53 protein-coding genes and 3 pseudogenes (2 of these 56 running past the window's edge) are annotated in these 55,401 nt (G+C 74.5%); 27 read left to right on the top strand and 29 right to left on the bottom strand.

Going from position 1 to position 55,401, the window contains the following annotated elements:
- Positions 1–218 carry the 3' end of a DUF2252 domain-containing protein gene (locus tag U5M74_RS00550; RefSeq protein ID WP_410905143.1) on the top strand. Its footprint begins 1,240 nt before the window's first position, so the window shows 218 of its 1,458 coding nt (coding positions 1,241–1,458); the start codon falls outside the window, past its left edge; it ends in the stop codon at positions 216–218.
- 263 nt (positions 219–481) lie between these two features.
- Here the strand turns inward: U5M74_RS00550 and U5M74_RS00545 are convergent, their stop codons facing one another.
- The 3 genes from U5M74_RS00545 to U5M74_RS00535 are packed head-to-tail and all read right to left on the bottom strand — an operon-like array spanning position 482 to position 2,798.
- Positions 482–1,003 (bottom strand): flavodoxin family protein, encoded by a 522-nt coding sequence (locus tag U5M74_RS00545; RefSeq protein WP_410905141.1) that lies wholly within the window; start codon positions 1,001–1,003, stop codon positions 482–484.
- 5 nt (positions 1,004–1,008) lie between these two features.
- On the bottom strand, positions 1,009–1,887 hold the full coding sequence (locus U5M74_RS00540) for a universal stress protein (protein ID WP_410905139.1): 879 nt from the start codon (positions 1,885–1,887) through the stop codon (positions 1,009–1,011).
- The gene (locus U5M74_RS00535) at positions 1,884–2,798 is read right to left on the bottom strand and encodes a universal stress protein (protein ID WP_410905761.1); all 915 of its coding nucleotides are present in this window, start codon (positions 2,796–2,798) and stop codon (positions 1,884–1,886) included. Before U5M74_RS00535 ends, U5M74_RS00540 begins: the two co-directional genes overlap by 4 nt.
- Before the next feature lie 319 nt (positions 2,799–3,117).
- On the opposite strand from U5M74_RS00535, the gene U5M74_RS00530 reads away from it, so the two are divergent.
- From U5M74_RS00530 to U5M74_RS00520, 3 genes are all read left to right on the top strand, one after another.
- Complete coding sequence (locus U5M74_RS00530) at positions 3,118–3,558, top strand: hypothetical protein (RefSeq protein ID WP_410905137.1); 441 nt, start codon at positions 3,118–3,120, stop codon at positions 3,556–3,558.
- Positions 3,559–3,594: 36 nt separating this feature from the next.
- Complete coding sequence (locus U5M74_RS00525; protein ID WP_410905135.1) at positions 3,595–5,157, top strand: DUF4389 domain-containing protein; 1,563 nt, start codon at positions 3,595–3,597, stop codon at positions 5,155–5,157.
- Positions 5,158–5,825: 668 nt separating this feature from the next.
- Positions 5,826–7,571 (top strand): GAF domain-containing protein, encoded by a 1,746-nt coding sequence (locus U5M74_RS00520; RefSeq protein WP_410905133.1) that lies wholly within the window; start codon positions 5,826–5,828, stop codon positions 7,569–7,571.
- Positions 7,572–7,583: 12 nt separating this feature from the next.
- Here U5M74_RS00520 and U5M74_RS00515 read toward each other — a convergent pair whose 3' ends face one another.
- The 3 genes from U5M74_RS00515 to U5M74_RS00505 all read right to left on the bottom strand — a co-directional run bounded on the left by U5M74_RS00515 (position 7,584) and on the right by U5M74_RS00505 (position 9,594).
- Positions 7,584–8,321 (bottom strand): response regulator, encoded by a 738-nt coding sequence (locus U5M74_RS00515; RefSeq protein WP_410905131.1) that lies wholly within the window; start codon positions 8,319–8,321, stop codon positions 7,584–7,586.
- 20 nt (positions 8,322–8,341) lie between these two features.
- Positions 8,342–8,959: an HPP family protein gene (locus U5M74_RS00510; protein ID WP_410905129.1), complete on the bottom strand. Its 618-nt coding sequence runs from the start codon at positions 8,957–8,959 to the stop codon at positions 8,342–8,344.
- Between the two features lie 92 nt (positions 8,960–9,051).
- Positions 9,052–9,594, bottom strand: coding sequence for a hypothetical protein (locus U5M74_RS00505; protein ID WP_410905127.1), 543 nt, complete (start codon positions 9,592–9,594; stop codon positions 9,052–9,054).
- A 237-nt stretch (positions 9,595–9,831) separates the two neighbouring features.
- On the opposite strand from U5M74_RS00505, the gene U5M74_RS00500 reads away from it, so the two are divergent.
- The 5 genes and pseudogenes from U5M74_RS00500 (at position 9,832) to U5M74_RS00480 (ending at position 12,762) form a co-directional block, all read left to right on the top strand.
- Positions 9,832–10,317, top strand: coding sequence for a hypothetical protein (locus U5M74_RS00500; protein ID WP_410905125.1), 486 nt, complete (start codon positions 9,832–9,834; stop codon positions 10,315–10,317).
- A 128-nt stretch (positions 10,318–10,445) separates the two neighbouring features.
- Positions 10,446–10,877, top strand: a pseudogene (locus tag U5M74_RS00495) (TerC family protein); the annotation flags it as partial.
- Between the two features lie 17 nt (positions 10,878–10,894).
- Positions 10,895–11,227, top strand: coding sequence for a winged helix-turn-helix domain-containing protein (locus U5M74_RS00490; RefSeq protein WP_410905123.1), 333 nt, complete (start codon positions 10,895–10,897; stop codon positions 11,225–11,227).
- A 282-nt stretch (positions 11,228–11,509) separates the two neighbouring features.
- On the top strand, positions 11,510–12,193 hold the full coding sequence (locus U5M74_RS00485; protein WP_410905121.1) for a DUF4386 domain-containing protein: 684 nt from the start codon (positions 11,510–11,512) through the stop codon (positions 12,191–12,193).
- A 101-nt stretch (positions 12,194–12,294) separates the two neighbouring features.
- The gene (locus tag U5M74_RS00480) at positions 12,295–12,762 is read left to right on the top strand and encodes an allene oxide cyclase barrel-like domain-containing protein (protein ID WP_410905119.1); all 468 of its coding nucleotides are present in this window, start codon (positions 12,295–12,297) and stop codon (positions 12,760–12,762) included.
- A 94-nt stretch (positions 12,763–12,856) separates the two neighbouring features.
- On the opposite strand, the gene U5M74_RS00475 is transcribed toward U5M74_RS00480, so the two are convergent.
- Positions 12,857–14,050 carry a flavin-containing monooxygenase gene (locus U5M74_RS00475; protein WP_410905117.1) on the bottom strand — a complete coding sequence of 398 codons (1,194 nt, stop codon included), beginning with the start codon at positions 14,048–14,050 and terminating at the stop codon, positions 12,857–12,859.
- An 80-nt stretch (positions 14,051–14,130) separates the two neighbouring features.
- On the opposite strand from U5M74_RS00475, the gene U5M74_RS00470 reads away from it, so the two are divergent.
- Both U5M74_RS00470 and U5M74_RS00465 read left to right on the top strand, forming a co-directional pair.
- Positions 14,131–14,769: a TetR/AcrR family transcriptional regulator gene (locus U5M74_RS00470; RefSeq protein ID WP_410905115.1), complete on the top strand. Its 639-nt coding sequence runs from the start codon at positions 14,131–14,133 to the stop codon at positions 14,767–14,769.
- Positions 14,770–14,778: 9 nt separating this feature from the next.
- Complete coding sequence (locus U5M74_RS00465; protein ID WP_410905114.1) at positions 14,779–15,021, top strand: hypothetical protein; 243 nt, start codon at positions 14,779–14,781, stop codon at positions 15,019–15,021.
- 182 nt (positions 15,022–15,203) lie between these two features.
- On the opposite strand, the gene U5M74_RS00460 is transcribed toward U5M74_RS00465, so the two are convergent.
- The 4 genes from U5M74_RS00460 to modA form a co-directional block, all read right to left on the bottom strand.
- A complete protein-coding gene (locus tag U5M74_RS00460; protein WP_410905112.1) occupies positions 15,204–15,749 on the bottom strand; it encodes a hypothetical protein in 546 nt (181 codons plus the stop codon).
- Between the two features lie 744 nt (positions 15,750–16,493).
- A complete protein-coding gene (locus tag U5M74_RS00455) occupies positions 16,494–17,651 on the bottom strand; it encodes an ABC transporter ATP-binding protein (RefSeq protein ID WP_410905110.1) in 1,158 nt (385 codons plus the stop codon).
- Positions 17,648–18,478, bottom strand: a complete 831-nt coding sequence (locus U5M74_RS00450; protein ID WP_410905108.1) for an ABC transporter permease — start codon at positions 18,476–18,478, stop codon at positions 17,648–17,650. The genes U5M74_RS00455 and U5M74_RS00450 overlap by 4 nt, the downstream gene beginning before the upstream one ends.
- The gene (gene modA / locus U5M74_RS00445; RefSeq protein WP_410905106.1) at positions 18,475–19,338 is read right to left on the bottom strand and encodes a molybdate ABC transporter substrate-binding protein; all 864 of its coding nucleotides are present in this window, start codon (positions 19,336–19,338) and stop codon (positions 18,475–18,477) included. The genes U5M74_RS00450 and modA overlap by 4 nt, the downstream gene beginning before the upstream one ends.
- Positions 19,339–19,463: 125 nt before the next feature.
- Here modA and U5M74_RS00440 point away from each other — a divergent pair, with 125 nt between their 5' ends.
- Genes U5M74_RS00440 through moaA form a run of 3 tightly spaced genes read left to right on the top strand, consistent with a single transcriptional unit; the run spans position 19,464 to position 21,426 of the window.
- Complete coding sequence (locus tag U5M74_RS00440) at positions 19,464–19,955, top strand: molybdenum cofactor biosynthesis protein B (RefSeq protein ID WP_410905105.1); 492 nt, start codon at positions 19,464–19,466, stop codon at positions 19,953–19,955.
- Entirely contained in the window at positions 19,952–20,395 is a 444-nt protein-coding gene (locus tag U5M74_RS00435; RefSeq protein ID WP_410905103.1) for a molybdenum cofactor biosynthesis protein MoaE, read from the top strand. Before U5M74_RS00440 ends, U5M74_RS00435 begins: the two co-directional genes overlap by 4 nt.
- Positions 20,392–21,426 carry a GTP 3',8-cyclase MoaA gene (gene moaA, locus U5M74_RS00430; protein WP_410905101.1) on the top strand — a complete coding sequence of 345 codons (1,035 nt, stop codon included), beginning with the start codon at positions 20,392–20,394 and terminating at the stop codon, positions 21,424–21,426. Before U5M74_RS00435 ends, moaA begins: the two co-directional genes overlap by 4 nt.
- Positions 21,427–21,440: 14 nt before the next feature.
- Here the strand turns inward: moaA and U5M74_RS00425 are convergent, their stop codons facing one another.
- From U5M74_RS00425 to U5M74_RS00385, 9 genes are all read right to left on the bottom strand, one after another.
- Positions 21,441–22,133, bottom strand: coding sequence for a hypothetical protein (locus U5M74_RS00425; RefSeq protein ID WP_410905099.1), 693 nt, complete (start codon positions 22,131–22,133; stop codon positions 21,441–21,443).
- A gap of 5 nt (positions 22,134–22,138) precedes the next feature.
- Positions 22,139–22,621 (bottom strand): hypothetical protein, encoded by a 483-nt coding sequence (locus U5M74_RS00420; RefSeq protein WP_410905097.1) that lies wholly within the window; start codon positions 22,619–22,621, stop codon positions 22,139–22,141.
- Positions 22,618–25,089, bottom strand: coding sequence for a molybdopterin oxidoreductase family protein (locus U5M74_RS00415; protein ID WP_410905095.1), 2,472 nt, complete (start codon positions 25,087–25,089; stop codon positions 22,618–22,620). The genes U5M74_RS00420 and U5M74_RS00415 overlap by 4 nt, the downstream gene beginning before the upstream one ends.
- 90 nt (positions 25,090–25,179) lie before the next feature.
- Positions 25,180–25,419 carry a MoaD/ThiS family protein gene (locus U5M74_RS00410; RefSeq protein WP_410905093.1) on the bottom strand — a complete coding sequence of 80 codons (240 nt, stop codon included), beginning with the start codon at positions 25,417–25,419 and terminating at the stop codon, positions 25,180–25,182.
- Entirely contained in the window at positions 25,416–25,745 is a 330-nt protein-coding gene (locus U5M74_RS00405) for a DUF6457 domain-containing protein (RefSeq protein WP_410905091.1), read from the bottom strand. Before U5M74_RS00405 ends, U5M74_RS00410 begins: the two co-directional genes overlap by 4 nt.
- Complete coding sequence (locus tag U5M74_RS00400; protein WP_410905089.1) at positions 25,742–26,407, bottom strand: molybdenum cofactor guanylyltransferase; 666 nt, start codon at positions 26,405–26,407, stop codon at positions 25,742–25,744. Before U5M74_RS00400 ends, U5M74_RS00405 begins: the two co-directional genes overlap by 4 nt.
- Complete coding sequence (moaC, locus tag U5M74_RS00395) at positions 26,407–26,931, bottom strand: cyclic pyranopterin monophosphate synthase MoaC (RefSeq protein ID WP_410905087.1); 525 nt, start codon at positions 26,929–26,931, stop codon at positions 26,407–26,409. The genes U5M74_RS00400 and moaC overlap by 1 nt, the downstream gene beginning before the upstream one ends.
- Positions 26,928–28,142 (bottom strand): gephyrin-like molybdotransferase Glp, encoded by a 1,215-nt coding sequence (gene glp, locus U5M74_RS00390; RefSeq protein WP_410905085.1) that lies wholly within the window; start codon positions 28,140–28,142, stop codon positions 26,928–26,930. Before glp ends, moaC begins: the two co-directional genes overlap by 4 nt.
- An 89-nt stretch (positions 28,143–28,231) precedes the next feature.
- Positions 28,232–29,458, bottom strand: coding sequence for a ThiF family adenylyltransferase (locus tag U5M74_RS00385; RefSeq protein WP_410905083.1), 1,227 nt, complete (start codon positions 29,456–29,458; stop codon positions 28,232–28,234).
- Positions 29,459–29,706: 248 nt separating this feature from the next.
- Here U5M74_RS00385 and U5M74_RS00380 point away from each other — a divergent pair, with 248 nt between their 5' ends.
- The 4 genes from U5M74_RS00380 (at position 29,707) to U5M74_RS00365 (ending at position 33,034) form a co-directional block, all read left to right on the top strand.
- Positions 29,707–30,399, top strand: a complete 693-nt coding sequence (locus U5M74_RS00380) for a haloacid dehalogenase type II (protein WP_410905081.1) — start codon at positions 29,707–29,709, stop codon at positions 30,397–30,399.
- 141 nt (positions 30,400–30,540) lie between these two features.
- The gene (locus tag U5M74_RS00375) at positions 30,541–31,698 is read left to right on the top strand and encodes a glutathione-independent formaldehyde dehydrogenase (RefSeq protein ID WP_410905079.1); all 1,158 of its coding nucleotides are present in this window, start codon (positions 30,541–30,543) and stop codon (positions 31,696–31,698) included.
- Positions 31,695–32,831 carry an L-dopachrome tautomerase-related protein gene (locus U5M74_RS00370; protein ID WP_410905077.1) on the top strand — a complete coding sequence of 379 codons (1,137 nt, stop codon included), beginning with the start codon at positions 31,695–31,697 and terminating at the stop codon, positions 32,829–32,831. Before U5M74_RS00375 ends, U5M74_RS00370 begins: the two co-directional genes overlap by 4 nt.
- 44 nt (positions 32,832–32,875) lie before the next feature.
- Positions 32,876–33,034 carry a zinc ribbon-containing protein gene (locus U5M74_RS00365; RefSeq protein WP_410905075.1) on the top strand — a complete coding sequence of 53 codons (159 nt, stop codon included), beginning with the start codon at positions 32,876–32,878 and terminating at the stop codon, positions 33,032–33,034.
- A 151-nt stretch (positions 33,035–33,185) separates the two neighbouring features.
- On the opposite strand, the gene U5M74_RS00360 is transcribed toward U5M74_RS00365, so the two are convergent.
- A complete protein-coding gene (locus tag U5M74_RS00360; RefSeq protein WP_410905074.1) occupies positions 33,186–33,353 on the bottom strand; it encodes a hypothetical protein in 168 nt (55 codons plus the stop codon).
- A 354-nt stretch (positions 33,354–33,707) separates the two neighbouring features.
- Between U5M74_RS00360 and U5M74_RS00355 the strand changes: the two genes are divergently transcribed.
- On the top strand, positions 33,708–34,553 hold the full coding sequence (locus U5M74_RS00355; protein WP_410905072.1) for an alpha/beta fold hydrolase: 846 nt from the start codon (positions 33,708–33,710) through the stop codon (positions 34,551–34,553).
- A 446-nt stretch (positions 34,554–34,999) separates the two neighbouring features.
- On the opposite strand, the gene U5M74_RS00350 is transcribed toward U5M74_RS00355, so the two are convergent.
- On the bottom strand, positions 35,000–37,711 hold the full coding sequence (locus U5M74_RS00350; protein ID WP_410905759.1) for an AAA family ATPase: 2,712 nt from the start codon (positions 37,709–37,711) through the stop codon (positions 35,000–35,002).
- A 137-nt stretch (positions 37,712–37,848) separates the two neighbouring features.
- Between U5M74_RS00350 and U5M74_RS00345 the strand changes: the two genes are divergently transcribed.
- The 6 genes from U5M74_RS00345 to U5M74_RS00320 all read left to right on the top strand — a co-directional run bounded on the left by U5M74_RS00345 (position 37,849) and on the right by U5M74_RS00320 (position 45,229).
- The gene (locus U5M74_RS00345) at positions 37,849–38,085 is read left to right on the top strand and encodes a heavy-metal-associated domain-containing protein (RefSeq protein WP_410905070.1); all 237 of its coding nucleotides are present in this window, start codon (positions 37,849–37,851) and stop codon (positions 38,083–38,085) included.
- Between the two features lie 20 nt (positions 38,086–38,105).
- Positions 38,106–38,921 (top strand): ABC transporter ATP-binding protein, encoded by an 816-nt coding sequence (locus U5M74_RS00340; RefSeq protein WP_410905068.1) that lies wholly within the window; start codon positions 38,106–38,108, stop codon positions 38,919–38,921.
- Between the two features lie 5 nt (positions 38,922–38,926).
- Positions 38,927–41,476 carry an FtsX-like permease family protein gene (locus U5M74_RS00335; RefSeq protein WP_410905066.1) on the top strand — a complete coding sequence of 850 codons (2,550 nt, stop codon included), beginning with the start codon at positions 38,927–38,929 and terminating at the stop codon, positions 41,474–41,476.
- A 126-nt stretch (positions 41,477–41,602) separates the two neighbouring features.
- Complete coding sequence (locus U5M74_RS00330) at positions 41,603–42,148, top strand: GNAT family N-acetyltransferase (protein ID WP_410905065.1); 546 nt, start codon at positions 41,603–41,605, stop codon at positions 42,146–42,148.
- Positions 42,145–43,575: an MFS transporter gene (locus U5M74_RS00325; RefSeq protein WP_410905063.1), complete on the top strand. Its 1,431-nt coding sequence runs from the start codon at positions 42,145–42,147 to the stop codon at positions 43,573–43,575. Before U5M74_RS00330 ends, U5M74_RS00325 begins: the two co-directional genes overlap by 4 nt.
- A gap of 136 nt (positions 43,576–43,711) precedes the next feature.
- Entirely contained in the window at positions 43,712–45,229 is a 1,518-nt protein-coding gene (locus U5M74_RS00320) for an MFS transporter (protein ID WP_410905061.1), read from the top strand.
- A gap of 54 nt (positions 45,230–45,283) precedes the next feature.
- Here U5M74_RS00320 and U5M74_RS00315 read toward each other — a convergent pair.
- Both U5M74_RS00315 and U5M74_RS00310 read right to left on the bottom strand, forming a co-directional pair.
- Positions 45,284–45,493: pseudogene (locus U5M74_RS00315) on the bottom strand (helix-turn-helix transcriptional regulator); the annotation flags it as partial.
- 1,244 nt (positions 45,494–46,737) lie between these two features.
- Positions 46,738–47,238 (bottom strand): hypothetical protein, encoded by a 501-nt coding sequence (locus U5M74_RS00310; protein WP_410905059.1) that lies wholly within the window; start codon positions 47,236–47,238, stop codon positions 46,738–46,740.
- A gap of 517 nt (positions 47,239–47,755) precedes the next feature.
- Here U5M74_RS00310 and U5M74_RS00305 point away from each other — a divergent pair.
- Positions 47,756–48,859 (top strand): helix-turn-helix transcriptional regulator, encoded by a 1,104-nt coding sequence (locus U5M74_RS00305; protein ID WP_410905057.1) that lies wholly within the window; start codon positions 47,756–47,758, stop codon positions 48,857–48,859.
- Positions 48,860–48,889: 30 nt separating this feature from the next.
- On the opposite strand, the gene U5M74_RS00300 is transcribed toward U5M74_RS00305, so the two are convergent.
- Positions 48,890–50,065 (bottom strand): flavin-containing monooxygenase, encoded by a 1,176-nt coding sequence (locus tag U5M74_RS00300; protein WP_410905055.1) that lies wholly within the window; start codon positions 50,063–50,065, stop codon positions 48,890–48,892.
- Between the two features lie 151 nt (positions 50,066–50,216).
- Between U5M74_RS00300 and U5M74_RS00295 the strand changes: the two genes are divergently transcribed.
- Positions 50,217–51,515, top strand: coding sequence for a DUF2254 domain-containing protein (locus U5M74_RS00295; RefSeq protein WP_410905053.1), 1,299 nt, complete (start codon positions 50,217–50,219; stop codon positions 51,513–51,515).
- Between the two features lie 32 nt (positions 51,516–51,547).
- Here U5M74_RS00295 and U5M74_RS00290 read toward each other — a convergent pair whose 3' ends face one another.
- The 4 genes and pseudogenes from U5M74_RS00290 to U5M74_RS00275 all read right to left on the bottom strand — a co-directional run.
- Complete coding sequence (locus U5M74_RS00290) at positions 51,548–54,157, bottom strand: glycoside hydrolase family 78 protein (protein WP_410905052.1); 2,610 nt, start codon at positions 54,155–54,157, stop codon at positions 51,548–51,550.
- A 104-nt stretch (positions 54,158–54,261) separates the two neighbouring features.
- Positions 54,262–55,035 carry a substrate-binding domain-containing protein gene (locus U5M74_RS00285; protein WP_410905757.1) on the bottom strand — a complete coding sequence of 258 codons (774 nt, stop codon included), beginning with the start codon at positions 55,033–55,035 and terminating at the stop codon, positions 54,262–54,264.
- A 51-nt stretch (positions 55,036–55,086) separates the two neighbouring features.
- Positions 55,087–55,239, bottom strand: a pseudogene (locus tag U5M74_RS00280) (LacI family DNA-binding transcriptional regulator); the annotation flags it as partial.
- A gap of 97 nt (positions 55,240–55,336) precedes the next feature.
- Positions 55,337–55,401, bottom strand: the final stretch of a protein-coding gene (locus tag U5M74_RS00275) for a carbohydrate ABC transporter permease (protein ID WP_410905050.1). Its footprint extends 838 nt past the window's final position; 65 of the gene's 903 nt are visible here — the last part of the coding sequence; its start codon lies beyond the right edge, outside the window; it ends in the stop codon at positions 55,337–55,339.

Genomic DNA, 55,401 nt, shown 5'->3' with positions numbered 1-55,401 from the left:
TGCGGATCTACGCCGAGCTGTGCGGCTGGACCCTCGCGCGCGCCCACGCCCGCTCCGGCGACCGGATCGCCATCGGGGCCTACCTGGGCGGATCCGACACGTTCGAGAACGCGATCACCGAGTTCGCCGAGGCGTACGCCGACCAGAACGAACGCGACCACGCCGCGCTCGTCGACGCGATCGGCTCCGGGAGGGTGCGGGCCGAGCGCGACGTCTGAGGGCGCCGAGGAACGCCCGGAAGCCCGGCCAGACCTGCATGACTCGCGGAGCCAGGTTGTCGCCCGCCGGCACGGCGATCTGTCAGGGCTCGGTCGCCGGTCGCTCGCGGGTACGAAGATGGCCCTGACTGCTCGTGAGCAGATCAGAGGCCATCGTCCGTTTCCGACTTCCGACGAATGTATCCGAGCGTGCGCGCTCGGCACTCTGTTAGTTCGAGCGCACACTGCCTGACCGCCCGCGTAGACGCCTGCAGCTTCTGGTCCTACCGGACGTCCGTCATCGTCTGCCGCGCGGACCTGGCCAGCTGCCGCCCCCAGTCACGGGCACGCTGCTCCTCACCAGCGACCAAGGGCCCCTGCACGTCGGTGACGTAGAAGGACTCCGGCTCGGCGACGGTGCGCGCCCCGGCCCGGCGCAGCGCCCGCTCGGCACCGCGGGCGGCAGACCCAGGCAGGTGGCGGACCTTGGTGGCCCGGGTGTCGAACGTGGCGTACAGGCTGCGCGCGTCCGGCGGGTGGGCGGTGATCCACTCGCGGACCCCAGGCCCGGGGTCGCCGTCGCGGTGCGCCTGCTGCAGCGCGTCTCGCCGGGTCTGCGGCCGGCTCATGCCGAAGGCGTGCGTCGGCCCACCCACGACGACGAGACCTGGAGGCTCCCCAGCGGGCAGCGGCTCTCCGACTTCGGCCAGCCGCACGGCCATCAGCTCCCCGAGGCCGTCGGCGACGGCACGGGCGATGGCGGCGGTGTTGCCGAAGCTCGACTCGTAGAGGACGAGTGCGTCCATGGTGTTCAGCGCTCCTTGTGCTCGTGGACGATGACGACGGTGCCGCGCGCACGGCGCACCACCGCGTCGGGGACGGAACCCAGCAGGCGGCCGACCGTGGCGGGGTGCCGGCGGCCGCCGACGATGACGACGTCGCGCTCGGTGGCCTCGTCCAGCAGGACGGTCGCCGCGTCCCCGCGCCGGAGCTCGACCGTGCGGTCCACGTCGGTGTACTTGTCGGACCACCGCTCGAGCAGGTCACGGGTCTCGACCTCGGTGGTGTCGTCCCACGGACCGGCCGGCAGCAGCTCGGAGGCCAGGAGGTCTGCCGCCGATCGCGGCTCGACGGCGTGGACGACGCGGACCGGGCAGCCGGCCGCCCGTCCTTCGGCGAAGGCGACGTCGAGCAGCCCCGTCGGATCCTCGTCGAGGCCCCCGACCCCGACGACGACCCGCTCCGGCGCGCCGACGCGGGCCGTCGGCGGGACCACGGCGACCGGGCCGCGCGCCATGGCCGCCGTGAGCCGCGAGACCGACCCCAGCACCAGGCGGTCGAGCCCGGCGGCGCCGCTCCGGCCGACGACGACAAGGTCCGCGCTGCGGGACCAGCCCACGAGGACGGCCGCCGGGTTCCCGGGTTCGGCGCGGCGCACCACGCCCGCCGCGGCGTCCGGCGCCAGTCGTGCCACGGCGCGGCGCACGAAGCCCTCGCACTCACGCCGCGCCTGGTCGACCGCGCCTGCCGTGGCGGCGCTGAGCGGCCCCCACGACGGCGGGTAGGCGGACACGGCCACCACGTGGCCGTCGTGCCGGGCGGCGGCGGGCACGGCCCACTCCAGGGCGTGCGCGCTCTCGGGCGACGCATCGACACCGACGACCACGCCGATCGACCAGGAATCGTTCACGGCTCCTCCTCCGTCACGCGGTCCGTCCGCGGCAGCGGCGTCCGGGGGTGGACGACGACGACCGGGCACGGCGCCGTGCGGATCAACGCGTCGGGCACGGACCCGAGCGCGCGCCCGGCCGGCACCGGGTGGCGCCGGCTGCCGACGACGAGCACGTCGGCCGGCGTGACGGCGTCGAGCAGCACCTCGGCGGGGCGGCCGCGCCGCACGGCGACCGCGCGGTCGACGTCGGTGTACTTCTCGGACCAGCGCTCCAGCAGGTCGCCCATCTGGTCGTAGGCCAGCTCGCGCCGCAGGCGTGCGTAGTGCCGGGTCTCTGCGACGGCCTCGTCCTGCGTCCGCGCCGCGATCACGTGCACGAGCTGCACCATGCAGCCGGCGGCGCGCGCCTCGGAGAACGCGAGGTCGAGCACGGCCCCGGGGTCGCCGTCCGGGTCCACGCCGACGACGACGCGCGCAGGCGCGCCGGTCCGCGCCCGGGGCGGCACCACGGCCACGGGACCGCGAGCCATCGCGCCGGTGGCGGCCGAGACGGAGCCGAGCACGAACCGCTCGAAGCCGGAGACGCCACTGTGGCCGACGACGACCAGGTCCGCGGTGCGCGAGTGCTGCACGAGCACGTGCGCCGGCGAGCCGGGCTCGAGCCGCAGCTCGACGTCGGGCCGCATCTCCTCGACGCCGGCCACCTGCTGCAGGACCCGCAGGGCGGCGTCGCGGCTCTCGGCGCGGGCGTCGTCGTTCCCGCCGGTGACCGGCGGGGCGGAAGGGGCGTACGGCGTCTCGTAGGCGCACACCGCGGTCACCTCGGCGTCGTGCCGGGCCGCCACGCCGAGCGCCCACTGCAGGGCGCGGCGGCTGTCGCTCGACCCGTCGACGCCGACCACGACGCCGTGCGTCCACGTGGAGTCCATGAGGTCCACGGCCCTCACCCCTTCCGCGGCCGGCCACGCCGCCCGGTGGCTGCGCCCGTGCTCGACGGTCCCAGCCAACCCGCTCCGGGCCGCCGGGCACAGGACCGCCGGACCTAGCCGACCCGGGCCGAAAGGCCCGGGTCGACGGGGCGTGGGACCCTGCGCCGGCCGCCCGCGGCGGCGCGACGATCGAGGTCGAGGAGTCGTCGCGCGAGCAGGCACACGCGCCCCGAGCGCCGGGCGACGGGAGGACGGACCGATGACGGGCGACGGCGCTGCACGCACGGCAAGGCCGCAGCCGCGCAGCCGCCCGACGGCGGTGGACCGCCGCAGCGGCTACACGGTGTCCCTGTTGGTCAACGCCGCGCTGCTGTACCTGGTCAACGTGCGGCCCGGCTGGCAGGCGGTGCCGTTCCTGACGTCCGAGACCGTCGCGGTCCTCGACGCCGTGAACCTGACCCTCATCGCCTCCCTGGTCACGAACGCGATCTACCTGGTGGTTGACCCGCCGTGGCTGCGGGCCCTCGGCGACCTCGTCGTCGCGGTGATCGGCCTGCTCGCCCTCGTCGCGCTGTGGCGCGTCTTCCCCTTCGACCTGTGGCGCGACTTCCCCTTCGACCTCGCCGGCCAGGCGTTCGACTGGGCGCTGGTGGCACGGGTGCTGCTGGTGCTCGGGTCGGTCGGCACGGTGGTCGCGATCCTGGCCGCGCTCGTGCGCCTGGTCGCCGGCCTCACCGCGGGCAGCGCCCGCACGCCCTGACACCCGGCCGCGGCGCCGGGCCTCGTCTGAGAAGAGATGATCACGATGGCCGCCATCAGCACGCCCGTCCCCGGCTCGGCCGCCTACCCGCTGCACGTCGACGCCGACCCGCCCCCGCAGCTGTCCCGGTGGCTGTGGCTCGTGAAGTGGGTCCTGGTGGTGCCCCACGTCGTCGTGCTGGCGTTCCTGTGGATCGCCTTCGTGGCGCTGAGCCTCGCGGCCTTCGTCGCGATCCTGGTGACCGGGCGCTACCCGCAGGGCATCTTCGCGTTCAACGTGGGCGTGCTGCGGTGGACCTGGCGGGTGAGCTACTACTCCTACGGGGTGCTGGCGACCGACCAGTACCCGCCCTTCACCCTCGCCGAGGTGCCCGGCTACCCCGCCCACCTCGACGTGGACCGGCCGGAGCACCTGTCGCGCGGGCTCGTGCTGGTGAAGTGGTGGCTGCTGGCCCTGCCGCACTACCTGGTCGTCGCCCTGTTCGTCGGCACCGGGGCGCAGACGGCGAGTTACGTGTCCGACCGCGTGGTCATGGAGACCTGGCCGGCGCAGACAGGGCTCATCGGCCTGCTCGTGCTGGTCGCCGGCGTGGTGCTGCTCGTGCGCGGCAGCTACCCGCGCGGCGTGTACGACCTGGTCCTCGGGCTGCAGCGGTGGGTGCTGCGGGTCGCCGCGTACGCGGCGCTGATGACGGACGTGTACCCGCCGTTCCGGCTCGACACCGGCGGCCACGACCCCGGCCACGCGTTCGCCGCTCCGGCACCGACGGGCGGAGGCCCCGCCGGCACCACGTCCGCCGCCCCCGTGGGGTACCCCGGCGGGGCAACCGCCCGGCTCCCGTACCCGGTCGGCGGGACGGACGCACGGGGCGCACCCGGCGCGCCGACGGGCACGCCCGGCCCGGCGGGCGCGGCGCAGCCGCGGGGCCGCATGGTGTCCCCCACCGCCGTCGGCTTCGGCGTCGCCCTGCTGGTCCTGGGCACAGGCGCGCTGGCCGCGGGGGTGTCGCTCGGCGTCGGGCTCGCCGCGCGCGACGGCGCCTACGTCACGAGCCCCGCCTATCGCATCTCCACCCCGGGGTATGCGGTGCAGACGGGGCAGGTGACGCTCGACGCCCCGGCCCCGGCACTCGACCGGCTGGAGGGATTCCTCGGTGACGTCCGCGTCCGGGCCGAGTCCCGCGACGGCGAGGCCGTCTTCCTCGGCATCGCGCGCGCGGAGGACGCCGCACGCTACCTCGACGGCGTCCGGCACACCGCCATCGGGCCGGAGGACCCGGTCCGGCAGGTGCCGGGCGCCGCCCCGGCCACGCCTCCCGACGCGGCGGACATCTGGGTGGCCCAGGCCGCCGGGACGGGCTCGCAGGAGGTGCGGCTGCCTGTCGAGGACGGCGACTGGGTCGCCGTCGTCATGCCCACCGACGGCGCCCCCGGGCTGCGAGCGCGGATGGACGTCGGCGCCACGCTGCCGTGGCTCGTGCCCGCGGCGATCGCGACGACCGCCCTCGGTGTCCTCCTCGTCGCCGGCGGGGCCGTGCTGGTCGACCGGGGCGGCCGGCTGCGCGGCCCGCGGCCGGACGAGCGTGGGGCGGCGGCATGACGACGACCGACCGGTACGCCCGGGTCCACGTGGAGACGGGCATGTGGGCACCCGGCATGACCTACCTGCGCACCGGTCCGGACGACCGCACCGGGGCGCCGCTGCTGGTCATGCCGGGGCTGGCGAGCCACCCGCAGCCCGCAAACGGGTTCGAGCGACGCATGGTGCTCGCCTCGCTGCGCGCGCTGGCCCGCGAGCGGGAGGTGTGGTGGATCAACCGCCGCACCGGGCTGCCGCCGGACGTCACGATGGCCGACCTCGCGGCCGACTACGCCGCCGCGATGCCCGGCTGGTACCCGGCCCCGGACAGCGGGCGCGGCGATGATGAGCGCCTTCGACCTCACCGACCGGCCGCCGGCTGTCACCGTGCCCGTGCTCCTCGTCGTCGGCGACGCCGACGGCTGCCACGGCCCGGAGGTCTTCGCCGCCACCGCCGGCGGGCTCCCGGACGCGCGGCTGGTCGTCCATCCGCGCACCGGGCACGCGGGGGTGCAGCGCCGACGCGAGCTGACGTCCTCGGCTTCCTCGGCGGTCAGGCCGAGGGCCACACCCATGCCGACGTGCCCGCCGACGTCCGGCGCAGACCTCCGGCCCGACCGGCCACGGCCGGTCGGCTAGCGTGGTGACGTCGGGAGTCTGGGCTGGGTCTGGCTGACGAGGCGGTCGCGATGGGGCACGACGGGCACGACGGCGCGGACAGCGGGGAGCACCTGCTCCCTCGGCTGCCGCTGGACGGGTTGCTGGACGACCTCGAGGCACACATGCGCACCATCCGGGCGGCTCGGCGGAACGTCGACGTCCTGCTGGCGGCGATCGTCGACGTCGGCCGCGGTCTGGAGCTGCGCCCGGTGCTCGAACGCATCGTCGCCGCTTCGGCGCACCTCGTCGACGCTCGCTACGCGGCGCTCGGCGTGATCGGCGAGGACGGAGACATCGCCGAGTTCATCACCGTGGGCCTCAGTGAGGAGCAGATCCACGCCATCGGCCCGTTCCCGCACGGGCGCGGCATCCTCGGGGAGCTGATCGACCACCCCACCCCGCTGCGGCTGCACGACCTGACCGCCCACCCGGCCTCCTACGGCTTCCCCGCGCACCACCCGCCGATGCGCACGTTCCTCGGCGTCCCTGTGCGGGTGCGCGGCACCGTCTTCGGCAACCTGTACCTGACCGACAAGCGCGGCGGGGAGGACTTCTCCGCCGCTGACGAGCGGCTGCTGGAGGCGCTGGCCGCGGCCGTGGGCGTCGCGATCGAGAACGCCCGACTGTTCGAGGACGCCCGGCGCAGCGCCCGGTGGCTGGCCGGCAGCGCGCAGATCTCGCGCGAGCTGCTTTCCGGGACCGAACCGGGCAAGGTGCTCGAGCTGTTCGTGCAGGAGGTCGCCGAGGTCGCCGACGCTGACCTCGTGGCGATCGCGCTGCCCGCGCCCGACGGCGAGCGGCTGGTCGTCGAGGCCGCGGTCGGGCAGGACGTGGTGGGCACGACCGTGCCGCTGACCGGGACGTTCTCCGCCGAGGTCTACGCCTCGGGGTTCCCACTCGTGACCGCCGACGCCCGCACCGACGAGCGGGCGACGCTGATCGTCGACGCCGCCGGTGAGATCGGTCCGGCCGCGGTGCTGCCGCTGGGTGAGCCTGGCCGCACCCGCGGGGTCCTGGCCGTCGGACGACGGTCCGGCCGCGCCGTGATTCCGAGCACGGTGGTCGACGCCCTCGCGGCGTACGCGAACCAGGCGGCCGTGGCGCTGGAGCTGGCCGAGCGGCGCCGCGACGCCGAGCGGCTCGCTGTGCTGCGCGACCGTGACCGTATCGCCCGCGACCTGCACGACCTGGCGATCCAGCGCCTGTTTGCCACCGGCCTGTCGCTGCAGGGCCTGCTGCACCGGATGGACGACGAGGAGTGCCGCGAACGTGTCGACGCCGCCGTCGTGAGCATCGACGAGACGATCGCGCTGATCCGCACCCAGATCCTTGGGCTGCAGGCACCGCGCCGCTCCGCCCCGGCCACCGGGGCGCGGGCCCGTGCCATCGCCGAGGTCGACCAGGCCGGGCAGGTGCTGGGCTTCGCGCCGTCGCTGCGGTTCTCCGGGCCGGTCGACGCCGCAGTCCCGCACGGGCTCGTCGACCACCTCGTCGCCGTCCTGCGCGAGGCGCTGTCGAACGTGGCGCGGCACGCCAGGGCGACGGCCGTGGACATCGACGTGCGCGTAAACGACCGGCTGGTGGTGCGGGTGCGGGACGACGGCGTGGGCCTGCCGCCCGGCGGGCGGCGCAGCGGCCTGGCGAACCTCGACCACCGCGCCGCGGAGCTCGGCGGGACGCTCGCGCTCGGGCCGGCGGCGCCCGGGGCGGGCGCGCGCCCGGGCACGGTGCTGGAGTGGGCGGTACCGCTTCCGCCGGCGCCGACCGACCGTTGAACGACGCGCCGCTCAGCCGGGCGTGCGGTACGCGGGGCGGTCGGCGCCCTCGTCCTCGCGCTCGAGGCGCACCGCGAGCACGGCGGCCTCGACCCGACCGTGCAGACCGAGCTTGGCCAGCAGGCTGGAGACGTAGTTCTTCACCGTCTTCTCCGCCAGCCCCATCCGGGTGGCGATCTGCCGGTTGGTGAGCCCCTCGCCGACGAGGTCGAAGATGCGCAGCTCCTGTTCGGTCAGCCGGTCGGCGACCTCCGCGCGCGGATCCTGCGCCGGCACCTGCGGGCGGCGCATCCGCGCCATGACCTGCGCGGCGGCCTGCGGGTCGAGGGTGGACCCGCCCGCCGCGACGGTGCGCACGGCCTCCACGAGGTCCGTGCCGCGCACCTGTTTGAGCACGAACCCGGCCGCGCCGGCCATGATCGCGTCGAACAGTGCCTCGTCGTCCGCGAACGACGTGAGCATGAGGCAGGCGGGAGGGTCGTCGCGCGAGCGCAGCTCGCGGCACAGGGTCACGCCGTCGCCGTCGGGCAGGCGCACGTCGAGCACGACGACGTCGGGCGCCACCGCCGGCACGCGCGCGAGGGTCTCGCGCACGTCCGATGCCTCCCCCACGACCTCCAGGTCCTCGTGCGCCGCGAGCAGCTCGGCCACGCCGCGGCGCACCACCTCGTGGTCGTCGACCAAGAACACCCGCACCGGGCCGCTTCCTGCGATGCCGCTCGCCATGCGGCTCACCTCCGTGTTCTGCATCCGCCTCGCCTCCGGCGGCCTCACCAGTCTCCTGCGTCCCACGACCGAGTCTCGTGCCGGACCTCTACGTGCCGCACCCCCGGAACTGCCCGGACCGTCGCCTCGACGAGCCGGCACTCGTCGTGCGGCCCACCCCACACCCGGGCGCGCCCGTCGTCGAGCACGAAGTGCCAGGTGTCGAGCGCCTGTGCCTGCAGCGCAGCGACGACGTCTCTGCGCAGCTCGGCGTCCGGGCGGGCGAGCCGGGCGACGACGTCGCTGCGGGAGACGACGCCGACGACACGAGCACCCCAGGTCACGGGCATGCTCTTGATGTCCGTGGTGATCATCCTCCGCGCCACGTCAGCGACGTCGTCGCTGGGTGCGGCCGTGCGCACGGTTCGGGTCATCACCGCGCCGACCGTGCGCGGCGGTTGCGGCTCTGGGGCGCGCACGCGGCGCAGCACCGACCGGGAGTCGTGCGGCACGCCGTCACGCAGGAGGTCTGCCTCGCTGACGATGCCGACGAGCTGCTCGCGCTCGTCCAAGACGGGCAGCGCCGTGACCCGCAGCTCGTGCAGCAGTCGTAGCGCCCCCTTGACCGTCATCTCCGGCGTGACGGTGCGAGCCGGCGTGGTCATGATGTCCGCGACCAGCATGGCTGCTCCTTCGGTTCCTCGAGGCCGGACAGCGTGGCCGTCCCGGCTGACGGGGCGGCCACGGTGTCGGGTGGCGGGTGTGGCCTGCGCGGTCAGCGCAGGACGGGGAAGCGGCGCACCAGGTCGGTGCTCGCCCACCGGCGGCCGAGGCCGAGGGTGTCGCCGGCCAGCGAGGCGGCCAGGCCGATCAGGACGGCCGCCTCGATCACGTGGGAGTCGACGAACGGGTTGACCGGGATGGGCAGGGCGGTCAGCCACATCATCAGCAGCAGGACCGCGCCGGCGCCGGCGGCGATCCGCATGCCGATGCCCAGCGCCAGGGCTAGGCCGATGCCTAGCAGGCCGAGCATGAACAACCAGTCGATGAACACGTTGCCCGCCAGCGGGGTGAAGATCGAGCCGAAGGGTCCCTCGACGCCGCTGAGGTAGCCGGTGGTCGGCGAGCCGCCGCGGACCCACGCCGCCTCGGCGGGTGTGGCCAGTCCGAAGCCGAACGTCTTGTCGACGAACGCCCACAGGAACTCGAAGGCCAGCAGCAGCCGCACGACGGCCCAGGTGTACCGGGCCACCGGCGAGGAGCCTCCGACCTCGGCCTGTAGGGCGGCTTCCGGGGTGCGGTGCACGGTGGCGCTCATGGCCAACCTCCTTGTCGTGGTCGGTGCGGTCGCCCGACCTCCTGCTCCCACGATCCCGGCACGACGGGCTCGTGACGCAGGGCGCAAGGGCACGCTCCCGGCGGGACCTTGGTCCCGCCGGCCGGGCCGCGGCGTCCCGGCCGCCGCGGGCCCTCCGGCCGTGCCGCGCGCCCAGGCTCCGGGAGCACGCTCGGAGCAGGAGGGCCCCAGCAGGGCCGCGACCTGGAGGCGAGGACGATGATCACCGCGTCGGTGGACAACCGGTATCACGACCAGAACCCGTTGCCGCGTGCCCGGCGCCGCGGGGGGCTGGGCCGCACGATCGTCGGCGGGCTTTTCCTGACCATGGGCGGCGTGCACCTGGGGCTGGTCGCCGCGGACCCGCAGGTCTACGGCCCCTTCGCCGACGGCGCCCTGTTCGACTTCGTGCGCGACGGGTGGGCCGACATCGTCATGACTGCCCCGGCCGTCTACGGCCTGCTGCTCATGGCCGGCGAGGTGGCCCTCGGCATCTGCCTGCTGGCCGGAGGGACGGCGGCCAAGGTGGGCTGGGTCGGCGTCATCGCCTTCCACGTGCTGCTGGTCCTCTTCGGCTGGTGGACCCTGGCGTGGGTGGCGCCCGCCCTGGCCGTGATCGTGCCGCTGGCCTGGCGGGACCTACGGGCCGAGCAGAGCCGGGCGGGCACCGTCCCGCCCCCCGTGGACGTCCGGCTCCCGGGCTGACTCCTGCACGCGGGCAACGGCCGACGACGCCCGCGTGGTCCGGTCGTCCCTGCGACCGTGCGACCGTGCACGGCGTGATCCACCGAAGCCGCGACGGTGCGGCGCCGCCTCCCCACGGCACGACAGGCGTGGACTCGATCCCCGCGATCTTCGCCGTCACCGACGAGGTCTTCCTCGTCTTCACGGCCAACGCGTTCGCGATCCTGGGCCTGCGGGCGACGTACTTCCTGCTGGCCGACCTCGTGCACCGCTTCGTGTACCTCAATATCTGCCTGGCGCTGGTGCTCGTCTCGGTCGGGATCAAGATGCTGCTCAAGATCGACGTGTTCTACATCCCGACCGGAATCTCGCTGGCGGTCATCGCCACGATCCTCACCGTCTCGGTCGCCCTGAGCCTGCGCGCCACCCGCGGCCAGGGCCGCCGCGCCATGGCCACCGCGGCCGCCCCGCCCTTTCGTGTGGCCACCGACGCCGAGATCGCCGCCCTCGGGCCCCTCTGGCGCCCCCGCACCCGCGGCGCGGTGCACCCCGGCGATCGTCGACCCGGCAGCCCCTCGTGAACGGAGACGCCCGCGCCATGTCGCACCCCGCGGACGCCGCGCGCCCGGCGCCGGGCACAGCTGACCCCTCGTGGACCTTCCTCACCCACCACGGGCACGTCCTGCTGGCGGTTGCCCGCTTGCCCGACGCGCGGGTCGCCGACATCGCCGCGCGGGTGGGGATCTCACCCGGCGCGACCCTGGCGATCCTCAAGGACCTGGAGCAGGCGGGCTACGTCCACCGCCGACGCGTCGGGCGGCGCACCCACTACACCGCGGACCCGCACCGGCACTTCCGTCACCCCGCCGACGCCGCGCACCAGATCGGAGAGCTGCTGGCGATCTTCGCCGCCGCCCCCCGGAGGAGCTGACGAGCGCCCGGCGGCATCGGGCGGCGTCGGGCGGCCCTGTCGACGCCGTTCTCGGCGGCCAGCCCTCCGCTCGCGGTCGCTCTGGCCATCCCCTGGAGGTCTCGCGCTGACGCGCCTAACCTCGAGAGAGGGGCTGAGCGACGACGCTTCGGCCGGGAGGGACTCGAGATGGGTCCGGACAGCAGCGAGGGGCAGCAGTCGGGCGCCACCCGGGCCGTTCCCGAGCGACTCGACCAAGCCCCGCGGGCGCCGACCACAGCCGAGGAACGCACCGCGCGAGTCATGGGCGCCTGGTTCCTCGGCACGTTCGTCTTCTCGATCCCCGCATTCGTCTTCTACGACCCGGTCCTGACCGACGCCGGCTACGTCCTCGGCAGCGGCCAGGACGCCCGCGTGGCGGTCGGGGCGCTGCTGGAGATCCTGCTGGCGATCAGCGGCATCGCGACCGCCGTGGTGATCTTCCCGATCGCCAAGCGGGTCAGCGAGGCCGTGGCGCTCGGCTACGTCGCGGCGCGCACCGTGGAGTCCCTCCTCATCCTGGTCGGCGTGGTGAGCCTGATGGCCCTCGTGGGCCTGCGACAGGAGGTCGCGGCGGGCGGCGGGGACGGCGGCGCGGCCGGTGAGGTGGCTCGCGGGCTGCTGGCGGTGCGCGACCAGACCGAGCTGCTGGGTCCGCAGTTCTGCGCCGGCCTCGGGAACGGCATCCTGCTGGGCTACCTGATGTGGCGGTCCCGGCTGCTGCCCCGACCGCTCGTGCTCGTCGGGCTCGTCGGTGGGCCGCTGGCTCTGGTTGCGGGCATCGGCGTCCTGCTCGGCGCCTGGGACGACACCTCCGGGCTGCCCGTCGCGCTCACGGCCCCCGAGGCCGCCTGGGAGCTGCTTCTCAGCCTCTGGCTCGTCGTCCGGGGCTTTCGCCCTTCCTCCGTCCTCACCGGGCTGCCCGCCGCTCCCAGCCGCGCAGGCTGAGCACGCCCACCCGCCCAACGCGGCCCTCACCACGCCGCACCGGGGGCGCACCGCGACCTCCACCGTCCGCAGGCAGCACCACACCGCCACCTGGAGGAACCATGAAGAAGACGCTCGGCATCCTTGGCATGACCGTCGCCACCCTGGGTCTGGCCGCCGGCGCGGCGAGCAGCGCCGCAGCGCGGTCCGGCAACGATCGCGACCACACGATCCGGGTGGACGCCACCATCACCGAGGTCGCCATGGTCGACCTCGGCGCGAAGGGCCCCTCGCTCGGCGACCAGATCGTCTTCACCAACGAGCTGACCCGAGGCGGGCGCGAGGTCGGGCACGAGGGCGCGGTCTGCACCGCCGTGTCCCTCGAGCGGCAGGAGGCGCAGTGCGTGGCGACGTTCGAGCTCCGCGGCGGGCAGATCACCGTCCAGGGGCTCGTCACCCTCGGCAGCATGGAAACGTACGCCCTGGCGATCACCGGCGGCTCCGGCGCGTACCAGGACGCGGCCGGCGAGCTGCGGGTCACCCCGGTCTCGGACACCCGAGGGCGCCTGGTCCTCCACCTCGACGACTGAGGGTGTCGAGGAGCTTCCGACTCGAGGGCGGAGGCGGGGACCTGAGCACCTAGGTGGGTGATCGGCGAGGCGCTCGGCCGCAACCAGCTCGCCGTCAGGCCGCTCGCGACCTGGCCGAGGGGGCGCGCCGGGGTGCACGACCCACCGCGATGGCCCGCCCTTTGCGCTGCTCGCGCGCGACGGCCCCGGCCACTGCCCGCGCCTCGTGGCCGATGTACTTCAGCGCCCCGGGGCGGGGCACGTAACCGACGAAACGCAGGCCCGGAGCGGCGGGGTCGGCGCCCAGCCGGCGCGGTGCACCGTGGTCGTCGAGGACACCGAGGTGGCCGACGAGCGTCTCGAGGCCACGGCGGTATCCGGTCGCGCAGACGACGGCATCGGGCGAGAGACGTCGACCATCGGCCAGGACGACGTCGTGCGCCTCGAGGGACTCGACGGCGGCGACGACCTCGAAACGTCGCGCCCTGATGGCCTCGACCACCTCGCGGTCCACGATCGTCGGCGCAGCACCGGTGCGCCGGATCCTGGCGAAGATGCGCTCGTCGGGGAAGGGCAGCCCGTACTCGGCGAGATCACCGACGTCGCTGCGCTGGGCGAGGCGCGACAGCCAGTCGGCCACGCGCACAGGAAGGCGCATCAGAGCACCGTCGAGCACGTCGCCGGGCACCGGGCCGTAGCTCGTCCGCAGCACGATGTTCGGCGGGGTCCGCGCCGCGAGCCAGACGCGCGCGGCGCCGCCCTCGACGAGGTCGTAGGCGATCTCCATGCCGGACGAGCCCGACCCGACCACGAGCACCCTCAGACCCCGGAACGGTGCGGCGCTCCGGTACTGCGAGGAGTGCACGAGGTGGCCCTGGAACCGCTCCCGCCCGGCCCAGCCCGGGAGGAACGGCTCGTTCTCGTACCCGCTCGCCACGACGACCTGAGACGCACGGATCTCGCCGTCGGACGTGTCCAGCTGCCAGGCGTCCTCGGCGCGGTCGATCCGCTCCACCCGCACACCGAGGCGCAGACGGATACCGTCCTCGTGGGCGTGCCGGTCGAGGTGGGCGACGAGCTGGTCGCGGGTGGGGTACAGCTGCGTCCCGCGGGGGAACGGCCGACCCGGCAGGTGTGAGAACGGTCTGGAGGTGTTCAGCCGCAGCCGGTCGTAGCGCCCACGCCATGCCGCCCCAGCGGTGGGGGCCTGGTCCAGGACGAGCGGGCCGAGCCCGAAGCGCTTGGCCGCGAGGGCGACGGAGATTCCTGCGGCGCCTGCACCGACGACGACGACATCCGCCCCGGCCATCGTGACCACCTCACTGCCGCTCGCAGATCGCACGGTCGTGCTGAATCCAGAGTTGGCACGCCCGTGCTAGCTTGTCAAGGGTGACGAAGAAGCCCGCACGAGCTCGACGCTCCGACGGCGAGCAGACCCATGCGGCGATCCTCGACACCGCCGTCAGGCTGGCCTCGATCGAAGGCCTCGGCGGACTGAGCATCGGCCGCCTCGCCCAGGAGGTGGGCGTGAGCAAGAGCGGGCTGTACGCGCACTTCGGCTCGAAGCAAGACCTCGAGATGAGCATCTGGGCGGCAGCCCGGGAGATCTTCGAGCGCGAGGTGATCGAGCCGGCCCTCGCCGCACCGGACGGCCTCGCTCGGTTCGAGCAGCTCTGCGAGCGCTACCTCTCCTACATCGAGCGTCGGGTGTTTCCCGGTGGGTGCTTCTTCGCCGGAATGCTCGCCGAGTTCGACGCCCGCACCGGCCGCGGTCACGACGAGATCGCCGACGACCAGCGGGAATGGAACGCCCTGCTCGACGCCACCGCGGCCGCCGCCCAAGCGGCGGGTGAGCTCGACCCGACCGCGGACCTGCGACAGCTGGTCTTCGACGTTGCTGCGGCCATCCAGCTGGCGAACTACTACTTCGTGCTGTTCGGGAACGCAGGCGTCATCGATCAGGCTCGCAGCAGCATCCGCGCCGCCATCTCCCGTTCTGGGGGGCACCCACCGCACCACGCGCCATAGACCTCCCGTATGAAGTGGCGCGGCTGGTCCGCACGGGCCGGGCAGGGCGCCGGCATGTACCCCGTCGCGCAAGGCGACCGCCACGGGGCGCTGCGCATTGACCCCACCATGGGCACCTATCGCTGCACGCCCTGCGACTGGCACCACGTGATTCACGAGGATGCCGACGGCGAGGCCGGGATCTGCACCCGCGGGCGCACGCGGCGGTCGTCGGACGAACTCGCCAAGCGCTCCACGCGGCACATCTGCTGAGCATGGTGCACTTGGCAAGGCCACGGGCGCCACGGCATGAGCAGCAGAGGCCTCGACGGCGCCGTTCGCGCTGGGGTTGCACCCCCGATCTCCGAAGGCGCGCTCATGTCCAGCGAGGCCGCACGCGTGCCGTACGACAGACCAAGCCTTCGCGCGTGCCGCACGACCGGCCAAGCCAGCAACTACATCTTGCGGAGCCGGTACCGCACTTCCCACATCTTCTTAGACGCTCCAGACTTGAAGACGTCGACGTCGAACTCGGTGATCGGGAAGTACCGGCCGGGCCACTCGTATGGCCCGTTCGACGTGGGGATCAGCCACGGCCGCCATGCCCCTGCCGTGTTCTGATTGCCGGATCCGATGAAGGGGTTGTCCCAGTTGCACACGACCCTCAACTGATTACCCGAGAGCGGGTTCTTGTCCTCCGGCAAGGCGCCGTCCGCTCCGTAGATCACGGTCCCATCGGTACCGGTCATGAGCCCGCTGTCCTCCGCCCCCCACATGCCCGCGTGCCCCGGGGGGATCGTTCGGGGCGGCTCCTGGCCAGTGATGAAATGGCCACCACCGAAGCGGTGGCGGACGTAGACCAGTTCAACGTCGGTGTCGTTCTCGAGAACGCAAGCGACCGCACGATCCTGGTCGACGATGTTGGCGATCTGCTTGAGACGTTCGATGTACTCCGGCGTCTTGACGAGCACCTCGCCGATGAGGACGACCCAACCAGCCATCATTCGCTCCGGGGGGTTCTGTTCGCACCATTGGGAACACTTCCAGTCTTGGTACGTTCTTGCGGCTAGTCAAGGCTGCCGGAGCAACCCAGAGCGCACCACGACCGCTGTGTGGGTTTTTCCACGAGCTCATCGGGAGCCGCCTTTGCGCTTTGGAGCATGTCGGCCACGAGGACGCCGACACCAGGGCCTGGGTCCGCACTCGCGGGCGCGAGCAGGCGGCAGCCTGAAGTCAGGGCACCCCGTCGACGTCGGCCGGTTCATTCGACCGTGGCGTAGAACGCGTCGGCCTCGATGACGCGCATCGGCACGAAGAGCACGCTGCCGGTCAGACCCGATTTCGGAAGGGGTTTCGGTTGGGTCTTGGTCGTGCTGGCCATCCCAGAAAGACCTCAGGCCTGGCGAGACACCGTCTCACCAGGCCTTCTGGTCGGGCTGACAGGATTTGAACCTGCGACCCCTTGATTGGCCTCAGGCACCCATCTGTCGCTTGCCGCCGACCGTGCATCGTCCGGCGAAATTGCGCTTCACCTGCGGATAGGGAGTTCCCGGCGAGCCGGACGTTCAGCGTTGTCGAGTGCTGGTTCGCATCGGTCGACGCTGGTTTTGGTGGCGTTTTGGTGGCATCCCGCTCCCCTGCCCGGATCCACCACGGACAGCCGTTCACCTGCGCAACGGCTCCGTACCGACTCTAGACGGCGCGCCCGTGTCCCTCCAGCGCCGAGAATGACGACGCCGTCGGCGTCACTCCCGGGCCGGCACCGTCTCCTGCGCCGTCTCGGGCGCGAGGACACGTGCCGAGGCGCTCGGCACCGCCACCCACACCGGTGCTCCCAGTCGCATCCCGGCCGGGACGTCGTGCAGCGGCACCTCCGCCAGCACGGGCGGCCGTCCACCGACCCGGACCCGCAGGTGCTCGCCCGCGGGTTCCACCGCCTCCACCGTGCCCACCCAGATGGTGCCGTCCGCTCCGGGTGGCGGTGCGTCGGTCGCGAGCCGGACGACGCGGGGGGATACGACCACGCGCACCCGGCTCCCGGCATGCCCCCGACCGCGCACGCCGCCGCCCGAGCCGTCCCGCTCAGCATCCACCCGCAGCAGACCACCCTGGGCGAGCTGCACCACTCGATCGGTGAGCGTGCCCTCGTAGATGTTGAGGCCCGCCAGCCGGGCGACGTACTCGGTAGCCGGGTCCCGCAGCACCGCCGCGGGCGGACCGGACTGCACCACGCGCCCGTGCTCGAGCACCACGACGCGATCGGCCAACGCCAGGGCGTCGCCCGGGTCGTGCGTGACCAGCAGGACGGGGCCGCCGAACCGCGCGGTGCGCGCGGCCACCACTGCACGTACGTCGCTCCGGGTGGCGGCGTCGAGGGCGGCGAACGGCTCATCGAGCAGCAGCGCGCGCGGGCGTCCGGCCAGCGCTCGGGCCAGCGCCACGCGCTGCGCCTGCCCGCCGGAGAGCTTTCCTGGGCGGGATGGCCCCAGGTCGCCGACACCGAGAAGGGCCAGCCACGCGGCAGCCTCCCGCCGAGCCGTGCGCCGGTCCGCTCCCTGCGCGAGTGGTCCGAAGGCGACGTTGTCCGTCGCGGTGAGGTGCGGGAACAGCAGGTGCTCCTGGAAGAGCACGCCGCAGCGACGATGCTCGACCGGCACGTGCAGCGCGCGAGCGGCGTCCGCGAGCACTCGCCCCTCTAGGACCACCGTGCCGGCACGGGGTCGCACCAGGCCGGCCACCGCGAGCAGGGCCGTCGACTTGCCCGCACCGTTGGGCCCGAGCATCGCCACGACCTCCCCGGCCCCGACATCCAGGCCCACGTCGAGCGTGAAGCCGGCGTCGCGGGCCACCGTGACGCGGAAGCTCAGCCCGGCGTCCGACGGGGCAGCCTCGAGCGTCGTCATCGCAAGCCCCCGCTCAGCCAGCGTTCCCGCAGGCTGACGAGGATGACCAGGCACACCGCCATGAGCACCAGGGCGAGGGCCACAGCCGCCTGCGGGTCGGTCTCGATCGCGAGGTACACGGCCAGGGGCATGGTGCGGGTGGTGCCGGGGAAGCTGCCGGCGAAGGTCAGCGTGGCGCCGAACTCGCCGAGCGCCCGAGCGAAGGACAGCACGGTCCCCGCAGCCACGCCGGGGGCCACGAGGGGCAGAGTGACGCGGCGAAAGACCAGCCAGCGGCCTGCGCCGAGGGTGGCCGCGGCCTGCTCGTAGCGTGGGTCGGCCCCATGCAGCGCGCCCTCGACGGACAGCACCAGGAAGGGCAGGGCGACGTAGGCCTGGGCGAGCACGACGGCCGCCGGGGTGAACGGCAGCGTCACGCCCCAGGCGGCGTCGAGGTAGCGTCCGACCAGACCTTGGCGGCCCAGCAGTAGCAGCAGGCCGATACCGCCGACCACCGGAGGCAGCACCAGCGGGACGGTCACCAGCGCCCGCACGACCCGGCGGCCTGGCAGCTCGGCGCGGGCCAGCATCCATGCGAGCGGCACGCCGAGCAGGACGCACAAGGTCGTGGCCGCCGTGGCCGTCTGCAGCGACAGCCGCAGGGCGTCGAGGACCACCGGCCTGCCCAGCTCGCGCGGCAACGAGGCCCAGTCCGCGGACAGCACGAGCGCCAGTCCCGGCAGCACGAGGAACGCGAGCCCGGCGACGGCGGGCACCAGCAGCGCCAGGGGCGCGCGGCGCCGGCTCGCGCGAGCCGTCGTCCGTTTCCCGGCCCTTGTGGTGCTCATGGCTCGCGCGCGTCCATGGCGGCAGGCACGTCGAAGCCGGCGTCCCGCAGCACCTGGCGGCCTTCGTCGGAGAGGACCAGGTCGACGAACGCCCGAGCCGCTGCGGGATTGCGCGCGTCGGGGAGCACGACCACGGGATAGTCGTTGACCGGCGCCTCGGGGAACGGGATGCCCTCGACCTCGTCGTGAGCGCGCAGCACGTCCGTGCGGTAGACGAGGGCGGCGTCCACCTCGCCGAGGCGTACCTTGGTCAGCACGGCTGAGACGTCCGATTCGAGGGTGTCGGGTGCTGGGCTGACGCCGGCGGCGTCGAAGGCCCGTTGCGCAGCGGCCCCGCAGGGCACCTCGGGCGCGCACAGCGCGACGGCGAGTGCCGGGTCGGTGAGGTCGACGAGGCCGACGACGTCGGCGGGGTTGCCCGCCGGCACGGCGATCTCGAGCGCGTTGGTCGCCATCAGCGCCGGGGTGTCGATCCTCTGGCCGCGCAGCCCCTCGACGACCGTGTCCATCGTGGCGCTGTCCGCGGTCGCCAGGACGTCGGCGGGGGCACCGTCGATCACCTGCCGGGCCAGCGAGGAGCTGCCGCCGAGGCCCAGCTCGACCCTCACGCCAGGGTGCGCGGCCTCGAACCGGTCGGACAGCCGGCCGAAGACGTCGGTGAGCGACGCCGCGGCCAGGACCACCAGCTCGCCGGTCACCGGGTCACCCGACGCCGCCTCCTCCGCCGGCGACGCCTGGTTCGCGTGCCCGGCAGCGCACCCGGCGGCCAGGAGCGGCAGGAGCGCGGCGATCGCCACCGCCCGGCGCCCGTCTCTCCGGCTGTCCTCCAGGCGGCGCTGGATGCGTGGCGGCCTCGGCACGCTCCCGAGGCTAGCCACGTGCCCCGACGCGCGCAGCCGAAGCCCGAGTTTCGTCCACGGCGGGCGCGCGGCGCCGAGGTCGGCATCCCGCGCCGGGCGCCCGGGCCGGGGTTACCGTGGCGGCGATGACGACGCTGGACGAAGGTGTTCGGGCGGCGGTGGTGGTGGCCTCCGACCGCCGCGCCGCTGGTCGGGCCGAGGACGGTTCCGGGCCCGCGGCGGTGGCCGCCCTGCGCGCGGCCGGCTTCACCGTCCCCGAGGCGCGGGTCGTGCCTGACGACGAGCCCGCGTTGACCGCCGCCTTGCGCGACGCGCTGCACGCCGGGGCACGCGTCGTGGTCACCTCCGGCGGCACCGGCGTCGCTCCGCGCGACCGCACGCCCGAGGCGACCCGGCCGCTGCTGCGCGCCGAGCTGCCCGGGCTCGCCGAGGCGCTGCGCCGCGCCGGGGGCGTGCCGACCGCCGTGCTGTCCCGCGGCCTGGTCGGGGTCACGCCGGGCGGCGCGGTGGTGGCGAACCTGCCCGGCTCCCCCGGCGGCGTGCGCGACGGCCTGGCGGTCCTGCTGCCGCTGCTGCCCCACCTGCTCGACCAGCTCGACGGAGGTGACCACCCGTGACGCTCCCCGGCACTCGCACCGAGGTCCTGGCGGAGATCAGCGACGCACCGTTGGACCTGCCCGCCCACCTGGCCGCCGTCGCGCACCCGGCGGCCGGGGCGGTGGCGACGTTCGTCGGCCAGGTGCGCGACCACGACCCCGCCGTGGCCGGCACGGTGGTGGCGCTCGAGTACAGCGCGCACCCGGACGCGCCGGCGCTGCTGCGCCGGCTGGCCGAGGCGGTCGCGGCCGCCGAGGGCGTGCTGGGTGTCGCCGTCAGCCACCGGGTCGGGCGGCTGGTGGTCGGCGAGCCGGCGATCGTCGCCGCCGTCGCGACCGCCCACCGCGCCGAGGCCTTCGAGCACTGCCGCACGCTGGTCGAGCGCGTCAAGGCCGAGCTGCCGGTGTGGAAGCGCGAGGTCCTCGCCGACGGCTCGCACGTGTGGGTGGGTGCGGCATGACCCCGCCGCCCACCGCGCCGGCGGCCGAGCCGGCCGTCGGCCCGCTCGTCGACCGGTTCGGCCGCGTGCACCGCGACCTGCGCGTCTCGCTGACCGACCGGTGCTCCCTGCGGTGCACCTACTGCATGCCCGCCGAGGGCGTGCCCTGGCTGCCGGGCGCCGGCACGCTGACCACCGACGAGCTCGTGCGGGTGGCCGAGGTGGCCGTCGCCCTGGGAGTCGCCGAGATCCGGCTCACCGGCGGGGAGCCGCTGCTGCGGCGCGACGTGGTCGAGGTCGTGCGGCGGATGGCCACCCTCGAGGGGCCCGCCGGACGCCCCGAGATCTCCCTGACCACCAACGCGCTGCGCCTTCCGGCGCTGGCCGAGCCGCTGCGCGAGGCCGGGCTGGCGCGGGTCAACGTCAGCCTCGACACGCTCGACCGCGAGCGCTTCCGCGCCCTGACCCGGCGCGACCGCCTGGATGACACCCTCGCGGGCATCGCGGCCGCCGACGCCGCGGGGCTGCGGCCGATCAAGCTCAACGCGGTGGCCATGCGCGGTGTCAACGACGACGAGGTCACCGACCTCGTGGCGTTCGCCGTCGAGCGCGGGTACGAGATGCGGTTCATCGAGCAGATGCCGCTGGACGCCGGGCACACCTGGGTGCGCGCCCGGATGGTCACCGGCGCGGAGATCCTCGAACGGCTGCGGGGCCGCTACACCCTGACCGAGGTGCCGGGCCGTGGCTCCGCGCCCGCGCAGCTGTGGCACGTCGACGGCGGCCCGGCCACCGTGGGCGTCATCGCCTCGGTCACCGCGCCGTTCTGCGGCGCGTGCGACCGCGTGCGGCTGACCGCCGACGGCCAGCTGCGCTCGTGCCTGTTCGCCCACGCGGAGACCGACCTGCGGGTGCTGCTGCGCTCGGGCGCCGACGACGCCGCGCTCGCCACGGCGTTCCGGCGCTGCATCGGCGGCAAGCGGCCCGGGCACGACATCGACGATCCCACGTTCCTGCAGCCCGACCGGCCCATGAGCGCGATCGGCGGCTGACTCCTGTCCTGCGCTCACAGCTGCTTGCGCACGCCGGCCTCGTGCGAGACGTCCCGCAGCTCGTCGACGACCGACCCGGTCATGGTGTCGCGTCCGGCGCCGCGCCGGCCCAGCGGCAACACGGTCCGGTGCCGGGCGTCCTCGAGCTCGAATCCGAGGGCGGCGTAGAACGCGACGGCGGCGAGCACCAGCCCGACGACGCCGGCCGTGGTCTCCCAGCCGCGAGCGCCGGTCAGCTCGGCGAGGCCCGTCAGGGCGAACCGAACGGCGGCCAGGCCCATCACCAGGCTTGCGGCGACCTTGGTGGTCGCCGCTGCAGCGGGCACCACCATCGCAGCCGCCCCGGCGAGGAACAGCACGCCGAGCCCGGGGGTGGCGGCGCCCGGCGGTGAGGCGAGCGTGACGAGGGCGGCCGCGGCCCAGGTGCCGGCGAGCACTCCCATGCCGGTGCCGGCGACCGGGTCGCGCGCCAGGTAGCCGTACACGCTCGCCAGCAGCTGGAGCGGGACGGTGGACACGAGGACTCCGAGCGCGATGGCGGTCCCCTGGGTGGCGGGCAGCCAGTGCAGCTGTAGGGCGCTGAAGCCGAGGGTCGCGATCAGGAGGCCGAGGAAGCCGAGCGGGAGCGGGGTTCCGAGGGGACGCAGCATGATGCGCGCCACGTCCATGTGCCGGTCGTCGCGCGAGTCGGGCGTCGGGGTGCTCATCGTGCTCAGCTCACCAGGATCTGGGTCGAGGACTCCTTGATCCGGGCGTTGGCCCAGCGCACCTGCCGCAAGGTCTCGGCGTGGCACCGCGACGCCAAGGCGAGCAGGTCGCTGTGCTTGATGCCCTGGGCCGCCTGGGCGAGCATCTCCCAGTCGACCGAAACGCCGGAGGCCTTGGTGTAGATGCCGCGCAGGTCGCGCAGCATGAGCAGCTCGGCGGGGCCCTCGCGGCCCAGCAGCTCGCTGGTCTTGTCGCGCACGGTGCGGGCGATCGTGGACTCGTGCTCCGGCTCGGGGTCGAGGTCCTCGCCGTACTGTCGCGCCACCTCGGCGATCTCGCCTACGTGACGCTGGGACCACGTCGCGAGGTCGCGGGCGATGTGGTGGGTCTCGTGGTCGACACGGTGCCGCTCTGAGACCTGGAGGAGCTCCATCGCCAGGTCGTTCTCCGCACGGTGCAGCTCGCGCAGCGCCAGCCCGATCTTCATCGCAGGCCTCCGGGCAGCTCGGCGGACAGGACCTCGTCGGAGGCGGCGTCGGGGCCGCCGACGGTCGCCGGCACGCCCGAGGTCACGGGCGCCGACCCCGTCGTGGTCGGGGCGGGGGCCGGCGTGCCGTCGCCGGCGGCGACCTTGCGCACCGCCGCGGCCGCCGTCTTGAAGATCGGCTGCTTGGAGCAGGCGTCCCAGTCCGTCAGCGTCAGCTCGTTGGCGGCGCGCGGGGTCCCGTCGGGCTCGTGCCCGCCGTCGGTGTCCCAGTAGCCGTAGTGGAACGGCACGAACACCACCCCCGGGCGGATGCCGCTGATGCGGACCTTCGCCCGGATCGCACCGCGTGGAGTTGTCACCTCCGTGAGGTCACCTTCGGCCAGGTCCAGCGCGGCGGCGTCGTGCGCCGAGACCTCGACCCACACGTCCGGCGCCGCGGCGTTGAGCTGGGGCGCCCGGCCGGTCTTCGTGCGGGTGTGGAACTGGTAGATCGTGCGCCCGGTGATCAGCTGCAGCGGGTATTGCCCGCTCGGGATCTCGTGCGGCACGAGGTACTCGGCGAACTTGATCACCGCGCGCCCGTCGGGGTTCATCGCCTTGTACTCGGTGGGCTCGAGCGGCGCGCCGGTGACCAGGTCGCGACCGTAGCTCTCGCAGTAGTCCGGCTGGGCGAAGAACTGCCCGTCCGCGTACAGCCGCTCGGTGCCGTCCGGGTGCTCGTCGTTGCACGGCCACTGCACACCGCTGCCGCCGCGCAGCTTGTCGTAGGTCAGGCCCGTGTAGTCGCACGGGCGCCCGCGGCTGCACTCCTTCCACGCCTCGAAGGCGGACTCGGGGTCGTGCCACTTGACCAGCGGCGCGCCGTCCTTGTCCTGCAGGCCCATCCGGTGGGCGAAGTCGATGAAGATGTCCAGGTCGGCCCTGGCCTCCCCCGGCGGGTCCACCGCCTTCTCCGACAGGTGCACGGTGCGGTCGACGTTGGTGAAGGTGCCGGTCTTCTCGCCCCACGTGGCCGCGGGCAGCACCACGTCGGCCAGCTGGGCGGTCTCGGTCAGGAACAGGTCCTGCACCACCAGGAACAGCCGCTCCTGGGACAGGATCGAGCGGATGCGCGCCAGCTCCGGCAGGGACACCGCGGGGTTGGTCGCCTGGACCCAGAGCATCCGCAGCGAGCCGTCCTCGGCGTAGCGGAACATCTGCATGGCGTGCGTGGGTGGCGACCAGTGCGGGATGTCCGTGGGCTCGATGTTCCACACCCGCGCGAGGTCGGCGACCTGGGCGTCGTTCGACCAGTTGCGGAAGCCGGCGAGGTCGCCGTCGGCGCCGCACTCGCGGGTGTTCTCCGCTGTCGGCTGGCCGTTCATCTGCAGCACGCCGCAGCCCGGCTTGCCGAGCATCCCGCGGACCAGGTGCAGGTTGTTGACCTGGACGGCAGCCGCCGTGGCCTGGTGGGACTGGTAGAAGCCCTGCAGCACGGTCGACAGCAGGTGGTCGGTGTTACCCAGCAGCCGGGCGGCCTCGCGCAGGTCGTCGACGGGCACGTCGCAGATCTCGGCGGCCCGCTCCGCGGGGAAGTCCTCCAGGCGCTTCGCCAGCTCCTCGAACCCGATCGTGTGCGCCTCGACGTAGTCGTGGTCGACCCAGTCGTGGGCGACGACGATCTCGTGCAGCAGGCCGTTCATGAGGGCAACGTTCGTGCCGGGCCGGGGGGCCAGGTGCACCGTGGCCGCGCGGGCCACCGGCGTCAGGCGCGGGTCGACGCAGACGACCGCGGGCGGGTTCGGGCCCGCGAGCCGGTCGAGGATGCGCGTCCACAGCACGGCCTGGGTCTCGGCCATGTTGTGCCCGAACAGCGCGATGACCTCGGCGTGGTCGATGTCGGTGTACGAGCCGGGCTGCCCGTCGCTGCCGAACGACTCCTTGAGGGCGGCGGCGGCCGTCGCCGTGCACAGCCGCGTGTTGCCGTCGACGTGGTTGGTGCCGATGCCGCCATGCGCCACCACGCCGAGGGTGTAGTACTCCTCGAGGAACAGCTGGCCCGTGGTGTAGAAGCCGATCGCGCTGGCACCCTGCTCGGCCAGGAGCTCCTTGGCGCGGCCTACGACGCGGCCCATCGCCTCGTCCCAGGTGGTCTCCACCAGCTCGCCACCCTTGCGGACCAGGGGCCGCGTGAGCCTGTCCGGGGAGTTGTTGGCCTGCCAGCCGAACAGGTCCTTCGGATCGAGCCGGCCGTGGTTGACGCGGTCCTGGGCGCGCCCGCGGACCCCGACGATGCGGCCGTCCTTGACCGCGATGTCCATGGCATCGCCGTTGGAGTGATGGATCGATGCCGACTGCACCCACCGGTCGACGTCGTCGGGCTGGACGCCCTGCTCGAGGTGCATGTCCACCCTGGCCGGCCACGCCTCCCCGCGGCCGTACGGCGTGCGGGTCCCCCAGGGTTCGGCGATGCGGTCGATCCGTGGCACTGCCGCCTCCTTGCGACGTCTGAGGGGCCGGCTGCCCCGGCCGGCTCGGATCCACGGAACGCCCGGCCGGTGCCGCGCGCAACCCAGAGCTCAGCCGCCGGCGAAGGGCGGCAGCACATCCACGGTCGTGCCGGCGCTCAACGGCACCGCGTCGTCGTCCACACGCCGGCCTGCGGCCAGCAGGGAGCACCGTGGGAGCACCCGGCCGAGCGCGGGGCCGTGGGCGTCGAGCATCGCAGCGCGCAGGTCCCCGACGGTTGGGGCGGCCAGCCACTCCTGCTCGGTGCCGGCAGCCTCGGCGGCGGCGGCGAAGTACCGCACGGTGATCACGGCTCCTCCCCCGTCCCGCCGGCGGTCGCCGCACCGGTCGCCGCGCCGGTCCCGGTGCCGTCCGTCCGCGCGTCCGCCCACGAGGCTGCCGCCGTGGACAGGTCCTGCGCGATGGTCCGCAGCCGGGTCGCGTCGCCGTCGGCGGCCGCGAGGGCATAGCCCAGCAGGAACGTGGTCAGCGGCCCGGCCGGACGGGCCACCTGGTGCGCGACGTCGCGGGTGAGGTCCAGCAGCGCGTCGACGTCGATCGCCTCGCGCGGCACGCCGAGCCGCACGGCGACGTGCTCCACCCACGCGTGCAGGTCTTCGGGGGTCGGGGTGGTCATGACTGCCTCCGCATCGTCGTCGGGTCGCCGGCCGTGTCGTGCAGCCGGCGGTCGAGCTCGTGCACGGCCTGCCAGGTGTCGGCGTCCGCGCCGTACCCGGCCGGGTCGGCGACGTCCACCATGGTCAGGCCCGCGGTGAGCCGTCGCACGGCTGCGCCGTGCACGCCGCCGTGCGCGGCGACCCGCCGCAGCGCCGCCCGCAGCGGCTCCCGGCGGTGCACGGCGACCAGCGGCTGCGGCCGCCCGCTCCCGTCGACCAGCCACGCGCCGTCGGCGTCCGGGGCGGCCGCCAGCGCGGCGAGCAGCGGACGCACCACCCGGGCGGCGCCGGGCACGTCGCAGGCGAGCACCAGCACCGGCACGGCCGGGCGGTCCTCGGTGGACACGGCGTCCAGCGTCATCAGGCCGGCCGCGAGGCCGGCGACCGGGCCACCGAAGGGTGGGTCCTCGCGCACCACCCGCACGCTAGGACCGACCAGCCGGGCGAGGACCGACGGCCCCACGACCACGGTGTGGCGAGCGGCGGCGGTCGCGTCGAGCGCCCAAGCGAGGAGCGGTCGGCCGGCGACGAGCACCTCGGCCTTGCTCACGCCGCCGAGCCGGCGGGCCTCCCCGCCGGCGAGCACGAGGGCGTCGTGAGCGGGGGTCCAGGCGCCGGACATCATGGCGCGTCCGGCGGGCGGTGCCAGGTGCCGGACCGGCCGCCCGCCTTGGCCTCCAGCCGCACGCGTTCGATGCTCGTGGTCCGGTCGGTGCCCTTGACCATGTCGACCACCGCGAGCGCCGCGACGCTCACCGCGGTGAGCGCCTCCATCTCGACGCCGGTGCGGTCGGCGGTGCGCACGGTCGCGCGCACCGCGACGCCGTCGTCGTGCACCTCGAGGTCGACGACCGCGCCGTGCACGCCGATGACGTGCGCCAGGGGCAGCAGCTCGGCGGTGCGCTTGGCCGCGGCGATGCCGGCCACCCGGGCCACAGCGAGCACGTCGCCCTTGGCCGCGGTCCCCGTACGCAGCATCTCGACCACGGCCGACGAGCAGCGCACGAACCCCGCAGCGGTCGCCTCGCGGACCGTAGGCTGCTTGGCGGTCACATCCACCATGCGGGCGTGCCCCGCGGCGTCCAGGTGCGTCAGGGGCTGGGTCGAGGGCTCGGCCGGTGTCCGGTCCGGTCGGCGGTCGGTCATCCAGAGATCCTCAAGATCGGCAGGACGTCGCCGGCCGCGACCTCCTGGGTGTCGGCGGGCACGACGGCGAGCGCGTCCGCGCGGGCCAGGCTCGCCACGAGGTGAGACCCGCCCTTGCCGGCCGCTGCGGGCCGCGCCGTCAGCGCTCCGTCGGCCTCCTCGAGGGCGACCGGCAGGTACTGCCGGCGGCCGGCGGGCGAGCGCCACCCGGCACCGGCCACCGCCCGCTCGGCGGGGCCGGGGTGCACCGGCAGGCCCCGCAGCCGGTTCAGCACCGGCCGGACGAAGACCTCGAAGGAGACGAACGCGCTGACCGGGTTGCCCGGCAGGCACAGAGCGGGGGTGCCGTGCGGCAGCAGCCCGAGGCCCTGGGGCTTGCCGGGCTGCATCGCGACCTCAAGGAAGTCCACCCCGGTACCGGCGAGCACCTCCTTGACCACGTCGTACGCCCCCGCGCTCACCCCGCCGGAGGAGACCACCAGGTCCACGGAGCCGTCCTGCGCCGCCAGGAGGTCGCGCAGCGCCGCAGGGTCGTCGGCGACCGCGGCACGGTGGACGACGTCGCCGCCGGCCGCCTCCACCGCCGCCGTGAGCAGCACGGAGTTGGAGTCGGGGATCTGGCCGCGGACGAGCGGCGCGCCGGGCTCGACGAGTTCCGACCCGGTGGACAGCACGGCGACGCGCGGGCGTGGGCGCACGGCCAGGTGCGCGGCGCCGACCGCCGCGGCGGCGGCGACGTGCCGGGCGCCGAGCAGGGTGCCGGAGGCCAGCACGCATGCGCCCGCCGCGACGTCCTCCCCTGCCCGGCGGATGTGCGCACCCGGGGCCGGCGCGCGCCGCACCGCCACGGAATCGGTGCCGGCATCGGTGTGCTCCACCGGCACGACGGCATCGGCGCCGGGCGGCACGGGCGCCCCGGTCATGATCCGCACGGCCGTGCCGGTCGCGGTCGTCGGGACGGCACTGGACCCCGCGGGCAGATCGGCGACGACCCGGAGGACGACCGGCCGGTCCTCCGTCGCGCCGGCGACGTCCTGGCGGCGCACCGCGTAGCCGTCCATGGCGGAGGCGTCCCAGCGCGGCAGCGCCTCGGGCGCGAGCACGTCCTCGGCAAGCACATGCCCCGCGGCCCGTGTGACGGGGACCGTCTCCGCGGGCAGGGGCGCGACGAGGCCCAGCGCCGCCTCGCGGTGCTCCTCCACCGTGCGCATCGGGCTCCCTCCCTCGGCCGGGCGCCGCCGGTGGCGCCCGGCCAGCACGGTACCCGGTGGGGCGCCTCGGGGCCCGGGGAGGCGGCCGGTCAGTAGCGGGGCAGCTGCGGGGCCACGTCGTCGACCCACGCCAGCACGCCCCCGGCCAGGTGGGCGACGTCGGTGTAGCCCTCGTCGAGCAGTGCGCGGGCTGCGCGCTCGGAGCGCACGCCGCTGCGGCAGTGCAGCACCACCCGTCGGCCTCGGGGCAGCCCGTGCTCCCCGGTCAGCAGCCGCTCCAGCGGCACGGGCACCGCGCCGGGGATCGCGACGATCTCCCGCTCGGCCGGCTGCCGCACGTCCACGAGCAGCACGCCGTCGTGGGCGCCGCCGGACCCAGCCTCGGCGGTCGCGAGCAGCGCGGCGAGCTCGCGCGCAGTCACGGTGGGCACGGGGGATGCAGCATCCACGGTGGCCGCGGCGGCGGGTCGCGCCCCGGCCACCGCGCTGCCGTCGGGGACGGGGCCACCTCCGGCGAGCGGCACCTCACGCCAGCGGGCGTCCAGGGCGTCCAGGACCAGCACCCGGCCGAGCAGAGGGGTACCCACCCCGGTGATCAGCTTGATCGCCTCGGTCGCCATGACCGACCCGACCTGGCCGCACAGCGCGCCGAGCACCCCGGCCTCGGCGCAGGACGGCACGCTGTCCGGCGGCGGCGGGGCCGGGAACAGGTCGCGCAGCTGGACCGCAGGCACGCCCGCGGGCGGGCGCCCCCAGAACACGGTCACCTGGGCGTCGAACCGCAGGACCGAACCCCAGACCTCCGGCAGCCCGAGGCGCACGCACGCGTCGTTGATCAGGTAGCGGGTCGGGAAGTTGTCGGTCCCGTCGATCACCAGGTCGTAGTCGGCCAGCAGGCCGGCCGTCTCGGGCGTGAGCCGGGTTCGGTGCGGGACCACCGCGACATCCGGGTCGAGCGCGCGCACGGCGTCGGCGGCGCTGTCGACCTTGGGGCGGCCCACGTCCGCCAGCCGGTGCACCACCTGCCGCTGCAGGTTGGACAGCTCGACTCCGTCCGCGTCCACGATGCCGAGGCGGCCCACGCCGGCCGCCGCCAGGTAGAGGAGCACCGGTGCGCCGAGGCCTCCGGCCCCCACGACGCAGACCCGGGCGTTGCGCAGCCGCCGCTGCCCGTCCGCGCCGAGCTGGGGGAGCAGGAGGTGGCGCGACCAGCGCTCCAGGTCCTCCCCGCCCAGCGCGGGTCCCGGCGCGACGAGCGGCGGCACGCGTGGCGGCGCGGGCGTCGTGCCGTCCCGCGGCTGTGCGTGGGCCGCCATCCGTCCTCCTCGTACGTCCCGGCTGGGCCGAACGTAGCACCGCGCCGCCCTGCCGGTGCAGGTGCTGGACGGACCGCCCTTCGACTCGCCCCACGCGCGCGAGCGCTCGGAGGCCGTGGTCGGATGACCAACTCTTGGAGCCACCGCGCAGGTGAGCACCCGCCCCCGGGTGGGCCGAGCGCAGGCGCCCCGGCCGGGAAGGAGCCCAGATGGACCCGTCGGGCGACGGACCGGATCAGCGGGACGCCGTGCGCGACCTCCTGAACGCGCCGGCGGGCAGACCCGCGCTGGTCGTCCTCGACGTCAACGAGACGCTCTCCGACATGTCGCCGCTGGGCGGGCGTCTCGAGGAGATCGGCGCGCCACCGCACCTGGCGCGGCTCTGGTTCGCCGAGCTCTTGCGCGACGGCTTCGCCCTGACCGCCGCCGGGGCCAACGAGCCGTTCACGCGGATCGGCGCCGAGGCCCTGCGGGCGCTCCTGCAGGGCGTCACCCTGGACCGCGGCGTCGAGGCGGCCGTGGAGCACGTCATGACAGGATTCTCGGCGCTGGACATGCATCCCGACGTCGCCGACGGCATCCGGGCCTTCGCCGCGTCGGGCGTGCGCCTGGTGACGCTCAGCAACGGGTCGGCCTCGGCGGCCGAGGCCCTGGCCGACCGGGCCGGGATTCTGCACCACTTCGAGGCGATGCTCTCGGTGGAGGAGGCCGGCGCGTGGAAGCCGGCCGCGGCGGCCTACGCGTACGCACTGGCCCGGTGCGATGTCGCCCCGGCCGAGGCGATGCTCGTGGCGGTCCACCCGTGGGACATCAACGGCGCCGCGCGGGCAGGGCTGGCCACGGCCTGGGTCAACCGGGCGGGCAGCCACTACCCGCGGCACTTCACCGCCCCACAGGTCGTCGTCGGCTCGCTGACCGAGCTGGCCCATCTCCTCGCGTGACCGGACCCCGGCTCGAGGGCGACCGGCGCCGCGCACATCAAGCCCAGATGCGGGTCGGCGTCCCCGGTCCGAGGCTCATGGAGACCCTGCGCGGGCCGTCCCGGCGCCGTGCCGCCATTCCATGATCGAGGGAGCAGCCGCATGCGTGCCGTCATCTACCGCGGACCGAACCAGGTCGAGGTCACCGAGGTGCCGGACCCCAAGGTCCAGGACCCCACCGACGCGATCGTCCGGATCACCACCACCAACATCTGCGGCTCGGACCTGCACATGTACGAGGGACGCACGAACGTCGAAGAGGGCAAGGTCCTCGGCCACGAGAACATGGGCGTCGTCGAGGAGGTGGGCTCGGCGGTCAGCCGGGTGAAGGTCGGCGACCGGGTGAGCGTCCCGTTCAACATCGCTTGCGGCACCTGCCGCAACTGCCTGCACGGCTGGACGTCGTACTGCACCCGCACCAACCCCACCGAGGGCATGGACGGCGCCGCGTACGGCTACGCCAGCATGGGCCCCTACGACGGCGGCCAGGCCGAGTACCTGCGCGTGCCGTTCGCCGACGTCAACCTGCTCGAGCTGCCGGAGGGCACCGAGCACGAGAACGACTTCACCATGCTCAGCGACATCTTCCCCACCGGCTGGCACGGCGCCGCGATGGCGGGCGTCTCCCCCGGCGACGACGTCGCCGTCTTCGGCGCCGGGCCCGTCGGCCTCATGGCCGCGCACAGCGCCCTGCTCATGGGCGCCGCGCGCGTGTTCGTGGCCGACAAGGAGCCCGACCGGCTGCGGCTGGCGGAGTCGATCGGAGCCACCGGGATCGACATCTCGGCCGGCAGCCCGGTCGAGCAGATCCTGGAGCACACCCAGGGCCGCGGCACCGACTGCGGCGTCGAGGCCGTGGGCTACCAGGCCCACGACCCGTCCGGTCAGGAGCACCCGGAGCTCGTCCTCGACAACCTCGTGGAGACCGTCCGCAGCACCGGCGGCATCGGCGTCGTCGGGGTGTACATGCCTCAGGACCCGGGCGCGGTGACCGAGCAGGCGCAGCAGGGCCGGATCCCCTTCCAGTTCGGCACCCTGTTCTCCAAGGGCCAGCACCTGGGCACCGGACAGGCCCCGGTGATGCGGTACAACCGCCAGCTGCGCGACCTGATCATCGCCGGGCGCGCGCGGCCGTCGTTCATCGTGTCGCACGAGCTGCCGCTCGACCAGGCCGCCGACGGCTACCAGCGGTTCGACGCGCGCGAGGACGGCTGGACCAAGGTCCTGCTGCGCCCCGCCGAGCTCGGGGCGGCGGCGTGACCGGCGCCGACGCCACCACGGGCTCGGCCGCCGGCGGCCCGCCGGCGGCCGAGCCGGTCGGCGAGCTCGAGCTCGTCCACGCCTTCGACGGGCCGATGCCCACCGGCGTGACCGTCTCGCGGTCGGGCCGGGTCTTCGTCAACTACCCGAAGTGGGGCGACGAGGTGCCCGCCACGGTCACCGAGCTGCGTGACGGGCAGGCGGTCCCGTACCCGAGCGAGGAGTGGAACTCCCCCGACGGCGACGACGACCGCGACGCGTTCGTGTCCGTGCAGAGCGTCGTGGTCGACCCGGCCGACCGGCTGTGGGTGCTCGACACCGGAAGCCCGATGTTCCGGCCCACGTCGCCCGGCGGCCCGAAGCTCGTGTGCGTGGACCTGGCCCGCGACGAGGTCGTCCAGGTCATCACCTTCGACCCGGCCGTCGCGCTGCCGAGCACCTACCTCAACGACGTCCGGTTCGACCTGCGCCGCGGCGAGGCGGGGACGGCGTTCATCACCGACTCCGCCGACTCCGGCCCCAACGGGCTGATCGTCGTGGACCTGGCCACCGGCGAGGCGTGGCGGCGGCTGCACGACCACCCCTCGACCAAGGCGCTGGGCTGGGACGAGCTGCGGCCGGTGGTCGAGGGCCGCCCGTTCGTGCAGGCCCCGGAGCCCGACGGCGACGCGCAGCCGGTCGCGATGGGCTCCGACGGCATCGCGATCTCGGCCGACGGTGACCGGCTGTACTACTGCCCGCTCGCCTCCCGGCGCCTGTGGAGCGTGTCGGTCGACGCCCTCGTCGACCGCGACCTCGACGACGACGTCGTGGCGGCGACCGTCGCCGACGAGGGCGACAAGGGCTCCGCGTCGGACGGGCTCGAGACCGACGACGCCGGACGCCTGTACCTCACCGCCTACGAGCAGGACGCGGTGCTGCGCCGGCTGCCTGACGGCACGCTGGAGACGGTGGCCCACGACCCGCGCCTGCTGTGGCCGGACACGATGTCGGTCGCCCACGGCTGGCTGTACGTCACCGCCAACCAGCTGCACCGCCAGCCCACCTACCAGCGCGGCGAGGACCTCCGGCGCAAGCCTTACGCCCTGTTCCGCGTGCGGATCGACGCCGGCCCGGTCCGCCTCGGCGGCTGACCGGCCGCTCGACGGGAACGACGCCGGACGAAAGGAGCACGACCATGGCGGCTCACGCCGGGGAGAAAGCGCAGAAGACCGGGGACTTCTACTGCGCGCACTGCGACGAGAAGGTGCACGTCACCGCGGGCGACACGATCCCCAAGTGTCCCAACGGCCACTCCGAGTTCGAGACCCGACGCAACGAACCGGGCAACAGGTGACAGGCCCCAGCGCGCGGCCGGCTCGCCGAGCGCTTCGAAAGGAGCAGCGCCGATGAACTCACGGCTCCACCTCGCACCGTGCTCAGAGTCTTTCTGGGCCGTGGGGCCCGCCGCATGAACGACCGCCTTGCCGACCGGCCCGACGACCGCCTCAGCACTTCGTCGCCCACGCGGCGATCACGCTCGGCACCGCCGCGTCGTGCAGCATCACGATGCGGATCAGCGACGAGGTGCGACGCTCCGCCAGCACAGACCACATCTCCGCCGGCTGCGACAAGGTGGAGATCCACTCCGGCTCCGGTCCGTGCTTCGATGCCATGAGTCACGGCCACGTAGTCATGGGCGCCGACGGGCGCACCGCAGCGCGGTGGACCCACTGGGTTGACGCCGGCGAACGCGGCGACCGCGCTGGCGATTCTCAAGAGCGACGCTGGGAACCACTACGTCAGCCCCTCCGACGTAGCTGCGGCCATCCTCGAGAACCCGTCACGCCTCGGGAGTGGTCTGTCGGGCCGTCCATGACCGGCGGTGTCCGTCCCCCACCACGCCTGAGTGATGCGAAGCGACCACAGGGTGCGGGTCGTGACCGGCTCGGGAGCATCGACGCGCGGGTGAGCGCAGCCCGGCCTAGCGTCGAGGACGGTCCGAGACCCCACCTCAGGAGGCGCTCCGCATGCCGGAGATCACCGCGCACCACGGCCTGTTCAGCAGCACCGACCTGCACGTCGACGACACTGGGGGCCCTGGCCGCCCCGTCGTGCTGATCCACGGCTGGCCGCTGTCGGGCGAGGCCTTCGCGCACAACGTGCCCGCGCTGGAGGCGGCAGGCTACCGCGTCGTCACCTACGACCGGCGCGGGTTCGGGCGCAGCGACAAGCCGCACCGCGGCTACACCTACGAGCGGCTCGCCGAGGATCTCGAGGCCCTGCTCACCGAGCTCGACCTGCGCGACGTCACGCTGGTCGGGTTCTCGATGGGCGGCGGCGAGGTCGCCCGCTACGTCACCAACCACGGCACCGGCCGGCTCCGGTCGGTCGTCTTCGCGTCGTCGGTGACGCCGTTCATGGCGCACCAGCCCGACAACCCCGACGGGCCACTGCCCGAGTCGCAGGCCGCCGAGATGACGGCGAAGCTCACGGCGGACCAGGAGTCGTTCTACGACGACTTCACCCGCCAGTTCTTCTCCGTCGACGGCGTCCTCCAGGTCAGCGAGGACGAGCGCCAGAAGGCGCTCGCGCTGTGCCTGCAGTCGAACAAGGACGCCGCCCTGGCGTGCCTGGCCCTGTTCGGCCACACCGACTTCCGCGACGACCTCGCCCGGATCGCGGAGCTGGGCCTGCCGACGCTCGTGCTGCACGGCGACGGCGACGCGACCGTCCCGTACGAGGGCTCGGGCAAGCGGACCCACGCGGCGCTGCCGACCAGCCGGCTGCACGTGGTGGCCGGCGCCCCGCACGGCGTCAACGTCAGCCACGCCGACGAGTGGAACCGGGCGCTGATCGACTTCCTCGCCGACTGACGAGGAAGGGACCATCGGCGGGACGTCGAGGCGACGCAGGAAGCCGGTCCCGCCGAAGTCTTGCTTCGGCGCCGACCCGTCCGGTACTCCGCCCGAACCTCCGGGCATGGTCGGCTCTGCTCACGGTTGAGGCCGCACCGTCATCACGATCAGCCCGGACAGCACGACGGCGATCGCCGACGCCCGCAGGAGCGCCCTCGCCGGCGCGTGCCCGGTCCCCTGACCCGCCTGCCGTTCGCTGATGCGTAGCACGACACGACCGGGACGAACGCGGCCGCCACCAGCCCTTCAGGTGTACCGGCGTCCGTGTCTCGGTGCGACGCTAGGTCGGCACGGCTACGTGGGCGCGCTTGGCACGCTGTTCGCCGCGCCAACGGCTCCGGCCTCGACGCCATTTGCTGCAAGCCAGTGACGTGCAGGCACCCGGACCCGCCGCACTGCGCCGATCAGCCGAGGGCGACGCGAGCGAGCTCGGCGCGGGAGGTGATGCCGAGCTTGGCGAAGACGTTGCGCAGGTGGAAGTCGACGGTGCGTGGGCTGACGAAGAGCCTCGCCGCCGCGTCGCGGGTGCTCAGCCCCTCGGCGACCAGCTGTGCCACCTGCAGCTCGGTGGGTGTCAGGGACGGGGCCTCGGCGGTGGCTTCGTCGCGTCGTCGGCTGCGCTCCCCCGACGCCCGCAGCTCCTGTCGGGCGCGCTCCGCCCAGCGCTCGGCCCCGACGTCCTCGAAGGTCTGCAGCGCGGCCCGGAGGTGCCCCCGGGCGTCGACGCGCCGCCGTTCGCGGCGGAGCCACTCGCCGTACGCGAGCCGGGTGCGCGCCGCATCGACGCGCCGCGGCGAGCCCTCGTGCAGCGCCACCGCGCGCGCGAGTCCGGCACCCACCTCCGCTCCCTCGGCGAGGATCGCGCGCCCGTGCGCGGCCACGGCGGCGGCCCAGGCGGAGCCTGTCCCCTCGGCGAAGCGTGCGATGTCGAGGGTCCACCGTTCTGCCAGGTCGCGACGTCCGGCGCGGACCGCCGTCTCGATGCGGTCGAGCGCGACCATCCGTTCGGCGAAGCCGTGCCGCATCTGCTCGTAGTGGTGCAGCGCGACGCTCGGCGAGTCCGCACCGACCGCGCGGGTCCACAGCAGCTGGTCACGGACCGACGCCGCGGTCGTCCCCATCGGTTCGGCGGCCACCACCGCCTCCAGCGCGCTGAGCCGCGCGGCCGCATCGGTCTCGTCGCGCAGGGCGCCGAGCAACGCCAGCCAGGCCAGCGGCATCGCCGTGAGCCCGCGGCGACCGGTGGCCTCGGCGAGGCTCAGCGCCTCGCGGGCGTCCTGGGCCAGCTCGTCCCACCGGCCGAGCTCGAGCCCGACGGCACCCCGGCGCGTGAGCGCGTAGAGCACCATGATCAGCGCCCCGGCCTCGCGCGCCTCGGCCAGCAGCCGGTCGTGCAGGCGCTGCGCGACGTCGTCCGCCGCGACGTGCATGGCGGCCAGGCCGAGCATCGCCAGGAGTCCGTCGCGATCCAGGACCGTGTCCGCGGCGTCCGCCTCGGCGGCGCGCACCGCGGCCACGGCGGGGCCCCACTCGAGGCGGGAGAGGTGGACGAACGCCCGCAGGACCTGCGCGACGCAGCGGTCGTGCGGGGTGGTGGGAGCGCCGACGAACGCCAGCGGGTCGGGCCCGGCCGCGAGGTGGGTGGTGGCGGCCAGCGAGGCCGCGAACATGGCGAGCTCGCGGGCGCGCGACGGGTCGTGGGGCGCGACCGACGCGGCCTCGGACAGCAGGCGCCGATGGGCGACGGGCACGGAGCCGGTGTTCCACTCCACCCGGGCGCGCAGCAGCGCGGCGTCGGCCCGCAGTGCGGGATCGGTCAGCCCGAGCAGCGCGGCGTCCGCGAGGGTTCCTGCGCGCTCGGGTCGCCCGCCCGTCCACGCCGCGGATGCGGCGTGCAGCAGGCGCCGGCTGCGGCTGTCGGGAGCGGCGGTGAGCTCGGCGGCGCGTTCCCACGCCGCGGAGGCGGCCTCGTGCCCGCCCACCTCGGCGAAGCGGCGGGCCGAGGCCTCCAGCTCGGCGACCACCGACTCGTCCGGCCGGTCCGCCGCCGCCGCCCGGTGCCACGCACGCCGGTCCGCGTCCTGCGGGGCGCGCAGGGCGTCGGCCAGCGCCCGGTGGACGGCGCGCCGCTCGGGCGTGGTGGCGCCGGCGTAGACCGCGGAGCGCACCAACGGGTGGCGCATCTCGACGCGCCCACCTGCGCGGGCGACCAGGCCTGACCGCTCGGCCGCCGCAAGGGCCGCCTCGTCCGCGCCCAAGGTTCGCGCGGCGTCCTCAACGGTGCGCAGGTCGCCGGAGTCGTCGGCCGCGGCGACGAGCAGGACGGTGCGGGCGCCGGCGCTCAGCGCCCGGTAGCGCTCGAGGAAGGCCGCCTCGACGCCCCCGGTGAGCGGCAGGTCGGTGGGCAGGGGCGCGGCTCCGCGAAGCACGTCGCGCGGCAGCGCGTCGGCGAGCTCGGCCACTGCCAGGGCGTTGCCGCCGGTGCGGGAGTGCAGCCGCTGCACGACGACGTCGGGGACCGTGCCGCCCGCCGCCTCTGCGAGCAGGGTGCGCACCGCCTCGGGGTCGAGGCCGGTGACGCGCAGCGTCGGCAGGTCGGCGTCGTCGAGGTCCGCGTCGTCGCGCGCGCCCAGCAGCATGCCCAGCCGCTCGCCGTCGACCCGGCGGGCGACGAACAGCAGCGCGTCGCGGGAGGCGTCGTCGAGCCAGTGGACGTCGTCGACGACCACGAGCGTGGCGGTGGTGGCCGAAGCTTCCGACAGCAGCGACAGCACGGCGAGGTAGACGACGAAGCGGTCGACCGGTCCTTCGTCGGCCTCGTCCGAGACCCCGAGGGCGGCGCCGAGCGCGGCCGCCTGGCGGCGCGGCAGCGCGCCGAGGTCCCGCAGCAGCGGGCGCAGGAGGCGGTGCAGCGCCGCGTACGCCAGCGGCGATTCTGACTCCACGCCGCGCACCCGCAGCACCCGCAGGTCACCCGCGGACGCCGCGGCGTCCGCCAGCAGGACCGACTTGCCCGCGCCGGGCTCCCCGCGCAGCACCAGGGCGGCCCCGTCGCCGCGGCGCGCGGCCTCGAGCACCGCACCGATCGCGGCGCGCTCCGCCGCCCGGCCCACCATCACGGCGCGGAGTCTAGACGGCGCCTCATCCGCCGGCCGAGACGTCGATCCCGGTGATTTCACCGGCGCGGCCCCGGCGGCCCGGGGACGAGTCTCGAAGCACCACACCACCTCGGACACCCAGGGAGCACGCCGTGATGTCGTCCACGCCGCGGGTCTTCGTCGGCACCGCCACCGTGCGGGTCGCCGACGCCCCCTGCGGCCACTGCCTCGACGCCGTGCAGGCGTCGGTCCGCCGGGTGCCGGGCGTGCGCTCGGTGGCCGTCGACCACGCCGCCGGGATCGTCACCGTCCTGGCCGACGACCCGGTCGACCTCACCGACGTCGACGCCGCGGTCGCCCGCACCGGCCACACCCCCGCTCCCGTCCGCTGACCGTGAAGGCAGGACCCGCCATGCTCGACACCTCCCCCACCAACGCTCCTCGCACGCCCCATGGCGCCGGCGCCACCAGCGGCACGGTAGCCGCACCGGCCGCGATCGCCCGCGGCGTGGTCAAGGTCTACGGCCGCGGCGCCACCGCCGTGCGCGCCCTGGACGGCGCCGACCTGGCCGTTCCCGCCGGCCGGCTCACCGCCGTCATGGGCCCGTCCGGGTCGGGCAAGTCGACCCTGCTGCACGCCCTGGCCGGGCTCGACCGCGTCGACGCCGGCTCGGTCACGCTCGGTGGGACCGAGCTCACGCGCCTGTCCGAGAGGGAGCGCACGCTGCTGCGCCGCGACCGCCTCGGCTTCGTCTTTCAGGCCTTCAACCTCGTGCCGTCGCTGACCGCCGCGGAGAACATCACCCTGCCGCTGCGGCTCGCCGGGCGCACGGCCGACCCGGCGTGGCTGGCCGAGCTGGTCGCGACCCTCGGCCTCGGTGACCGGCTGACGCACCGGCCCGGCGAGCTGTCCGGTGGCCAGCAGCAGCGCGTCGCGGTGGCCCGCGCGCTGGTCACGCGCCCGGAGATCGTGTTCGCCGACGAACCGACGGGCAACCTCGACTCGCGCCACGGGCAGCGGCTGCTGGCCTTCCTGCAGCGGGCCGTGCGCGACCTGGGCCAGACGGTCGTCATGGTCACCCACGACCCGACCGCCGCGTCCTTCGCCGACCGCGTCGTCGTCCTCGCCGACGGCCGCGTCGTCGGCGACCTGCCCGACCCCACCGTCCCGACCGTCCTGGCCCGGATGTCCGGGCTCGAGCAGCCCGCGACGCGGGCGGAGAGCTGATCCCGATGTGGCACCTGACCCTGCGCAGCGTCCTGGCCCACCGCGCCCGCCTCGCCCTCAGCCTGCTCGCCGTCGTGCTGGCGGTGACCTTCGTCTCCGGCAGCCTCGTGCTGACCGACACCTCGTCCCGGCTGCTCGACGACCGGTTCCGCACCGCGAGCGCCGGCGTGGACATCACCGTGCGGCCCGCGGCCGCCTTCGACTCCGCGATGGGCGTCGAGGTCGACCGCGACCCCCTCCCGGCGGCCGCCGTCGACCGGGTCCGTCGGGCGCCCGGCGTGGCCGGCGTCGTGCCGGTGGCCGACGGGCAGGGCCTGCTGGAGGTGGACGGTGAGGCGGTCGTCCCCACCGGCGGCTCCGTCCTGTCGTCCTACGCGCCCGAGCCGTACGGCGCCTTCACCGTGCGACAGGGCCGCGCCCCCGACGCGGACGGCGAGGTCGCCCTGGACCTGGCCACGGCGCGCGACGCCGGCGTCGAGGTCGGCGACACGGTGGCGGTCCAGGCCGGCGAGCGCACCCCGCTCGAGGTCGTGGGGCTGGTCGGCTTCGCCGACGCCGACGGCGTCCCCGGCACGACCGTCGCCCTGGTGGCCCTGCCCGAGGCGCAGCGCCTCCTCGGCCTGGGCGACCAGGTCACGGAGCTGCTGGTGACCACCGACCCCGACGCCCGCAGCGAGGACGTGCTCCGCGACCTGCGCACCGCCCTGGGCGATGGCTACGCGGTGGCCTCCGCCCAGGACACCGCCGCGGCCGGCGCCGCCGCCGCCAAGGACCAGCTCGGGTCGCTCGGCGCCGTGCTGACCGCCATGTCCGCCGCCGCGCTGCTGGTCGGTGCGCTGCTGATCGCCAACACCTTCGTCATCGTCACCAGTCAGCGCCGCCGCGAGATCGCCCTGCTGCGGGCCGCCGGCGCCACCGTGGGTCAGGTCGTGCGCGGGGTGCTGGGCGAGGCGGCGGTCGTCGGCCTGGTCGGCTCGGTGCTCGGCACCGGGCTCGGCGTGCTCGCCGCCGACGGGCTGCGCGCCGTCGCCGCGGCGTTCGGGGTCGAGCTGCCCGCGGGCCGGTCCGTCGTGTCCGGCTCCACCATCGCCGTGGCGGTCGGCGTCGGCCTGGTCGTGACCGTCCTCGCCGCGCTCGGGGCCGCGCGACGGGCGGCTCGCACCGAGCCGGTCGAGGCGCTGCAGGCCGCCGCCGACGTCGCCGTCGCTGTCGCTGTCGCCGCATCCGGCTCCCGCCGACGCCGCGCGGCCCGCGCCGTGCCGCTCGCGCTGGGTGTCGTCGGCATCGCGGCCGTCCTGGCCGGGGCGCCGGCGGTCGTCCTGGTTCCCGCCGCGCTCGCGCTCGTGGTCGGCGTCGTGCTGCAGGGGCCGGCCCTGACTCCCGCCCTGGCACGGGCCGTCGGCGCGCCGCTCGGGCGTGCCGGCATCCCGGGGCAGCTGGCGCGCGAGGCCGCCGCCCGGGCCCCGCGCCGCACGACCTCCACCGTGCTGGCCCTCGCCCTCGGCCTGGCCCTGATCGCCTTCGTGACGGTCGTCGCCACGTCACTCCAGCGAGGGATCGCCGGCACCTACCGCGAGACCGTGACCGCCGACGTCGTCGTGGAGAGCGCCCGTGGCGAGATGCTCGGCGGGCTGTCGCCCGACGTCGCCGAGCACGTCGCCGAGCTGCCGGAGGTCGCCACGGCGTCCCGCATCCGGTACGGGCACTGGCTCGACGCCGGGCAGACCAGCGCCCTGTCCGCCGTCGACCCGGCAACCCTGCGCGAGGTGGCCGACGTGCGGATGGTCGCGGGCTCGCTGGACGCTCTCGCCGGCGGCGGAGTCGTCGTCGCCGAGTCCGTCGCCGAGGAGCGTGGCCTGTCCGTCGGCGACACCGTCACGATGACGTTCTCCCGCACCGGTGACCGACCCCTCGAGGTGGTCGGGATCATCGACGCCGCGGACGCCCAGGCCCTGGCGACCAGCTGGTACGTCTCGCTGGACACCTACGCCCGGAGCTTCGCCGAGGACGTGGACGCCAGCGTCCTGGTCCGCGCCGCCGACGGCGTCGACCCCGATGCCGTCCGAGCGGCGGTCGAGCAGGTGCTGCTCGACCACCCCACCGCGGCGGTGCGCGACCTGGCCGAGGCCGCGGCGGCACGCGGCGACACGGTCCAGCAGGTCCTGGGCCTGGTCACGGTGCTGCTCGCGCTGACCGTGGTGATCGCGCTGCTGGGGATCACCAACACCCTCGCGCTGTCGGTCGTCGAACGCACCCGCGAGATCGGCCTGCTGCGCGCCGTGGGCGCCACCCGTCGGCAGGTCGGGTGGATGGTGCGCGCCGAGGCCGCGCTCGTGGCCGCCCTGGCCGCAGCGCTCGGCCTGGCCCTCGGCACCGGGCTGGGCGCCGCCACGGTCACCGCGCTCGGTCGCGACGCGCCGCTGGCCGTCGCCCTGCCCGTCGGGCGCCTGGCCACGGTCGTCCTCGTCGCCGTCGCCGCCGGCCTCGTCGCCGGCCTCGCGCCGGCACACCGAGCCGCCCGGATGGACCCGCTCACCGCCATCGCGACCCACTGACCGGTCGCACCACGGACGCCCCCACCGTGCCGCCGCGGCACGCGCATCCCGGTGATTTCACCGGCGCCGGCGCAGACCCCGCGGCGGCACGGTGGGTCTCACCGTCCCCCACTCCTGGAGGCCCCCATGAACCGGTCACCCGTCACCCACCCCGACTCCCCCGCACGCCCCGCAGCCGGGGCAGCGACCCTCCGGCGCGCGACCAGCACCGATGCCGCCGTCGTCCATCGGCTCGTCCTCGAGATCGCCGCCCACGAGGAGGACCTCGACCACGTGCACGTCACCCCCGAGCGGTGGGTCGAGCTCCTCCAGCGCGACGACGTGGTCGTCGTCCTGGCCGAGCGCGACGGTCAGGCCCTCGGCTACACCTCCGCCGTGCGCCGTCTGCACCTGTGGACCGGGGGCGACCTGCTGGCCGTCGACGACGTGTACGTGCGCCCCGGCGAACGCAGCGCGGGCCTCGGGCGGCGGCTGCTGACCGAGATGGCGCGGGTCGCCGCCGCCGACGACCTGACGGTCACCTGGGGCGTCGAGCCGGGCAACGTGCGGGCCCAGAAGTTCTACGCCGGGCTCGGCGCCACGCTGCGCGACAAGGTGGTCGCCGGCTGGGCGCCGGACGCCTACCGACAGCTGCTCGCCGCCGAGCCTGACGCCGGCGGGGTGACCGCGTGAGCGCCCCGGCCGGCCCGGCGACCGCTCCGGCGGCGGCGCCGACCGTGCACCACCGGGCCGCGCTCGCCCTGCTCGTCTCCGCCCAGTTCGTCGTCATGCTGGACACCTCGATCGTCAACGTGGCCCTGCCCTCGATCCAGGCGGACCTGGCGTTGAGCGCGACCGGCCTGACCTGGGTGGTCAACGCCTACGTGCTGGCCTTCGGCGGGCTGCTGCTCCTGGCCGGCCGCACGGCCGACCTGCTGGGCCGGCGCCGCGTCTTCGTCGCCGGGGCGGTCGTGTTCACGGTCGGCACCCTGGCCGCCGGCACCGCGGCCGGGTCGGCCGCACTGGTCCTCGGGCGCGTGGTGCAGGGCATCGGCGCCGCGGCCCTGAGCCCGGCCGCGATGTCGCTGCTGCTGGTGACGTTCCCGGGCGCTGCGCGGGCCCGCGCGATGAGCATGTGGGGCGCCGCCTCCACCGCCGGCGGCGCCACCGGCGTGGTGGCGGGCGGACTGCTCGCCGAGCACCTCGGCTGGTCCTCGGTGTTCTTCGTGACCGTGCCGATCACGGCCCTGGCAGCGGTCGCCGCGTCTCGCCTGCTCGACCCCGCGCCCGGGCGGTCCGGGCGCCGGTGGGACGGCCTGGGCGCGGCAGCGATCACCGGTGGGGTGGTGGCACTGGTGCATGCCGCGCTCGCCGTGCCGCAGCACGGCTGGCGCTCGCCCACCGCGGCCGTCGGGATGGGCGCCGCAGGAGCGCTGCTGGTGGTGTTCGTCGCCATCGAGCGGCGGGTGCGCGACCCGCTCGTGCCACTGGCCGTGTTCCGGTCGCGGCCGGTCTCGACGGGGGCCGTCCTCGCTGTCCTCGGCGGGGCGGCGAGGGCCTCGACGTTCGTGCTCGTCGCGCTGTACCTGCAGCAGGGCCTGCACCTCGCGCCTGGTGCAGCCGGGCTCGCCATGCTGCCGACGTCCCTGGCGGGCCTGGCCGTCTCGCTGAGCCTCCTGCCACGCGTCCTGCGCGCCCTGGGGCCCGAACGCAGCCTGGTGACGGGTCTCGTGGTGCTCGCCGCCGGCCACCTGTGGCTCGCCCGCACCCCCACCGCCGCGCTCTACGCCGTCGACGTCCTGCCCGGGCTGTTGCTCGTCGCGACCGGCGTGGCACTGAGCTTCACCCCGACCACGATGGTCCTCGCCGGCGGCCTGCCGAAGGAGCAGGCCGGGCTCGCCTCCGGGCTGTCGGGCGCCGGAACCCAGGTCGGGGCCGCCCTCGGCACCGCGGCGTTCACCGCCGTCGCCGCCGGCGCCACCTTCGCCGCCGGCGACGACGCGGCTCCGATCGGCATCGACGGCTTCGCCGCGGCATTCGCCAGCGCCGCGTGCGTCGCGCTCGTGACCGCGGCCGTGGGGCTGAGCCTGCTGGGCCGGCGCTCCCGAGCAAGCGACTGATCCTGCCGGTGAGCCGAGGGGGCCGCGATCCCGGTGATCTCGTCGGCGCGGCTCCTCCCGGGCCGGCGCGACGCTCGGAGACATGACGACACGGCCGGCGGCGACGCCGCCGGCTCCACCCCTGAAGGAGAAGGCGATGTCCACCCGTCTGCACCACCCACCGGCGACGCCCGGCACCGACCAGCACCACCACCGCGACGAAGCGCCCGTCCACGGCCACGGCGAGGCCCCCGACGACGTCCATGACGCCGATGCGCCGCGCCGGCCCTGGACCGTGCTGGCCCTGATGCTGGCGGCCCAGGTGATGGTGGTCCTCGACGTCAGCGTCGTGAACGTCGCCCTGCCGAGCATCGCGAACGAGCTGCACCTGAGCTCCGGCGACTACCAGTGGGCGGTCAGCGCCTACGTGCTGCTCAGCGGCGGCCTCCTGCTCCTCGGCGGCCGGATGGCGGACCTGTTCGACCGGCGCCGCATGTTCGTCATCGGCCTCGCGGTGTTCACCGTGGGGTCCCTGGCGTCCGGCCTCGCGGGGTCGGCAGCGGCTCTCATCCTGGCACGGGGCGCCCAGGGCGCCGGCGCCGCGCTCCTCACGCCGGCCGCGATGTCGATCGTGATGACCACCTACGCAGGCCGGCAGCGCGCCAAGGCGCTCGCCATGTGGGGCACGGTCGCGAGCATGGGCATCGCCGCCGGCGTGCTGTTCGGCGGCATCCTGACCACCGCGCTCGACTGGCGCGCCGTCTTCTTCGTCAACGTGCCCGTCGGCGCCGCCGTCCTGGCCGCCGTCATGCGCCGGGTGCCGCCCGTGCCTCGCGCGGGTGATGGCCCCCGCCGGCTCGACCTGTCCGGCGCCGCGATGCTGGTGAGCGGGCTGCTCGCGCTCGTCCTCGCGGTCGAGTCGACCTCCAGCCACGGCTGGACCGCGCCTCGGACGCTCATCGCCGCGTCGGCCGCACTCGTGCTGCTGGCCGGGTTCGTCGTCAACGAGCGCCGGGTCGCCGCCCCGATCGTCCCGCCCGCCACCTGGCGGATCCGGTCCCTCGTGTCGGCCTCCGTGATCATGGCCGGCATCACCGGCGCCGTGGTCGGCGCCATCTTCCTCAGCTCGCTGTACCTGCAGCACGTCCTGGGCTCCCCCGCCCTCGTCGCCGGCCTGCAGTTCCTGCCGCTGGCCGCGTTCATCACCGCGAGCGCCGCCATCGCTTCGAAGGCCCTGCCTCGTGCCGGCGCGAAGAGGCTCATCGGGATCGGGTTGGTCGTCGCCGCGGCCGGCGCGCTCGTGCTCGCCTCCGTCGGCTCCGACCCCAGCTACCTGGAGGACGTGCTGCCCGGCTTCGCGCTGCTCGGTCTGGGCGTCGGCCCGATGTTCGTCGCGATCTCGGTCGCCGCGATGAGCGACGTCCCGCGGGAGCACTCCGGAATGGCGTCAGGGTTGCTGATGACCGGTCACGAGATCGGCGCCGCCCTCGGCGTCGCCGCCCTGACCGCCGTCGCGGGCGACCTGACGACCTCTGCCGGGATCGTCGCCGGCAGCCAGGACGCCTTCATCACCGTCGCGATCGGCCTGGCTGCCCTGCTCCTGCCCGCGGCCGCCCTTCCCGCCCGCGACCCGGATGCGGTCCCGCAGGCGCACGCACATCCCCACGCGCACTGATCCGGCGGGCTCACCGCCCGGAAGGCGGGGCACCCGGCTCGCTCTCGCGGCCAGCCACGCCTGCACGTCCGACAGAGCGAACCTCAGGTGCCTCCCCACCCGCAGCGCCCGCGGGCCCTTGCCCTCGGTGCGCCAGCGGGAGATGGTCACCACCGGGACCCCGACGTACTCCGCCACCGTCTCGATGCTCAGCAGCGGCTCGAGGCCGGCGACGGTCGACTGCGGGTTCGGGGTACCGCTCGTGGGTGTGCTGCAGTCGTCCATGCCATCCAGGTGGACACGCCACGCCTGACTGACGCGCGACCTTGCGCGAGGCTGCGAACCGACACCTGCTGACCGCCGTATCGATCCCGGTCAGACCCGGTTCGAGGGGGGGGTCTTGGTTGGGTTTTCGTTGAGTGAGCCATCCCAGAAAGACCTCAGGCCTGGCGAGACACCGTCTCACCAGGCCTTCTGGTCGGGCTGACAGGATTTGAACCTGCGACCCCTTGGTGTCCTCAGGCACCCATCTGTCGCCTGCCGCCGACCGTGCATCGTCTGGCGGAATTGCGCTTCACCTGCGGATATGGAGTTCCCGGCGAGCCGGACGTTCAGCGTTGTCGAGTGCTGGTTCGCATCGATCGACGCTGGTTTTGGTGGCGTTTTGGTGGCATCCCGCTCCCCTGCCCGGACTCGCCACGGACAGCCGTTCACCTGCGCAACGGCTCCGTACCGACTCTAGACGGCGCGCGCGTGTCCCTCCAGCGCCGAGACTGACGACGCCGTCGGCGTCACTCCCTGGCCGGCACCGTCTCCCGCGACGTCTCGGGCGCGAGGACACGTGCCGCGGCGCTCGGCACCGCCACCCACACCTGCGCTCCCAGCCGCATCCCGGCCCGGACGTCGTGCAGCGGCACCTCCGCCAGCACGGGCGGGCGCCCACGCCCACGCGCGCGTGCGCTCGGAGGCCGTGGTCGGATGGTCGACCCTTGGGGCCACGCGCAGGTGAGCACCCGCCTCCGGCGTGGGCCCGAGCGCCGGCGTCCGGCTGGTAAGGAGTCCCAGACGAGCCGTCGGGCGAAGGACCGCATTCGCGGGACGTCGTGCGAGATGTCCCGGACGCGCGGGCGGGCAGACCCGCGCTGGTCCCCACGACGTCAAAGAGACGCTCTCCGACATGCCTCCGCTGGGCGAGCGTCTCGGGGAGATGGGCGCGCCACCGCACCTGGCGCGGACTTGGTTCGCTGAGCTTCTGCGCGACGGCTCTGCCTCGACCGTCGCCCGGCCAACGAGCCGTTCACACGGATCGGCGCCGACGCCCTACGGGCACTCATGCAGGGCGTCGCCCGGGCCGCGACGTCGAGGCGCGCGTTGGGCACGTCATGACGGACTCTCGGCGCTGGAGGTGCATCCCGACGTCGCCGACGGCTTCCGGGCCTTCGCCGCACCGGGCAGACACCCAGGGGCGCCTGGCCCCGACCGCGACGACTAGAAACCGGCGCGTTCAACGCTACCGACAGAGCCGGTACTCACGAGGGCGATGGTGAGGGCACGAGCCCTTCGTAGTGGTCGAGCGTGGCGTCCAGCACGGGGACGCGACGTGTCAGCTCTCCGTCGCGGTCGGAGACGATGCGCAGCTCGACCACCGCCCCCGGCGGCTCCGGCATGTCCGCCAGGCGGATCCGGTTGTCCTCGGGGCCGAGCAGCACGGTCTCGTCCTGAGCCACCTCGATCCGCTCCCCCGTCCTCCCCGGCAGCCCGATGGAGACCGTCGCGGGCCCCTGCCCGTGGTTGGCCACGGCACCCAGGACGGTGCCCGGCCGGCCTTCGCCGGCGGCCAGAACCATGAGGTTGGATAGCAGCAGACCGCCGAGCTCGGCGCGCAGCCCGTCGGACGACGCCTGCGTCGCGACCTCGTTCGCCCGACTGCACCCACCGACCAGCAACGCCGTCACCGCGACGAGGGCCGCGACGACCGCTCCGCCGGGGGCCGAGGGCGCACCGGCCCGTGGCCGGTACGTGCGCGACATGGAAGGCTCCTTACACCGGTCGTTCTGTGAGGTGGCCGGCCGGCGACGGCCGGCGTGGCCCTTCTACCCAAACGGCGCGCGCGTCTGGCCGCAACCGCGCCAGGACGCCGCTACGGATCGAGACGCACACTGACAGCGGCGGACCCTGCGCGTGGGCCCCGGAGGCGTCCCCGAGCGCGGTCAACCGCCTCTGGGGCGAGCCCGTCGCCCCAGCTCGGCTGCCGCCGAGTTGTCGCCAGCCGGGTGCGGCCGGGCGTCACCCCCGAGGGCCGAGCGCATGCTCGCCCACCTCGGGTCACGATGTGATGACCGAAGTTCGAAGATCTGGCGCGAAGCGCGCATGGCGTGTTGTGTGGACGAGAGGCCTCCGTCACAGCGTCGTGATGGAGGCTCACTTCCGCTCCCTGCGAGGGCGTCGCGCGCACCCGAGGACGTCGTACCACGCGACGTCCTCGCACCTGTCCGGCCGGAACGGCGGGCATCGACAGCGCCTCGCAGATCGACGAGAGTGGTGGGTATGGCCGATCGCGGCAGCGACCAGCGCCTCGTCGAGCAGGTCCTTCGCATCAGCGCGAGGGCACAGCACCCACTGGACCTGTTGCGGCAGGTCGCGGCTGTGATACGCCCGCGGATTCCCTACGACGCGGCGGGCTGGCTCTTGGTCGACCCGGACACGTTCTTGCTGACAGCAGTGCACGCCGAGAACGTCACTCGCGAACAGCAGCTCGCTCTGATCGAGTGCGAGCTCACCGAGGACGATGTCAACACGTTTGCAGATCTGGCTCGGCGTGGTGATCAGGCTGCTTCGCTGAGTTCGGCGACGGGCGGAGACCTGTACCGCAGCGCACGGTACCGCCGGGTGTACGCGCCACACGGCTTCGGTGACGAGCTGCGGGCCGTCTTCCGCTCGGCCGGGACGCCGTGGGGACACGCATGTCTCACCCGACGGGCGAGCGAGCCCTTCTTCACGCGCGGTGAGGTCGAGTTGTTCGCCCTGCTGTGCCCCTATGTCGGCGACGGGCTGCGGAGGTGCTTGGACCCCCTGCAAGACGGCGCGCCTGGCATGCATCGGGCGCAGGCGGCAAGCGCCCTGGTCGTGCTGGCTGACGACGGCTCGGTCGTGTCGATGAGCCCGCGGGCTGCGGAGGTCCTCGGTCTCGTGGACGGCGACCAGCCCGACACGGCGATCGTGCTCCACGAGGTCGCTCAGCAGGCCCGGTCGCTGGCGTCCGCCGATCGGAGCGGCCCGCTCGCGCACGCACGCACCCGGGCACGCGATGGCGGTTGGGTCGTGGTGCGCGGCGCACGGCTCGAAGGCGTGGCTGGCGGGCCTGGCCGCAACGCGGTGATGATCGAGCCCGCGCGACGTTCCGAGATCGCGCCGCTCCTGCTGCGGTTGCGCCGGCTGACGGCGCGTGAGCGCGAAGTGGCTCAGCTGCTGCTTGCGGGCCTGTCGACTAGAGAGATCTCCGCCAGATTGTGGATCGCTCCCGAGACGCTGCGCGGCCACATCAAGGTCATCTTCGCCAAGCTCGACGTCAGCAGCCGGCCAGAGCTTGCCGCCCTGCTTCTCGAGGATCTCCCCGCCGTCCAAGGCGGCGCGGCGCGCAGCCAGCGTTAGGCGGCATGCCGACGCCCCGGGCGGAGCGGGCTAGCCCGCAGAGCCGACCGTCAGAGCCGGCTGCCGTCCGGCGATATCGCGGGCGACGCGTTTGGCCATCTTCCCCACGAGCCCGGTGAGCCCCGGCCGATAGACGTATCCCACGAAGCGGAGGCCAGGACGAAGCTCGGCGCCCGCCCCGTCCCACGGCATGCCGTCGGCATCGAGCACCCCGAGCTGGCCGACGAGCCGGTCCAAACCCGGGGTGAAGCCCGTGGCGAGCAGCACCGCGTCGACGGGCAACCGGGTGCCGTCGCTCAGCACGGCTGCCCTCGACTGCAGGGCGGTCACGGCGGGCACCACCGAGATCGCCCCTTCTCGGATTGCGTCCAGCACTTCCCCGTCGACGATGGCCGTGCCCGCACCGCGCCGCTTGAGCCCGGCGATCACCCCCTCCGCCGGGGCAGGAAGGCCGTAGGGCGCGAGGTCGCCTATGACGACGCGCTGCAACCGCCGCAGTGCCGCGTCCACCAGAGCCGTAGGAAGGTGAAGAAACAGCGGCACGGGAAGGTCACCCGGCAGGCCGCCCATCACCCGCAGCAAGACGTTCGGCGGAGTCCGGACCGAGAGGTAGACGGCACCTGCGCCAGCCTGGGCCAGCTCCCAAGCCATCTCCATTCCGGTCGACCCGGCACCGACGACCACGACGTCTCTGCCCTCGAACGGCACGGCGTTCCGATACTCGACACTGTGCATGACGGGGATGCCACGGTCGGCGCCGCGGGCCCAGCTGGGAATGACCGGATCCCTGTAGATACCTGTCGCGACGACGACGTGGCGGGCGAGCCGTCGGCCTGTGACGGTGTCCACGACCCACCCGCCACCGTGCCCTGGTTCCAGGCCGACGACCTCGCACCCCAGCTCCACCTGGACCCCGCGGTCCTGCGCGTAAGCCTTCAGGTAGCCGACGTACTGATCACGCGAGGGAAACTGCCCGAACGATCGCGGGAACGGTGCGCCAGGCAGGGCCGAGTGCAGCCGGCTCGTGTTGAACCGCAATCCGTCGTGTCGGGTCGCCCACGCCGCCGCGATGGTCTCGCCCTTCTCGAGCACCACCACCGACACACCCAGCGCGCCAAGCTCCGCTGCACACGCGAGACCCGCCGGCCCGCTGCCGATGACCACCACGTCCTGCCCGGCCCAGTCGACCGGCTCGATGTACTCCATGACGGCTCCTCGGATCGGCCCCCTCACGGAAGCCTTCTCCGCGGGCAGGCCGAGCACCACCCCCCACCTGGGGTGTCCCGCAGCCCCACTCGATGCGGCCGAGCGGCGTCTGGGCGACGGTGAGAGCCGTCGCCCAGAGAAGGAGTCCTCCGTGCCCCGCACCACGCGCCCCCCGCACCGCCTGCAGACCCACCGGCCCGCGGCCTCCCGCACGGAGCGCACCGGACCATCGCTGTGGGTCTGGCCCGCGGTCGCCGGCCTGGCCGCCGTGGCCGCCGGGCTGCTGCTCACCGAGCTCGCTCCGGCCCGTGGCAGCGGCGCGGCCCGCACGCTGTGGCCCGGCGACGTCGCCGCCGCGGCCGCACTGCTGCAGACCGTCGCCACCGCCGCGATGGCGACCCTGACCATGGCCTTCTCCGTCACCGTCGTGGCCCTGCAGCTGGCTTCCCAGCAGTTCTCCCCCCGGCTGCTGCGCGACTTCCTGCGCGACCGCACGATCAAGTGCGTGCTGGCCGTACTGGTCGCGACCATCAGCCTCGCGTTCACCGTGCTGCGCCGCCTCGACGCGGACGCCGAACCGCCCGCGAGCGCGCTGTTCCTCGTGCTGCTCCTGGCCGCGGCCAGCGTCGCCGCGATCGTCGTCTTCATCGCCCACATCACCCGGCTGCTGCGGGTCGACACGATGATGACGATGGTGCACGACGAGGCGCAGCGGGCGATCGCCATCTTCTACCCCGACCGCGACGACCCGCGGCCCCAGGACCCCGACGGTCGCGTCCCGGCCGGCCCCGGCACGACGGTCCCGGCCACCCGGGGTGGCTTCGTGCGCTCGATCGACGTCGCCACGCTGGTCGCCACGACGCGCCAGGCCGACGTCCTGGTGCACGTCGAGGCGCGCCCGGGCGACCACCTCGCCTCCGGAACCCCGCTCCTGACGGTCTGGGGAGCCGACCGGGGCGACGCCGCCGGAGTCGACCCGGACCTGCTCGCGGCACTGGCCGGCACGGTCGACATCGGCCACGAGCGCACCATCGAGCAGGACGCGGGTTTCGGCTTCCGCCAGCTCGCGGACATCGCCGTCAAGGCGCTCTCCCCGGGCATCAACGACCCCGTCACCGCCGCCCACGCCGTCGGCCACATGGCCGAGCTCCTGGTCGCCCTGACCCACTGCCGCCTCGGGCCGACCCTGCACGTCGACGACGCAGGGACCGGGCGCGCCGTCGTGCCCGACCGCGACTTCCGGTACTACCTCGACATCGCGTGCGGACAGGTACGCCGCTACGGCCGCCGGGAGCCGACCGTGCTGATCGCCCTGCTGCAGCTGTGCCGGGACGTCGCGGTCGTCATGACCGTGACGTTAGGCAACCAGCCTGCCCGCCAGGCGAGCGCTTCCTGGGAACTGGCAGGACGCCGCTCGGATCGCGAGTCGGCACGGAGTCGGCCGATGTAGCGGCCGGGCGGCGGCCCGAACCTTCCCTGGGATCAACCGGGGTAGGCGACCTCGACGTGGTGGTCGCCGTGCCCAACCGTCGACGCCGGGTGGCCCGGGATGTCGATCGTCGCGGAGGTCCCGACCGGGACCGTCACGTCAACAGTCAGCGTCTCGTCAGCCACGTGCCAGCTCACCGACGCCCGGCCGTAGGGCGTCACGTGACTGGCGGCGGCGGAGGTGATGCCCGGGCCGGGGCGCGGCGCGACCAGGAACTGCCGGTAGCCCGGCGCGGCCGGGGCGAGTCCGGCGACGGAACGGTGCAGCCAGTCCGCCACCGCGCCGAGCGCGTAGTGGTTGAAGGAGGTCATGTTGCCGGGGTTCACGGTGCCGTCCGGCAGGAGGGAGTCCCAGCGCTCCCAGGTCGTCGTGGCACCGGAGACCACCTGGTAGAGCCACGACGGGCACTCGGTCTGCAGCAGCAGGCGGTAGGCCTCGTCGACGTGCCCGCCGGACGTCAGCGCCGGCGCCACCGCGGGCGTGCCGGCGAACCCGGTCGCGATGCGTCCCTCCGCCTTGTCCACGAGCTGGGCGAGCCGGGAGGCCGCGACCGCGCGCTCGTCACCCTCGAGCAGCCCGAGCTCCAGCGCGAGCGCGTACGCCGTCTGGGCGTCGTCGGCCATCAGGCCGCCCTCGCGGACCCACCGACGGCGGAAGCCGGCGCGCAGCCGCTCCGCGGCCGCGGCGTACCGCGCGGCGTCGTCGTGGTGACCGAGCAGCGTGGCGACCTCGCCGGCGAGCCGGGCCGACTGCGCCGCGTACGCGGTCGCCACGAGGTAGCGGTCGGTGCGCGCCTGGCCGGGGTCCTCCGGGGGCGCGGCAGGATCCAGCCAGTCGCCGAGCTGCAGGCCGGTGTCCCACACGTCGTCCGGCCCGACGAGCCCGAGCACCTGGTCGACCCAGGTGCGGATCGAGCCGTACTGGCGCGCCAGGACGTCGACGTCGCCGGTGTGCTGGTAGAGCACCCACGGCACGATGACGGCGGCGTCGCCCCACAGGGCGATCGGGTGCGCGTCCGCCCAGAAGCCCAGCGGGACGTACGGGACGTAGTAGGGGACGGTGCCGACCCGCTCCTGCTCGAGCGCGAGGTCGGCGAGCCAACCGGTCAGCATCCCGGTGCAGTCGGCCAGGAAGGCCGCGGTGGGCGCGAACGCCGCGATGTCACCGGTCCAGCCGAGCCGCTCGTCCCGTTGCGGGCAGTCGGTGGGCAGGTCGACGAAGTTGGAGCGCATGCTCCAGACGACGTTCTCGTGCAGCTTGTTGACGAGCGGGTCGGAGCAGGTGAACCAACCGATCCGCTCCAGGTCGCTGTGGTAGACCCGGGCGACCACGTCGTCGGCCTCGAGCGGCCCGTCCCACCCGCTGACCTCCGCGTAGCGGAAACCGTGCAGCGTGAACCGCGGCTCCCACGTCTGGTCGCCGGCGGCACAGACGTAGGTGTCCTCCGAGGCGGCCTCCCGCAGCGGGCGGCGGCACAGCCGCCCGTCCTGTAGGACCTCCGCGTGCCGGACGGTGACCCGCGTCCCGGCGGCCGCGCCGCGCAGCGTGAGCCGCAGGCGTCCTGACGCGTTCTGCCCGAAGTCGAGAAGCCACGTCCCGTCGGGCAGGAGCTCGCGGGCGATCGGCGCGAGCTCCTCGGTGCAGCGCACCGGCGGGCCCTCGGGCGCGACGAGGACCGAGGCGTCGATCGGCTCGGCGGCCACGGCGGACCATGCGTCGTCGTCGAAGCCCGCGGCGGACCAGCCGGGTGGGACGAGCGTCGCGTCGAACGTCTCCCCCTCGTACAGGCCGCTCTCCAGGATCGGGCTCGGCGCGGCGGCCCACCGGTCGTCGGAGACGATGGTCGTGACGCGTCCGTCGTCGGTGACGACCTCGAGCTGGGCGATGAGACCGAGCTCGGTGCCGTAGACGTCGACCGCGCCGCCGTCGAATCCCACCTTGCCACGCCACCAGCCGTCACCGAGCCAGACGCCGATCGCGTTCGGGCCGGGCGCCACGTCGGCGGTCACGTCGTACGTGGCGTACCGCAGCCGCTTGGGGTACACGGTCCACCCCGGCGTGAGCGCGTCGTCGCCGACCCGGGACCCGTTCAGCTCCGCCTCCGCGAGGCCGTGCGCGGAGAGGTACAGGCGCGCCTGGATGACGGCGCCTTCGATCTCGAACGTCCGTCGGAGCAGCGGGGGCCGGCGCAGGCCGGAGGGCCGGGTCTCGAACGCCGGCGGGCGTGCGATCGATGCCGACCAGTCGTCGGGGTGCAGCAGGCCGGCCTCGACGACGAGCGGCTCGCTCCAGTCGCTGGCGCCCTGGTCGCCCACGACGCGGACCTGGACCTCCGCCCGTTCGCGGGAGCGGAGCGCAGGGAACGGCCACGGGACGAACAGCTGACCCTCGCCCTCGACGCGCGCCTGGGCGACGTGCGCCTCGGACGCCGGCAGGCGACGCGCGACCCGCACCTCGTAGGCGGTCTGCGTCCACCCGGGCGGGGCGTCGGGAACCACCCAGGACAGCCGCGGGGTGGGCGTGCCGACGCCGAGGGCGTCACCGACGGGGAGATGCTCCACCCGCAGCCGTTGCGGCGCGGCGACGGCAGGTACGTGGTTCATGGCGTGGTCCCTCTCGTGGACGGCATCGTCCGAAAGCGATGGGTGGCGAACTGGTCCTGCGGCCGCGGGGCCGTCGTCGGCGTGTGCACGGCGCGGCTGCCGCGCTACGGGGACGACGCCCGCACGGCGACCTGCAGATCGACGGGGAGCGACGGCAGCTCGACCGGTCTCCCGGAAGCGGCGGCCTCCACCGTGTCGGCCATCGCGTTCACGAAGGCCGAGAAGTCGGCGCCGACGGACGTCAGGGCCGGTACCGACCGCTCCGCCGCCGGTGTGTCGTCCGCGCCGATGACGGCGAGGTCCGTGGGGACGGAGAGCCCCGCGTCGCTCGCGCCCGCGAGCACCGCCAGCGCCACGTCGTCGTTGTAGGCGCAGACCAGGACGTCCGGACCGTGCGAATCGTGCAACCGCCGTGCCTGTTCCGCCCAGTCCGCGCGCCCGCGTCCGAGCACGACGGAGTCGGCGACGGCAATCCCGTGCCGCCGCGCCCAGGACCCCAGCGCGTCGTGGCGCAGCGCGGACATCGTCGCGAGCGCAGGCTCTGGCGGAGCAACGTAGACGACCCGCGAGTACCCACGCGAGCGGGCGTGGTGCGCCTGCGCGCGTGCCGCTGCCGCGATGTGCGCGTCGCGGCCGGGAAACGCGGGGAGCACCGGCACGCGGAAGGACGCGCGCCAGCCGGTGAAGTCGGGGTCGTCCGGCGTCGCCGAGGTCAGGACGACCGCCGGCGAGAGGTGGCTCGCCGGGCTGAGCCCTTCAGGATGACCGGTGAGCTGGACGAGACCGAGCTCCCGGGCTTCGAGCTCACGGGCGAGCCCCTCGACGATCAAGGAGCCCAGCACGCCGTGCGCGAAGCTCGGCGGCGCGACGACGAGCACGAAGCGGGCGCTCGCACCACGGAGCAGGCGCGCGGCCGCGGACGGCACGTACCCGAGCCGCTCCGCCGCCTCCTGCACCCGCCGAGCCGTCTCCGGCCGCACACGGCCGGCGACGTCGCCGTTGAGGACGTTGCTCACGGTCCCCCGCGAGACTCCGGCCAGCCTGGCGACGTCCGCGGAGGTCGGCCGGGGTCGCAGCGTCATGACCGGCTCCATTCCGCGCCGGCGGGCAGGCGGCGCCTCGCGCGCGGGGCGTGGGCGCCGGTTCCCGCCGTCGTGGTCCTCCGCGCTCGCGCGGCGTTCACCCCTTCACCGACCCCGCGGTGAGGCCGCGCATGATCCGCTGGTTCAGCACCATGTACAGCG

The sequence above is a fragment of the Puerhibacterium sp. TATVAM-FAB25 genome, assembly GCF_046535855.1.
Lineage (GTDB): Bacteria > Actinomycetota > Actinomycetes > Actinomycetales > Cellulomonadaceae > Puerhibacterium > Puerhibacterium variabilis_A.
The sequence above is the reverse complement of the archived record's forward strand: the minus strand, read 5'-3'. Positions and strand labels throughout refer to the sequence as shown.

Coding starts and splice junctions, on each gene's coding strand:
- glp (WP_410905085.1), bottom strand. CDS start 28,142: ATGCGCACGGTGGAGGAGCACCGCGAGGCGGCGCTGGGCCTCGTCGCG.
- U5M74_RS00290 (WP_410905052.1), bottom strand. CDS start 54,157: ATGAACCACGTACCTGCCGTCGCCGCGCCGCAACGGCTGCGGGTGGAG.
- moaA (WP_410905101.1), top strand. CDS start 20,392: ATGACCCCGCCGCCCACCGCGCCGGCGGCCGAGCCGGCCGTCGGCCCG.
- U5M74_RS00480 (WP_410905119.1), top strand. CDS start 12,295: ATGAAGAAGACGCTCGGCATCCTTGGCATGACCGTCGCCACCCTGGGT.
- U5M74_RS00485 (WP_410905121.1), top strand. CDS start 11,510: ATGGGCGCCTGGTTCCTCGGCACGTTCGTCTTCTCGATCCCCGCATTC.
- U5M74_RS00335 (WP_410905066.1), top strand. CDS start 38,927: ATGTGGCACCTGACCCTGCGCAGCGTCCTGGCCCACCGCGCCCGCCTC.
- U5M74_RS00425 (WP_410905099.1), bottom strand. CDS start 22,133: ATGAGCACCCCGACGCCCGACTCGCGCGACGACCGGCACATGGACGTG.
- U5M74_RS00300 (WP_410905055.1), bottom strand. CDS start 50,065: ATGGAGTACATCGAGCCGGTCGACTGGGCCGGGCAGGACGTGGTGGTC.
- U5M74_RS00520 (WP_410905133.1), top strand. CDS start 5,826: ATGGGGCACGACGGGCACGACGGCGCGGACAGCGGGGAGCACCTGCTC.
- U5M74_RS00360 (WP_410905074.1), bottom strand. CDS start 33,353: ATGGCATCGAAGCACGGACCGGAGCCGGAGTGGATCTCCACCTTGTCG.
- U5M74_RS00345 (WP_410905070.1), top strand. CDS start 37,849: ATGTCGTCCACGCCGCGGGTCTTCGTCGGCACCGCCACCGTGCGGGTC.
- U5M74_RS00475 (WP_410905117.1), bottom strand. CDS start 14,050: ATGGCCGGGGCGGATGTCGTCGTCGTCGGTGCAGGCGCCGCAGGAATC.
- U5M74_RS00460 (WP_410905112.1), bottom strand. CDS start 15,749: ATGGCTGGTTGGGTCGTCCTCATCGGCGAGGTGCTCGTCAAGACGCCG.
- U5M74_RS00510 (WP_410905129.1), bottom strand. CDS start 8,959: ATGCTGGTCGCGGACATCATGACCACGCCGGCTCGCACCGTCACGCCG.
- U5M74_RS00355 (WP_410905072.1), top strand. CDS start 33,708: ATGCCGGAGATCACCGCGCACCACGGCCTGTTCAGCAGCACCGACCTG.
- U5M74_RS00440 (WP_410905105.1), top strand. CDS start 19,464: ATGACGACGCTGGACGAAGGTGTTCGGGCGGCGGTGGTGGTGGCCTCC.
- U5M74_RS00545 (WP_410905141.1), bottom strand. CDS start 1,003: ATGGACGCACTCGTCCTCTACGAGTCGAGCTTCGGCAACACCGCCGCC.
- U5M74_RS00330 (WP_410905065.1), top strand. CDS start 41,603: ATGAACCGGTCACCCGTCACCCACCCCGACTCCCCCGCACGCCCCGCA.
- U5M74_RS00350 (WP_410905759.1), bottom strand. CDS start 37,711: ATGGTGGGCCGGGCGGCGGAGCGCGCCGCGATCGGTGCGGTGCTCGAG.
- U5M74_RS00455 (WP_410905110.1), bottom strand. CDS start 17,651: ATGACGACGCTCGAGGCTGCCCCGTCGGACGCCGGGCTGAGCTTCCGC.
- U5M74_RS00490 (WP_410905123.1), top strand. CDS start 10,895: ATGTCGCACCCCGCGGACGCCGCGCGCCCGGCGCCGGGCACAGCTGAC.
- U5M74_RS00365 (WP_410905075.1), top strand. CDS start 32,876: ATGGCGGCTCACGCCGGGGAGAAAGCGCAGAAGACCGGGGACTTCTAC.
- U5M74_RS00515 (WP_410905131.1), bottom strand. CDS start 8,321: ATGCAGAACACGGAGGTGAGCCGCATGGCGAGCGGCATCGCAGGAAGC.
- U5M74_RS00340 (WP_410905068.1), top strand. CDS start 38,106: ATGCTCGACACCTCCCCCACCAACGCTCCTCGCACGCCCCATGGCGCC.
- U5M74_RS00450 (WP_410905108.1), bottom strand. CDS start 18,478: ATGAGCACCACAAGGGCCGGGAAACGGACGACGGCTCGCGCGAGCCGG.
- U5M74_RS00305 (WP_410905057.1), top strand. CDS start 47,756: ATGGCCGATCGCGGCAGCGACCAGCGCCTCGTCGAGCAGGTCCTTCGC.
- U5M74_RS00465 (WP_410905114.1), top strand. CDS start 14,779: ATGAAGTGGCGCGGCTGGTCCGCACGGGCCGGGCAGGGCGCCGGCATG.
- U5M74_RS00385 (WP_410905083.1), bottom strand. CDS start 29,458: ATGGCGGCCCACGCACAGCCGCGGGACGGCACGACGCCCGCGCCGCCA.
- moaC (WP_410905087.1), bottom strand. CDS start 26,931: ATGACCGACCGCCGACCGGACCGGACACCGGCCGAGCCCTCGACCCAG.
- U5M74_RS00525 (WP_410905135.1), top strand. CDS start 3,595: ATGATCACGATGGCCGCCATCAGCACGCCCGTCCCCGGCTCGGCCGCC.
- U5M74_RS00500 (WP_410905125.1), top strand. CDS start 9,832: ATGATCACCGCGTCGGTGGACAACCGGTATCACGACCAGAACCCGTTG.
- U5M74_RS00375 (WP_410905079.1), top strand. CDS start 30,541: ATGCGTGCCGTCATCTACCGCGGACCGAACCAGGTCGAGGTCACCGAG.
- U5M74_RS00535 (WP_410905761.1), bottom strand. CDS start 2,798: ATGGACTCCACGTGGACGCACGGCGTCGTGGTCGGCGTCGACGGGTCG.
- U5M74_RS00505 (WP_410905127.1), bottom strand. CDS start 9,594: ATGAGCGCCACCGTGCACCGCACCCCGGAAGCCGCCCTACAGGCCGAG.
- U5M74_RS00400 (WP_410905089.1), bottom strand. CDS start 26,407: ATGTCCGGCGCCTGGACCCCCGCTCACGACGCCCTCGTGCTCGCCGGC.
- U5M74_RS00420 (WP_410905097.1), bottom strand. CDS start 22,621: ATGAAGATCGGGCTGGCGCTGCGCGAGCTGCACCGTGCGGAGAACGAC.
- U5M74_RS00320 (WP_410905061.1), top strand. CDS start 43,712: ATGTCCACCCGTCTGCACCACCCACCGGCGACGCCCGGCACCGACCAG.
- U5M74_RS00405 (WP_410905091.1), bottom strand. CDS start 25,745: ATGACCACCCCGACCCCCGAAGACCTGCACGCGTGGGTGGAGCACGTC.
- U5M74_RS00310 (WP_410905059.1), bottom strand. CDS start 47,238: ATGTCGCGCACGTACCGGCCACGGGCCGGTGCGCCCTCGGCCCCCGGC.